This window comes from Clostridium sp. MB05, assembly GCF_046581255.1.
GTDB lineage: Bacteria > Bacillota > Clostridia > Clostridiales > Clostridiaceae > Clostridium.
The window spans coordinates 3,591,417-3,649,087 of the sequence record NZ_CP174370.1 but is presented as its reverse complement, the minus strand read 5'-3'; the positions used below and the strand labels follow the sequence as shown (position 1 = coordinate 3,649,087).

At 27.8% G+C, this 57,671-nt stretch carries 53 protein-coding genes and 1 other annotated feature (2 of these 54 cut by a window edge); of the genes, 42 read left to right on the top strand and 11 right to left on the bottom strand.

Annotated features, from left to right (window positions below; translation table 11 throughout):
* From ACH36K_RS17115 to ACH36K_RS17095, 5 genes are all read left to right on the top strand, one after another.
* Positions 1 to 1,022 carry the 3' portion of a sensor histidine kinase gene (locus ACH36K_RS17115; protein ID WP_411168799.1) on the top strand. 769 nt of this gene lie to the left of the window's left edge, so only the last 1,022 of its 1,791 coding nucleotides appear in the window; the start codon falls outside the window, past its left edge; the stop codon is at positions 1,020 to 1,022.
* On the top strand, positions 1,022 to 1,993 hold the full coding sequence (locus tag ACH36K_RS17110) for a geranylgeranylglyceryl/heptaprenylglyceryl phosphate synthase (protein WP_411168798.1): 972 nt from the start codon (positions 1,022 to 1,024) through the stop codon (positions 1,991 to 1,993). The genes ACH36K_RS17115 and ACH36K_RS17110 overlap by 1 nt, the downstream gene beginning before the upstream one ends.
* Positions 1,994 to 2,018: 25 nt before the next feature.
* Positions 2,019 to 3,065 (top strand): galactose ABC transporter substrate-binding protein, encoded by a 1,047-nt coding sequence (locus ACH36K_RS17105; RefSeq protein WP_411168797.1) that lies wholly within the window; start codon positions 2,019 to 2,021, stop codon positions 3,063 to 3,065.
* Positions 3,066 to 3,209: 144 nt separating this feature from the next.
* Positions 3,210 to 3,447 (top strand) — a binding site (T-box leader).
* A 125-nt stretch (positions 3,448 to 3,572) separates the two neighbouring features.
* A complete protein-coding gene (locus ACH36K_RS17100; RefSeq protein WP_411168796.1) occupies positions 3,573 to 4,871 on the top strand; it encodes a dicarboxylate/amino acid:cation symporter in 1,299 nt (432 codons plus the stop codon).
* A gap of 216 nt (positions 4,872 to 5,087) precedes the next feature.
* Complete coding sequence (locus ACH36K_RS17095) at positions 5,088 to 5,357, top strand: TIGR04540 family protein (protein ID WP_411168795.1); 270 nt, start codon at positions 5,088 to 5,090, stop codon at positions 5,355 to 5,357.
* Between the two features lie 125 nt (positions 5,358 to 5,482).
* On the opposite strand, the gene ACH36K_RS17090 is transcribed toward ACH36K_RS17095, so the two are convergent.
* A complete protein-coding gene (locus ACH36K_RS17090; protein WP_411168794.1) occupies positions 5,483 to 6,484 on the bottom strand; it encodes a glycosyltransferase in 1,002 nt (333 codons plus the stop codon).
* Between the two features lie 242 nt (positions 6,485 to 6,726).
* Positions 6,727 to 8,076 (bottom strand): [Fe-Fe] hydrogenase large subunit C-terminal domain-containing protein, encoded by a 1,350-nt coding sequence (locus tag ACH36K_RS17085; protein WP_411168793.1) that lies wholly within the window; start codon positions 8,074 to 8,076, stop codon positions 6,727 to 6,729.
* Positions 8,077 to 8,391: 315 nt separating this feature from the next.
* On the opposite strand from ACH36K_RS17085, the gene ACH36K_RS17080 reads away from it, so the two are divergent.
* Together ACH36K_RS17080 and ACH36K_RS17075 are read left to right on the top strand one after the other, a co-directional pair.
* Positions 8,392 to 9,153: a DUF2087 domain-containing protein gene (locus ACH36K_RS17080; RefSeq protein WP_411168792.1), complete on the top strand. Its 762-nt coding sequence runs from the start codon at positions 8,392 to 8,394 to the stop codon at positions 9,151 to 9,153.
* Positions 9,153 to 10,010 carry a GNAT family N-acetyltransferase gene (locus ACH36K_RS17075; protein ID WP_411168791.1) on the top strand — a complete coding sequence of 286 codons (858 nt, stop codon included), beginning with the start codon at positions 9,153 to 9,155 and terminating at the stop codon, positions 10,008 to 10,010. Before ACH36K_RS17080 ends, ACH36K_RS17075 begins: the two co-directional genes overlap by 1 nt.
* A gap of 400 nt (positions 10,011 to 10,410) precedes the next feature.
* On the opposite strand, the gene ACH36K_RS17070 is transcribed toward ACH36K_RS17075, so the two are convergent.
* The gene (locus ACH36K_RS17070; protein WP_411168790.1) at positions 10,411 to 10,956 is read right to left on the bottom strand and encodes a DUF3231 family protein; all 546 of its coding nucleotides are present in this window, start codon (positions 10,954 to 10,956) and stop codon (positions 10,411 to 10,413) included.
* Between the two features lie 434 nt (positions 10,957 to 11,390).
* Between ACH36K_RS17070 and ACH36K_RS17065 the strand changes: the two genes are divergently transcribed.
* From ACH36K_RS17065 to ACH36K_RS17040, 6 genes are all read left to right on the top strand, one after another.
* The gene (locus ACH36K_RS17065; protein ID WP_411168789.1) at positions 11,391 to 11,594 is read left to right on the top strand and encodes a hypothetical protein; all 204 of its coding nucleotides are present in this window, start codon (positions 11,391 to 11,393) and stop codon (positions 11,592 to 11,594) included.
* A gap of 501 nt (positions 11,595 to 12,095) precedes the next feature.
* The gene (locus ACH36K_RS17060; protein ID WP_411168788.1) at positions 12,096 to 13,052 is read left to right on the top strand and encodes an SGNH/GDSL hydrolase family protein; all 957 of its coding nucleotides are present in this window, start codon (positions 12,096 to 12,098) and stop codon (positions 13,050 to 13,052) included.
* Positions 13,053 to 13,080: 28 nt separating this feature from the next.
* On the top strand, positions 13,081 to 15,147 hold the full coding sequence (locus ACH36K_RS17055) for a methyl-accepting chemotaxis protein (RefSeq protein WP_411170724.1): 2,067 nt from the start codon (positions 13,081 to 13,083) through the stop codon (positions 15,145 to 15,147).
* A 233-nt stretch (positions 15,148 to 15,380) separates the two neighbouring features.
* Positions 15,381 to 15,860, top strand: a complete 480-nt coding sequence (locus ACH36K_RS17050) for a hypothetical protein (protein WP_411168787.1) — start codon at positions 15,381 to 15,383, stop codon at positions 15,858 to 15,860.
* A 294-nt stretch (positions 15,861 to 16,154) separates the two neighbouring features.
* Positions 16,155 to 16,565 (top strand): peptide deformylase, encoded by a 411-nt coding sequence (locus ACH36K_RS17045; RefSeq protein ID WP_411168786.1) that lies wholly within the window; start codon positions 16,155 to 16,157, stop codon positions 16,563 to 16,565.
* 64 nt (positions 16,566 to 16,629) lie between these two features.
* The gene (locus tag ACH36K_RS17040; protein WP_411168785.1) at positions 16,630 to 17,157 is read left to right on the top strand and encodes a putative immunity protein; all 528 of its coding nucleotides are present in this window, start codon (positions 16,630 to 16,632) and stop codon (positions 17,155 to 17,157) included.
* A gap of 213 nt (positions 17,158 to 17,370) precedes the next feature.
* On the opposite strand, the gene ACH36K_RS17035 is transcribed toward ACH36K_RS17040, so the two are convergent.
* Positions 17,371 to 17,949 (bottom strand): manganese efflux pump MntP family protein, encoded by a 579-nt coding sequence (locus tag ACH36K_RS17035; protein ID WP_411168784.1) that lies wholly within the window; start codon positions 17,947 to 17,949, stop codon positions 17,371 to 17,373.
* Positions 17,950 to 18,361: 412 nt separating this feature from the next.
* Between ACH36K_RS17035 and ACH36K_RS17030 the strand changes: the two genes are divergently transcribed.
* From ACH36K_RS17030 to ACH36K_RS16985, 10 genes are all read left to right on the top strand, one after another.
* Entirely contained in the window at positions 18,362 to 19,027 is a 666-nt protein-coding gene (locus ACH36K_RS17030; protein ID WP_411168783.1) for an ATP-binding protein, read from the top strand.
* 14 nt (positions 19,028 to 19,041) lie between these two features.
* The gene (locus tag ACH36K_RS17025; RefSeq protein ID WP_322458617.1) at positions 19,042 to 19,251 is read left to right on the top strand and encodes a ferredoxin family protein; all 210 of its coding nucleotides are present in this window, start codon (positions 19,042 to 19,044) and stop codon (positions 19,249 to 19,251) included.
* A gap of 9 nt (positions 19,252 to 19,260) precedes the next feature.
* Positions 19,261 to 20,328: a 3-methyl-2-oxobutanoate dehydrogenase subunit VorB gene (vorB, locus tag ACH36K_RS17020; protein WP_411168782.1), complete on the top strand. Its 1,068-nt coding sequence runs from the start codon at positions 19,261 to 19,263 to the stop codon at positions 20,326 to 20,328.
* A 1-nt stretch (position 20,329) separates the two neighbouring features.
* Complete coding sequence (locus ACH36K_RS17015; RefSeq protein WP_411168781.1) at positions 20,330 to 21,079, top strand: thiamine pyrophosphate-dependent enzyme; 750 nt, start codon at positions 20,330 to 20,332, stop codon at positions 21,077 to 21,079.
* A gap of 1 nt (position 21,080) precedes the next feature.
* Positions 21,081 to 21,629 (top strand): 2-oxoacid:acceptor oxidoreductase family protein, encoded by a 549-nt coding sequence (locus ACH36K_RS17010; protein WP_411168780.1) that lies wholly within the window; start codon positions 21,081 to 21,083, stop codon positions 21,627 to 21,629.
* Positions 21,630 to 21,695: 66 nt separating this feature from the next.
* Positions 21,696 to 21,869, top strand: coding sequence for a (2Fe-2S)-binding protein (locus ACH36K_RS17005; RefSeq protein ID WP_411168779.1), 174 nt, complete (start codon positions 21,696 to 21,698; stop codon positions 21,867 to 21,869).
* A 148-nt stretch (positions 21,870 to 22,017) separates the two neighbouring features.
* Positions 22,018 to 22,197, top strand: a complete 180-nt coding sequence (locus tag ACH36K_RS17000; protein ID WP_411168778.1) for a hypothetical protein — start codon at positions 22,018 to 22,020, stop codon at positions 22,195 to 22,197.
* Positions 22,198 to 22,482: 285 nt separating this feature from the next.
* The gene (locus ACH36K_RS16995; protein WP_411168777.1) at positions 22,483 to 22,872 is read left to right on the top strand and encodes a zinc-ribbon domain-containing protein; all 390 of its coding nucleotides are present in this window, start codon (positions 22,483 to 22,485) and stop codon (positions 22,870 to 22,872) included.
* Between the two features lie 106 nt (positions 22,873 to 22,978).
* Positions 22,979 to 23,662: a response regulator transcription factor gene (locus tag ACH36K_RS16990; RefSeq protein WP_411168776.1), complete on the top strand. Its 684-nt coding sequence runs from the start codon at positions 22,979 to 22,981 to the stop codon at positions 23,660 to 23,662.
* Complete coding sequence (locus tag ACH36K_RS16985; RefSeq protein ID WP_411168775.1) at positions 23,663 to 25,036, top strand: sensor histidine kinase; 1,374 nt, start codon at positions 23,663 to 23,665, stop codon at positions 25,034 to 25,036.
* A 332-nt stretch (positions 25,037 to 25,368) separates the two neighbouring features.
* Here the strand turns inward: ACH36K_RS16985 and ACH36K_RS16980 are convergent, their stop codons facing one another.
* On the bottom strand, positions 25,369 to 27,135 hold the full coding sequence (locus tag ACH36K_RS16980) for a sulfite exporter TauE/SafE family protein (RefSeq protein ID WP_411168774.1): 1,767 nt from the start codon (positions 27,133 to 27,135) through the stop codon (positions 25,369 to 25,371).
* 271 nt (positions 27,136 to 27,406) lie between these two features.
* Here ACH36K_RS16980 and ACH36K_RS16975 point away from each other — a divergent pair, with 271 nt between their 5' ends.
* From ACH36K_RS16975 to ACH36K_RS16960, 4 genes are all read left to right on the top strand, one after another.
* Entirely contained in the window at positions 27,407 to 28,024 is a 618-nt protein-coding gene (locus ACH36K_RS16975) for a superoxide dismutase (protein ID WP_411168773.1), read from the top strand.
* Positions 28,025 to 28,316: 292 nt separating this feature from the next.
* Positions 28,317 to 29,417 carry a peptidase S41 gene (locus ACH36K_RS16970; protein ID WP_411168772.1) on the top strand — a complete coding sequence of 367 codons (1,101 nt, stop codon included), beginning with the start codon at positions 28,317 to 28,319 and terminating at the stop codon, positions 29,415 to 29,417.
* Entirely contained in the window at positions 29,414 to 29,845 is a 432-nt protein-coding gene (locus ACH36K_RS16965) for a DUF2809 domain-containing protein (RefSeq protein WP_411168771.1), read from the top strand. Before ACH36K_RS16970 ends, ACH36K_RS16965 begins: the two co-directional genes overlap by 4 nt.
* Before the next feature lie 184 nt (positions 29,846 to 30,029).
* Entirely contained in the window at positions 30,030 to 30,758 is a 729-nt protein-coding gene (locus tag ACH36K_RS16960) for a glycerophosphodiester phosphodiesterase (RefSeq protein ID WP_411168770.1), read from the top strand.
* Between the two features lie 195 nt (positions 30,759 to 30,953).
* Here ACH36K_RS16960 and ACH36K_RS16955 read toward each other — a convergent pair whose 3' ends face one another.
* The gene (locus ACH36K_RS16955) at positions 30,954 to 31,181 is read right to left on the bottom strand and encodes an alpha/beta fold hydrolase (RefSeq protein ID WP_411168769.1); all 228 of its coding nucleotides are present in this window, start codon (positions 31,179 to 31,181) and stop codon (positions 30,954 to 30,956) included.
* 231 nt (positions 31,182 to 31,412) lie between these two features.
* Between ACH36K_RS16955 and ACH36K_RS16950 the strand changes: the two genes are divergently transcribed.
* The gene (locus ACH36K_RS16950; protein ID WP_411168768.1) at positions 31,413 to 32,225 is read left to right on the top strand and encodes a dimethylarginine dimethylaminohydrolase family protein; all 813 of its coding nucleotides are present in this window, start codon (positions 31,413 to 31,415) and stop codon (positions 32,223 to 32,225) included.
* Between the two features lie 88 nt (positions 32,226 to 32,313).
* Positions 32,314 to 33,231 (top strand): DUF2935 domain-containing protein, encoded by a 918-nt coding sequence (locus ACH36K_RS16945; protein WP_411168767.1) that lies wholly within the window; start codon positions 32,314 to 32,316, stop codon positions 33,229 to 33,231.
* A gap of 187 nt (positions 33,232 to 33,418) precedes the next feature.
* On the opposite strand, the gene ACH36K_RS16940 is transcribed toward ACH36K_RS16945, so the two are convergent.
* Positions 33,419 to 34,879, bottom strand: a complete 1,461-nt coding sequence (locus ACH36K_RS16940) for a hypothetical protein (protein ID WP_411168766.1) — start codon at positions 34,877 to 34,879, stop codon at positions 33,419 to 33,421.
* Positions 34,880 to 35,048: 169 nt separating this feature from the next.
* Entirely contained in the window at positions 35,049 to 35,735 is a 687-nt protein-coding gene (locus ACH36K_RS16935) for a hypothetical protein (RefSeq protein WP_411168765.1), read from the bottom strand.
* A 365-nt stretch (positions 35,736 to 36,100) separates the two neighbouring features.
* Here ACH36K_RS16935 and ACH36K_RS16930 point away from each other — a divergent pair, with 365 nt between their 5' ends.
* On the top strand, positions 36,101 to 38,608 hold the full coding sequence (locus ACH36K_RS16930; protein WP_411168764.1) for an MGH1-like glycoside hydrolase domain-containing protein: 2,508 nt from the start codon (positions 36,101 to 36,103) through the stop codon (positions 38,606 to 38,608).
* Positions 38,609 to 38,749: 141 nt separating this feature from the next.
* Here the strand turns inward: ACH36K_RS16930 and ACH36K_RS16925 are convergent, their stop codons facing one another.
* Positions 38,750 to 39,325, bottom strand: coding sequence for a hypothetical protein (locus ACH36K_RS16925; RefSeq protein ID WP_411168763.1), 576 nt, complete (start codon positions 39,323 to 39,325; stop codon positions 38,750 to 38,752).
* A 440-nt stretch (positions 39,326 to 39,765) separates the two neighbouring features.
* Positions 39,766 to 40,338: a hypothetical protein gene (locus tag ACH36K_RS16920; protein ID WP_411168762.1), complete on the bottom strand. Its 573-nt coding sequence runs from the start codon at positions 40,336 to 40,338 to the stop codon at positions 39,766 to 39,768.
* Between the two features lie 334 nt (positions 40,339 to 40,672).
* Here ACH36K_RS16920 and ACH36K_RS16915 point away from each other — a divergent pair, with 334 nt between their 5' ends.
* From ACH36K_RS16915 to ACH36K_RS16875, 9 genes are all read left to right on the top strand, one after another.
* A complete protein-coding gene (locus tag ACH36K_RS16915) occupies positions 40,673 to 43,081 on the top strand; it encodes a hypothetical protein (RefSeq protein WP_411168761.1) in 2,409 nt (802 codons plus the stop codon).
* Positions 43,081 to 44,004 carry an ATP-binding cassette domain-containing protein gene (locus tag ACH36K_RS16910; protein WP_411168760.1) on the top strand — a complete coding sequence of 308 codons (924 nt, stop codon included), beginning with the start codon at positions 43,081 to 43,083 and terminating at the stop codon, positions 44,002 to 44,004. Before ACH36K_RS16915 ends, ACH36K_RS16910 begins: the two co-directional genes overlap by 1 nt.
* A gap of 14 nt (positions 44,005 to 44,018) precedes the next feature.
* A complete protein-coding gene (locus tag ACH36K_RS16905; protein ID WP_411168759.1) occupies positions 44,019 to 44,912 on the top strand; it encodes an ABC transporter permease in 894 nt (297 codons plus the stop codon).
* A 4-nt stretch (positions 44,913 to 44,916) separates the two neighbouring features.
* The gene (locus ACH36K_RS16900; protein WP_411168758.1) at positions 44,917 to 46,470 is read left to right on the top strand and encodes a pectinesterase; all 1,554 of its coding nucleotides are present in this window, start codon (positions 44,917 to 44,919) and stop codon (positions 46,468 to 46,470) included.
* Positions 46,471 to 46,482: 12 nt separating this feature from the next.
* A complete protein-coding gene (locus ACH36K_RS16895) occupies positions 46,483 to 47,466 on the top strand; it encodes an AAA family ATPase (RefSeq protein WP_411168757.1) in 984 nt (327 codons plus the stop codon).
* Between the two features lie 3 nt (positions 47,467 to 47,469).
* Positions 47,470 to 48,354, top strand: coding sequence for a DUF58 domain-containing protein (locus ACH36K_RS16890; protein WP_411168756.1), 885 nt, complete (start codon positions 47,470 to 47,472; stop codon positions 48,352 to 48,354).
* A gap of 12 nt (positions 48,355 to 48,366) precedes the next feature.
* Positions 48,367 to 50,154: a BatA domain-containing protein gene (locus ACH36K_RS16885; RefSeq protein ID WP_411168755.1), complete on the top strand. Its 1,788-nt coding sequence runs from the start codon at positions 48,367 to 48,369 to the stop codon at positions 50,152 to 50,154.
* 14 nt (positions 50,155 to 50,168) lie between these two features.
* Positions 50,169 to 53,051 (top strand): VWA domain-containing protein, encoded by a 2,883-nt coding sequence (locus ACH36K_RS16880; protein ID WP_411168754.1) that lies wholly within the window; start codon positions 50,169 to 50,171, stop codon positions 53,049 to 53,051.
* 170 nt (positions 53,052 to 53,221) lie between these two features.
* On the top strand, positions 53,222 to 53,935 hold the full coding sequence (locus ACH36K_RS16875; RefSeq protein ID WP_411168753.1) for a hypothetical protein: 714 nt from the start codon (positions 53,222 to 53,224) through the stop codon (positions 53,933 to 53,935).
* Between the two features lie 104 nt (positions 53,936 to 54,039).
* Here the strand turns inward: ACH36K_RS16875 and ACH36K_RS16870 are convergent, their stop codons facing one another.
* A complete protein-coding gene (locus tag ACH36K_RS16870) occupies positions 54,040 to 54,195 on the bottom strand; it encodes a hypothetical protein (RefSeq protein ID WP_411168752.1) in 156 nt (51 codons plus the stop codon).
* Between the two features lie 322 nt (positions 54,196 to 54,517).
* Here ACH36K_RS16870 and ACH36K_RS16865 point away from each other — a divergent pair, with 322 nt between their 5' ends.
* The 3 genes from ACH36K_RS16865 to ACH36K_RS16855 form a co-directional block, all read left to right on the top strand.
* Positions 54,518 to 55,198, top strand: coding sequence for a response regulator transcription factor (locus ACH36K_RS16865; RefSeq protein ID WP_411168751.1), 681 nt, complete (start codon positions 54,518 to 54,520; stop codon positions 55,196 to 55,198).
* Positions 55,185 to 56,738, top strand: coding sequence for an ATP-binding protein (locus ACH36K_RS16860; protein WP_411168750.1), 1,554 nt, complete (start codon positions 55,185 to 55,187; stop codon positions 56,736 to 56,738). Before ACH36K_RS16865 ends, ACH36K_RS16860 begins: the two co-directional genes overlap by 14 nt.
* Positions 56,739 to 56,841: 103 nt before the next feature.
* On the top strand, positions 56,842 to 57,671 hold the 5' portion of the coding sequence (locus ACH36K_RS16855; RefSeq protein WP_411168749.1) for an ATP-binding cassette domain-containing protein. It continues 70 nt past the right edge of the window; only the first 830 of its 900 coding nucleotides appear in the window; it begins with the start codon at positions 56,842 to 56,844; its stop codon lies off the right edge, out of view.

Below are 57,671 nucleotides of genomic sequence, written 5' to 3'. Positions count from 1 at the left end.
ATCATATAGAAAAATTTCAAGGAAATAAGAGATTAGTGACTGTAAAGACAGTTGGATATACTGGGTGGAAGATAGTTGCCATATCTCCAATGTCAGATATTACAGCAGATTATTACGAAATGAAAATATTCGCAATATTTATAATGTTCTTTGCGATTTTTACTTTAATATCAATTAATATGTTTGTATCGTCTCGTATAGCTAATCCAATAAAATCTTTAGAGAAATCAGTTAAGCAGTTTGAAAATGGTATAGCAAATTTAAATATATCAGAAAGTGGCTCTTATGAGATACAACATTTAGGAAAAGCTATAAGATCCATGGTAAATGAAATGAACATATTAATGGATAATGTAATGAAGGAACAAGAAGAAAAGCGAAAAAGTGAATTAAATGCATTACAAGCACAAATAAACCCCCATTTTTTATATAATACTTTAGATTCTATTATATGGATGATAGAGAATGAAAATTATGATGGAGCTATAGTGATGGTAACAGCTTTAGCTAGGTTTTTTAGAATTAGCTTAAGTAAGGGGAAAAATGTAATAACTGTTAGAGATGAATTGGAACATGCTAGAAATTATTTAACAATTCAAAATATACGTTACAAGAATAAGTTTACTTATGATATAAAATCAGAGGAAGAAACTTTAAATCTTACTAGCATTAAGTTAATAATTCAGCCTTTAATTGAAAATGCAATTTATCATGGAATGGAATATATGAGTGGTGATGGAGACATATTAGTAAAATCTTATATTAAAAATAATGACCTATATATAGATATTATTGATAATGGCTTAGGGATGCCTCAAGAGGTAGCAGATAAACTTTTAACCAATGAAAGTAATTCCCAAAAGAAGGGTTCTGGAATAGGGTTAAGGAATGTACATGAAAGAATACAATTGTACTTTGGAAAAGATTATGGATTACAAATATATAGTGAGCCTGATGAGGGCACTACAATAAGAGTCCATATGCCATGTATAGACTTTTACAGTATTAAGGAGAATAAATAGTGAGATTAAAAAAGAAAGCAGTTTTTATATTTCTATTTATCATGCTTATCTCATCTTTTATATTACTTTTAAATAAGGAAAATAAAAAAGAGGTTAAAGTGTATGATGTTTCAGTAATAATAAGAGGAAGAAATAGTGAAAGCTGGAGGATAATAAAAGAAGGAATGGATCAAGCAGCTTCAGAAATGAATGTAAATATAAGATTTCTAACTTTATTAGAAGAAAATAGTGTTGAGGAGCAAATTGAATTAATAGAGAGAGAAATAAGTGATGGAACAGATGCAATATTAATATCACCAGCAGATTACAAGCAGATGGTAGATAAAATAGAAGATGTAAGAAAAAAAGTTCCTATAGTCCTATTTGAATCCAATATAGAAACTAAACAAAATATTCCATATATATCATGTGATAATTACAAGCTAGGAAAAAGTCTTGCAGAAGAAGTTGTTAAAAATGGAAATACAAGAAATAAAATTTATATTGCAAAAAGTGATCTAACGTGCAGTAGTATAGACGAAAGATATATGGGTTTTATGGAGGAGATAAATAAAAGTAAGAATAGCTGTGAACTTTTAGATTTACCAAAAGATGAAGGGGAATTTTATAATAAAATTAGATCTATTATAGATAAAGATGATAAGAAGGTAATAATTGCATTTGAACCTAACCTTCTAGAGCGTATTGGAAAAGCTAAAAAATATATTGAGAATAGTAATGATATAAAATCTAATATTGAGCTATATGGTACTGGAAGTACAAGCTTAATAATTTCTTTAATTGAGGAAAATGTAATAAATTCAATTGCAATGCAAAATGAATTTAATGTAGGTTATTTAAGTGTAAAAACTTCTGTATCAGAAATTGAGGGAAAGGAAATTGATAAGAGTGTGATAACATCAACAATAATTAACAGCAGAAACATGTACTCTAAGGAAAATCAAAGAATGCTATTTCCATTTGTTAGATAAAAAATGTTTTATGGGAGAGGTTAAGGTGAAAAAGGGTAAAAAATTAATTAGTTTATTAAGTATGATCTTAATATCAACTCTTGCTGTAGGCTGTAATAAAGAAACTAACATAAAATCAAAGAAAGAAATAAAAATAGGGGTAACACTTTATAGGCAAGATGATGTCTTTATATCTACAATTACTAAAAATTTAGAAGAAATAGCTAAGGAAAATGAAAATAATAGCAAATCTAAAATAACTCTTGATGTTGTAGATGCAAAGGGGAGTATAATAAATCAAGGTAATCAAGTAGATAAATTTATAAACCAAGATTATGATGTTATATGTGTAAATTTAGTAGACAGAACTGCTGCTGCGACTATAATTGATAAGGCAAAGTCAGCTAACATACCATTGATATTTTTTAATAGAGAACCTGTAGAAGAGGATATGAATAGATGGGATAAAATATATTATGTAGGTGCACAGGCAGAACAATCAGCAAGGATGCAGGCTGATATAATAATAGATCAGTGGCTTTCAAAAAAGGATTTAATAGATAAAAATAAAGATAATAAAATTCAATACGTTATGCTTGAAGGAGAACTAGGACATCAGGATGCTTCTATAAGAACAGAATACTGTATAAGAGCTATTACTGAAAAAGAAATTCAAGTAGAAAAACTAGCAGATGATAGTGCAAATTGGCAAAGTGACCAATCTATATCTAAAATGAATCAGTGGATTAAGAAATTTGGAGATAGTATTGAGGTGGTATTTAGCAACAACGATTCTATGGCACTTGGAGCAATACATGCTATAAACTCTAGTAATGAATTCACTAATAAACCTTTAGTTGTTGGAATAGATGGAATAAAAGAAGCAATGGAGTCGGTTAAGAAAGGTGAAATGACTGGAACTGTAATAAGTGATGCTAATGCACAGGCTAAAGCAATTTTTGATATCTCTTTAGCAGTATCTACTGGAAAAAATTTAGAAGAAATAGAGGGAATTAAGGATAAAAAATACATTAAAATACCACATACTAAAATAACAAAAGATAATGTAGATTCATATATTGATAATAAATAAGTGTTTTAAGAGAGTAAATTCTGAATTTTACTCTCTTAAAATATACCAAAAAATACCGTTCAAATATATAAATTAAATCTATAATTTATATATTGACAATAGAAAAAATGATGCTATAATTAAATCATAGTAATCCGATATGAATTAGAGACGATGAAGAGGGAAAGTAATTAATGATAATTATCACAGAGAAGGTTAAGTTGCTGAGATAACCTATAATTTTATTAATGAAGTGCCCCTTGGAGTTTAAGTCCCGAATTAAGTAGGGGTTTATGGGATCTCCCATTATAGAGATAAGGTATTATTGTACCGAAGAATGAGATAGATATTTTATAATATCTAATCAGAGTGGAACCGTGGAAGTTTGCCTTCTGCCTCTGTATAGCACAGTGGTAGTAGGTTTTTTTATTTATAAAATTGCTTAAAATATTTAAGTGATTTTATATAAAATAAGTTGCAGGCCAGCAAAAAAATAATAATAAAATATAAATACTAGGAGGAAATAAAATGAATATTAATTTGATATTAGCTATTATTTTATCAATAGCAGCACTTTATATAATTTATTTAGTAAAAGCAAAAACAGGAAAGTTTTCTTATGCAACTTTAACAGCATTAACAATAGGTTTAATACTAGGAGCTGTGTTTAAAGAAAATATAAAATTCCTTGAAGTTGTAGGTAAGGGGTATATATCATTAATTAAGATGATAGTAGTTCCTTTAGTTATGGTATCAATAATAACAAGTATAATTAGACTTAAAAACTTAGATACTTTAAAATCAATCGGTATTAAAACATTAGCAATATTACTTGGGACAACAGGGGTTGCATCAATAATAGGAATAGTTATGGGTAAGATCTTTAAATTAGGAGAAGGAATAAGCTTTGTTGGAGCAGAAGGATTTAAAGCAAGAGAAATACCAGCATTCTCAAAGGTATTATTAGACTTTTTACCATCAAATCCAGTAGCTTCGATAGTTAACAATCAAATAATCCCAATAGTTATATTTTCACTTTTCATAGCAATAGCTTTAGTAATTGAAGATAATAATAATCCAGAAAAGGTTAAACCATTTAAAGATTTTATATTATCAACTTATGAGTTAGTTTTAAGTATAACAAGAATAGTATTAAAATTTATACCATATGGAGTTTTTGCACTAATTGCAACAACTGCAGCAACAAATGGAATGGATACAATAAAATCATTAATTAATGTTATATTAGCAGTATATATAGCTTGTATATTACAAATAGTATTAGTTCATACTCCTTTAATAGCATTTGTTGCAAGAAAAAATCCATTAAAGTTCTTTAAGGATATATTCCCAGCTCAAATTGTAGCTTTTACAAGTCAAAGTAGTTATGGAACATTGCCTGTAACAATTAAGAGCTTAGTAGAAAATGCTAAGGTTTCTGAAAATATAGCAAGCTTTGTAGCTCCTCTTGGATCAACTATAGGAATGAATGCTTGTGGTGGATTATATCCAGCAATAGTTGCAATTTTTGTAGCAAATGTATTTAATGTTGATATGACAATGTACCACTATTTCTTAATAGTATTAACAACAATTATATCTTCAATAGGTATAGCAGGGGTTCCTGGTGCAGCAACTATGTCAACAACGGTTGTATTATCAACTTTAGGATTACCTATAGAAGGTATGGCAATGGTTATGGCTGTAGATGCGATTATAGATATGATGAGAACAGCAACAAATGTAACTGGATCAGCAGTAGCTGCGTTAGTAGTAGATGAAACAGAAAAAAGAAAAATAGATAAAAAAAGTATAAGCAATAAATAAGGAAATAAAAGGTGATTAGAATAATTTAAATTATTCTAATCACCTTTTTAACATATAGAACTTATTTAATTAAGATACTAAAAATTATTTAAATAATAAGTTTTGTTTATATAATAATTAAATAAAAATTAAGAACTTTATTACATATTGTGTATAGTATATTTTTAGTATAAAATATATGTTAAAAAGTAGATTTTTTTAGGGAGGATAATATTCTTGAATAAGGGTGGAATTAGATTATATTATAAAAATCAAGAGGAACTTAGTTATGCTTTAAGAGACTATATAGATGATTATTTTGAAGGTAACATAGAAGATGAAGCATTAGAAGAAAAGATATTTATGGTCATAGAAGCAAACAAAGCAAAATTTTATAAAGACAATGAAATAGCTAAGAAGCCAAAACAAATTTTGGGGAAAACTAGATTAAATGTATTAGAACAAATAATAAAGAAAAAAGGGGCGAATAACCTAAAAAATTTATAGTAGTATGCAATAATTTATATTTTATAAAACTTTAAATGGTTCCACTAACATTTTGTAAAGTACTTTAATAATAATTGAAAATTATCAAGGAGGAAAAGTATTAAAACTTATCCTCCTTTTACCATTTAGTTTAAGTGTTTTAAAGTTTCTATATTAAACCCAAACATTTCAGGTATTAAGTTTTTCATATTTATATAATCTAAACTAAAATAATAGTTGGAGCCTTTAGTGAATAATTTTAAATATTTTCTAAGGTTTTCTTTAGACTTATCTAAATTACCTATTTTCTCGTAACATATTCCAAGTAAAAGATATATTTCTCTAAAAGCATCATACTTATCTAATAACTTCTCACCTATTAAAATTGCGGTATCATATTTTCGCATTTTAAAGTAAGCCTTTATTATTGTAAAAGTAATATAACTATTTATAAAAAAATTATCACTTAGGTAAATTGCTATAATATAATTATCTATAGCCTTTTTTAGATTCTTTAAAAGGAAATACTCATTTGCCAAGTTGTAGTAATACAGATAATCTTTTTCTTCATCTTTGTAGCTTAAGTATATAGAAATATTTCTATTACATCTATCATATAATTTCTTTTGATTTAAATCGTAGCCATAGTTATATAATATAATATCTAGGTTTAGAATATTATTTTCATAAGAATCAGTATATATTGAGTTTTTTATAGTTTCATTAATTTTTCCAGAAAAATAAAATCCACAATTATTCTTAATTAGCCTAAGTAAATATTCACCGCAATAAGGTTTGTTATCAATTATGTTTATAAGTTTTAATCTAAAGCCTATATGAGAAGATTTATCTAATATATTTTTTAGAGTATAAACTTGAGTAATATCTAATGATTCATCACAATCAATGTATAAAATCCAATCTTTAGTTGCATTTTCTAGCGCCTTATTTCTTGCTAAGCTAAAGTCATTATTCCATGGAAACTCTATTATATTAGCATTAAATTTTTGGGCTATAGTAATTGTATTATCAATAGATCCAGTATCAATTAGTATTATTTCATCAGCAATATCTTCTATGCTTTTAAGACATCGTAATATGTTTTCTTCCTCATTTCTAGCTATAATACAAACGCTTAAAGTATCCAAAGAAAATGTACCTCCAACAAAAGCTCTTCTATATATAGAATATGATAATACATAAAATCTGCTAACAATAGAAAAATAGATAATATTATTTATTTCTACTTAAAGCTACTTATTAGAGGTTATTTTATTAAAAATAATCATAATATGATAGTTAAAAACAATAATTAAAGATAAACTTTTCTTATATATTTATTTTTTTATATGCAATATATAAGAATGTACATAAGCTAAAAGTTTAGGATTTAAAAGTTTCTATGAAAAATAGAAGTTTTACTATCATCTTCAAAATCTTTTAATGATGTTATATGGAGCTTTTCTAAAACATTATCCATTGTAGAACTATGAGTAGCTACTTTTATAGGAGAATTATAAGCAAAATTATCTACTGATATTTTTCCTTGTTCCCTAGGAATAATTGCTTTAGGTCCACCAACACAACCACCAATACAGCCCATGCCTTCTATAAAGTTTGCTTCTATTTCACCATTTAATGCCTTACTTAATAATTCTTTACATTCCCTAACACCAGAAGCCTTAATAGGTTTAAAGAGTTTATATTTTTCAGGATAGAGTTCACTAACAGCTTCTCCTATAGCTATAGATACACCACCTGTACGAGCATATAATCTACCACCTCTAGAAGCATAGTCTTTAGAAGGAATTCCCTGCAATTCTTCAGGATTAATTTCTAATAATTTGAAGATATTGTCTAGCTCTTGAAAGGTTAATACAAAGTCGATATCACCAACTAAATCAGGTTCCTTTGCTTCAGCTTTTTTTGCTATACATGGTCCTATAAAAACAACTTTAGCCTCTGGATTTAATTTCTTTATCACCCTTCCAGCAGCTATCATTGGTGAAACAGAAGGAGACAAATCGGGAACTAATTCTTTATATACCTTTTTAAGCATACCAACCCACATAGGGCAGCAACAAGAAGTAATCATTAGATCTTTAGGGCCATTAACATGATTGTTAAACTCAACAGCTTCTTTAATTGTAAGCATATCAGCAGTAAAAGCAACTTCAACCATATCCGTAAAGCCTATTTTAATAAATGCTGCACGTAGCTGATCCATTGATACATTGTCTCCAAATTGCCCCATAATTGCAGGAGCAACAGCTGCTATAACCATTTTATTATTTTTTATTAAATCCACAATAGGAATGGAGTCAACTTTATCTAATATCTTACCGTATTTACAAGAATCTACGCATAAACCACAACCAACGCATAAATTGTAATCTATGTATGTTGATTTATTATCTTCATCATATAATATTGCATCAAATGGACAACTTACTTGACAATTAAATTTTTTATTATCATCTTGTTTACAATTAACACTACAACTATCAAGCTTTTCTATAAACCTTTTATTAACCTCATAATTAGTAATTGCTTTTTTTAAGTTATATATATAATTATTATCAAAGTCTATTGATACTCCACAAAGCGATGTAATTATTTTAAAAGTTTCTTGTGGAGAAGTTTCATGGCATACCATAATTCTAGAAAGAGTTTCATCAAAGTTGTCTTCATAGTAAGATCTTATTAAGCTATCAAAAAGATCATTATATTTATTATGCATTAATATACCTCCAAATAATAAATTTTCTATAGTTTAGTATACATAGTTTACTAATTATTAATACTAAGAATTTTACAATATTATAATAATTATAGAATTTAATTAATATCTATATAATTTATAGATATATATAAATACTTTTATTTCATTAATATATATTATTTGGTTCTTATTAATATATTTAAAACTTAATTCTATTATAGACTTCCTCATTTTCAAAATACAAACTTAATTGAAAAATGTTTATTTATATATAGACTAATTTGCAATTATGTTTTATTATAAATATATAAGGAATAATTTGGAGGTATAATTATGGATAATGAGTTTTTTTGGAGAGCTTCTATAGATGAAATAGAAAAGGGATTTGTAGAAACAGAAGAATATATAAAATGTATAGTATGTGAAGAAATATTTATTAAAGGAAGAATATATGAAATAGGTGGTAACTTATATGATGCAAAAAAGACTGCTGAGCTTCATATAAAGGAAAAGCATAAATCTATGTTAAGTTATTTATTAAATATGAATTCACTTTATACAGGGATATCATCATCTCAAAAAGCAGTAATTGAACTAATAGCTTTAGGACTTACAGATAAAGAAATAGCAGCAAAGTTAGGTATTGCCAGTTCTACTATTAGAAACCATAGATATAAATTAAGAGAAAAGGAAAAACAAGCTAAGTTATTTTTAGCAACTATGAATTTACTTGCTAAAGATACAAATAGAGATATAAATGTGTTAGAAGAAGATGTTATTTGTGATGCACACAAAGGAGCAACAACATTAGATGATAGATTTAATATAACTAAGGAAGAAAAGATTAAGGTAATAGAAACTTATATAGATGAAAATGGTGCGTTAAAAAGCTATCCAGCTAAAGAAAAGAAGAAAATTATACTATTAGAAGAAATAACTAAAAACTTTAATGTAGGAAAGAAATATTCTGAAAAAGAAATAAATAGAGTATTAAAAAGAATATATGAAGATTATGTAACAATAAGAAGAGCTTTAATTCAATATGGGTTTTTAGATAGATCTAAAGATTGTAGTGAATATTGGGTGAAGGAATAATGATAAAGAATTTCTTAGAATTAAATAATGATGAAAAAATTTTAGCATTAGAGTTTATAAAGAAAAATGAAAATACTGATTTATCTTTAGTTGAAATTGAGGAAGAGATTAAAGGGAAGTTATGCAATTGTGGAGAAGGTGTCTTATTCTATTTTGATGAAAATATAATATCAGGTAAGATATCAGTTATATTAGAATTAGTAAATAAATTAAAAACAGTTTATATAACTGGATTAATCTGTCCATTAGATAATGAAAAAATATTAAAATCATTAATTAATGAGGCATTAGAATTATCTAATAAATATTATGCTAATAAGGTTTTGCTTGGGATAAGAAATAGTAATTTGCTTAATTTGTCTGAAGATATTGGACTAAAAATAAGTTATTCATCCTTCAATATGATTTTAAACAATAGAGAAAAATCAAATGATGTGTTAGATAAGATCAAGTTATCAAAAGAAAATATTGAGGAATATGTTGATGTATATAATAAGTCTTTTATGGATATGCCTCATGGAACTTATATAGAAATAGAAGATGAAAAAGGCTATTTGTCAAATAAAAATGACAATGAAGATTATTTTATTGTACTAGATAAAGATGAAAATATAGGTTTTTTAAATACAATTATTAATGATAAAAAAGCTTTTTTTGATATAGGATTAATAAAAGAGTATAGGGGAAAAGGCTATGGTAAAAAATTATTAGAAACAGCAATACAATTCTTAAACGAAAAGCAAGTGGAAGAAATTTGTTTAACAGTAATAGAAAAGAATAGTATTGCCTATGAAATGTATAAGAGAAGAGGGTTTAAAGTTTATAATAAACTAAGTGATTGGATAGAATTAATGTAAATTCAAAGGGGGGCGCGAAACGCGACTTCCTTTGAAAATTGTGAAAATTAATTTTTAAAATAGTTAAGTTGAGTGGAGTAGTATTCATATCTTAACTAAATAATGAAGCTATTGACAATAGAAAGTGTGGTGTCTATGGTTATTATTTAGGATTAAGAATGAGGAACCGTACCATAAGTAAATGAGGTCTTTTGTAATACAGTGGTTCAATAAGATTCGACTCCACCATTTAAATGTACAAAAAAAGAGGATAAGGTTAACTTCTAGGCGAATCCATTATTTTTAGGATTCGCCTTCTTTTCTTCTACAACTAACGCCTTACGTTAGTTAAATAATATAAAAAAAGTAGAAAGCAGATATTTGTATCTGTTTTTCTACCATTTTACAAACTTGTTATTAATTATTGTTGTTTTGTTTCATGATGAAGTGGTGGTGGAACTAGCCAACCTTTATCTTTCATGATTTGTAATAATGCTGCACCATCTTTTGCTTTTTTTGCACCCATTTGGCCAAATAATAACCCAACATCTTCACGAATTGCTTGACTCATTCCTTGACTACTTGCTACAACAGCTGCTGCTATATCAGCAGCTACTATATAAGCTATTTGTGCATCTTGCAATCTCGCGCCAACTGGAATTTGTTCAAGGTCTGCTTCAGGTCGTTCTGCTGGTGTGGGTGGAAGCGCGATATCGTTATGCAGTAATACTTCTTCTATGTCTTTGATTGATGGTTTGATTGATGATTCAATTACTTGTTTTAAAAATGCTTTTAACTCTTGGTCACCAGTATGATTAATAAAAACTTGATAACTGTCTAATGCACCTTTTGAAACTGATAAAGAGCTCCATAATCCAAATACCTCGCCATAATGTAAAGGCTCATCTTTAGGATTTCCACTTAAAATTCCCATAATAATATTACTTCCTTTCGTTATTAGATTCATAGAATTCTCCTTCTCATAGAATAGTCACAAAACTATTATTTGTCTAATAGTAGATTTTATACATATGATGTGGTAGAAGACTTGTTAATTATGAGAGAGAAAGTAGTAGCAGCAATTACGAAGATGCAGAAGATTTATACCCCTTCATCAATGCAATGAAGGCTCATAATATATTAAAAGACCTCACTTACTACCGATACGGAGAAGCGTACCTGTGGAGAACCAAACTTAAAAGAAAGATATAAAACATTAAAATCAAGCCAATAATATAACATAATAGAATTTGCTTATGATATAATTGGTTTAGTGAATTTTTTGAAGTGTAGATAAATAGGACTTTGAGGGAGGGTTTATGAATAAGAAATAAATAACTTTTCTGATTATATTTACATTAATCGCAAAAAAATAAACTTGAAAATATAGATTTTAAAGATTTGATTATTAAATTAAATGAGTGGTTTTTAGATACAGAAAAAGATGAAATATATCCTAACCTTAGGAAGTGGATTAGATATGAATCTTTAGGAGAAAATGCAGATATCAAACGAAGAACCCAAGGTGAAAACCTTAATATTATTTCAAAGCTAAACTGGTATGAAGAGAATACTAAGCCTAAATATGTTTATGCGATTATATGAACAACGTCGAGTAAATCATCTATGGCTTCTAGAAAATATGAATTATGTTTTTTACTATAAATCTCAAACTCATTGGAGTTTGGGATTTATTTTTTTGTAAAAAATGAAGCTGTGCATTAATTACTTAGTGCGACAGATCCTAGTAACCAAATAAATATAAAATCTTGCTGAGAATGGCTTAATAAAAACCTCTAATTAATACAAAAATCTGGGATATTACGGACAAACATTAATGTCCTAAATTTTTCCATTTTTCTTGTGGTTAACAAACTTATATTTACTTATATTATGTAATATTAAGGGTGATTAAAAAAATATTGCAAAATAATCCTTAATATGACATAATAATTGTATATATTAACCATATCGGTATCGAATTTTATAAAATTCAGGAGGTGAGATCTTAAGCATATACTCTTTATAATTAATGCTAATGATAAAAGGTTTTCTTATATGGCTTATAGAATATTAACAACTATTTGATAAAGGAAGTGAAGAATAATGAAAAAAAATTTTAAATTTATGGTTGCAATTTTTTTAACATGTATTTTAGTTTTTAGTGGAGGTATATATCTATTAAAAAAAGAAAAAGTTAGTGAAAAGTTTACTCAGGTATTTGCATTTGGAGACAGTTATTCTGACAATGGAGAAGCAAAAAAAATCAGCGCACAAATTATGGCAAGCGCTAATAGACCTGATGATGCATATTTAAAACCTTCTGATGAATTATATTGGAAAGGTAGATATTCAAATGGTCCTACAGCTGTTGAAGTATTAGCAGAAAATTTAGGTGTACCATTAGTTAACTATGCCACAGGTGGCGCAACTAGTGGAGAAAAAAACTATTCTGAGTGGATGGATCACTTAGGAAATACAGGGGTTCTCGGACAAATTGAAAAATTCGAAAATAGTTTAAAGGAAGGTAAGGCTGATCCTGATGCATTGTATTTTATTTTCGCTTCTGCCAATGATTATTTTTCGTTCATGGATTATTCATTACCAGGTACAGTTGAAGATGTGGCAGATAAAGCTGTTGATAATATAAATAATGCTATTAAAAGATTAGTCACACTTGGAGCAAAAAACTTTTTTGTAGTAAACAGCAGTGATTTATCACTTGTACCTTATGAAATTACTAGCAATAGAACAGAATCTGCTGAAGTTTTTGTAAAACATGTGAATAAAAAACTTCCTGAATCCATAAAAGAATTACAAAAAAACTCAAATATAAAAATAATGATGTTTGATCTCCCTGCAATTAGTGACAATATAATGAAAAATCCAAGCAAATATGGATTAGTTGAACTAGATAAAGAAGCTCAAAGTACTTATCCAGAAGTTAAACCAGCAAGTGCTAATCCAGAACAATATTATTTTTGGGATGAATGGCATTATACTTCTACTGTGCATAAAATCTTGGGAGAAGAAATGTATGATAAGGTGAGAATGTTTAAATAAAGAAACATAATATAAGGAGGTAGTTACTCTGATTAAGAAATTTAAAAGTATTAAAACTCAATTTTTAATTATTACTATATTTATTATAATATTAGCACTAGCAATTGTTGGTATTAGTATTAGCTATCAAGCAAATACGCAAGCTAGAAAAGATTATCTTAATAATTCTCAAGAACAGATGAAATTGGCTGAGCATTCTATCCAGACTTTCTATGATCAAATTGATAAAAATATAGATATGCTAGCCACTAATCCGTTAATAGTTCAAGCAAACAAGGGTAATATTACCAGTTATGTCAATACTACGGAAGATACTAAAATGACACCCTCTAAGAATGGACAAATAGAACGTGACATTTATAATATATTTGATCAATATGCAAATTCACATCCGGGTACCATGTATGTTTATTTGGCTACTAAAGATGGTGGTTATCTAAATTGGCCAGAAACTAATATATCAAAAAAATATGATCCAACTTCTAGGGATTGGTATCAAAAAGGTATAGAAGGAAATGGGGAAATAATAAGAACAGCTCCATACAAAGCCGATACTGGTTCAATGATTATAAGTAATGTACGTTCATTAACTGATTCTAATGGAAATATATTAGGTGCAATAGGAATTGATGTTGAACAATCTGTTATTAGTGACATGTTAAGTAAAATGAAAATAGGTAAAACAGGCTTTTATATGCTTGTACATAATACAGGAATGATTATGGCAGATGGAAATAATGCTGATAATAATTTTAAAAATATAGAAGAAATTAATATACCAGGAGTAGAAAAAGTATTGTCAAAAGATTTAAAGTCTTTCGATGTAAATATTAATCAAGAAAAATATATTGGTAATACATATGAAATAAAGGGTACTGACTGGGTTTTAGCATCTTTTATGTCAGAAAATGAATTAATAGCAAGTGCTAAAAAAACATCTTTTATAGTCTTTGTTATTTCAATATTTATGTTAATTCCAACATTTATTTTAATTAACATTAGTACAAAGCGAATTACTAATCCAATAATTAAATCTTCTGAATATTTAAAAATACTTGCAAAGGGTGATTTCTCTCAAGAACTTGATTATAAATTATTGTCAAGAAAAGATGAAATAGGGTCAATTACCAATGGTATTAATAATATGAAAAGTTCATTAGTGAATTTAGTGGATAGTATTAAAGCAGAATCCTCCGCTATGGAACAGAAAGTCAATAATATTGTAGATAATGTTCAGATATTAAATAGTGACTTACAAGAAATATCTGCAACTACAGAAGAATTAGCTGCAAGTATGGAAGAAACCTCAGCTGCATCTGAACAAATGTCAGCAACTTCACAAGAAATGGAAACAGAGATTAATTCCATAGCGCAAAGATCAGAAAAAGGTGCTATTGCTGCTAATAAAATTAGTAAAAGAGCAACTTCTATTAAAGAAAATGCTACTATTTCTCAAAAGAAAACTGCTGACCTACTTCTTCATACAAAAATGCAACTTGAGCAAGCAATAGCAGATTCAAAGGTAGTTGGCGAAATCGATATTTTATCTAAAGCTATCATGGATATAAGCGAAAAAACTAATTTGCTTGCATTAAATGCTGCTATTGAGGCTGCAAGAGCTGGTGAATCTGGAAGAGGGTTCTCTGTTGTTGCTGATGAAATAAGAAAGCTTGCAGAACAATCAAAAGATACAGTGCTAAAAATACAAGCTGTAACAACAGATGTTATATCTTCAGTAAATAATCTTTCTAATAATTCTAACAATTTATTAACCTTTGTATCTACAGATGTTGCTAATGATTATCAGGTGATGTTAGATGTTTCAGAAAAATATAACGAAGATGCTAAGTTTATAGATGAACTAGTAAGAGAAATTAGTGATACTTCGGAGGAACTTTTTGCTTCAGTTAAAGAAGTTTTAGGAGCTATAAATAACGTGGCTTTGGCCGCTAACGATGGAGCCTGTGGAACTACAACTATAGCAGAGAGAGTTTCCAAAGCAAATGATAAATCAACTAATGTTATGCAGGAAGTTTTAAAGTCAAAAGAAAGTACTGATAAATTAGAACAAGAAGTAAATAGATTTAAAATATAATCTATTTTAGAGCGTGTAAATAAAATTTTTTACATTAGGGTATGGTGAACGGTATCATAAGTAAATGAGTTTATAGCCTTAGTCAAGTAATATAAATGGCTAAGGCTATTTTTGTTCCTTAAAATTGTATCATAAGTAATATTTTTGCAAAATATGTTATGATAAGAAGAGACAGGTAAAAGGTAAATGGGAATTTATAGAATTAATCAATTATAGAATTAGGAGGTAAATAAATGAATATTTTTGCTGATTATCCTACTGGAATACATGAGAATCCTTTTAATATAAATGCCAAAGGAATTTATTTTGCATATTTGACTAATCGGGAATGTTGCTTGTCATACTTATCAGAGCAATTAGACGATTTTGGCTATATTAATAAAAATCTATATCATGCTATGCCAATGGGATACACCAATTTATGGGTTCTTGAAAGAATATTTGTTGTAAATTCCGAAGGAGTTTGGAAAATATTTAAAAATGAAGAAAATACTCATATATTATTTTGTATAGAAGATAATGGACAATATAAGTTGATTTCACAATCTGAGTTATTAGAAATAGTTCATTGGAATTTTGAAAATCAGAATAGCTCTATAAAAGAGGAACTTTCAAATTGGTGTATATTACTCAAAAATGCTAAAGAGAAACTGCAATGTACGAAAATATCTGCAGTTGGCACAATCTTACTAGAAAACTATTATTGGCATTAGCAGATTGAATTAAATATTGAGTGGAGTAGTATTTTAATTTAACGGACTAGACAACAAATTCCAACTTGTAGGGAAGATTAAAAGAGGTGTAATTAGTGGAATATATACAGGAGAATAAAATAGAAAACCTCACTTTAAAGTATTCACGGAGAAACGTACCATAAATAAAAGAGATTTTTACTAAAATCGGATAATTAAATATACAATTTAGGTTGCAATTGTATTATAATACGAAATAGTTAAATAAGAATTTTTATATCTTTATATAAGAAAAATAGAAAGGTTGGAATAAAGATGATAAGACCGGTTGTAAATGATATATTATTCCTAGGACAGAAATCAGAACCTGCTAATAAAGCTGATGTAGCAGTTATTGATGATTTAGTGGATACGTTAAGGGCTAATTTAGAGTATTGTGTTGGTATGGCTGCTAATATGATAGGAGTTAAAAAACGCGTATTGGTTTTTAGTATAGGGGATATCATAGTTCCTATGGTTAATCCAGTTATATTAAAGAAAGAGAAAGCTTATGAGACAGAAGAAAGCTGTTTATCTTTAACTGGCTTCAGAAAAACAATGAGATATGAAGCAATTGAGGTAGAATATCTTGATAGAAACTTTAAGAAGCATAAACAAACATTTACTGGATTTACTGCACAGATTATTCAACATGAAGTAGACCATTTCGAAGGTATAATAATTTAAGAGATAAAATTGCTTATGATGAGATTTTTAAAATAAAAAAGATATTTAAGAAAAAGGGGTTACTATGGCTAAAGTACGAAAAATGATTGGAAAAGCAGATTCACCATATATTGTTTCTCTTATGAGATTAATAGAAACACAAAGCAAAAATACAATTGTAAAATGGTGTAATGAATATGCAAGGGAGAATATTCTACCTATTTATGAAAAAGATTATCCTGAGGATTCTCGTTTAAAAAGTGCATTGAATGCAGTTAATGAATGGTTAGAAGGAAATATGAAATTAACAGAGGCAAAGAAAATTATTAAGGAAGTTCAAATAGCTGCTAGAGAAGTAGAGGAAAATCCAGCTGCACAAGCTGCAGCTAGAGCAATTGGAGCAACAACGGCAACAATTAATACTGTAACGAGTTCTTTAGGACTTGCATTTTATGGTGCTGCAGCAATAGCATATTCATCTATTGGTGTTAATGAGAAGAGTGAGGTTTATGATGAAATTGCAGCAAGAGAGTGCAAAAATATGGAGGAAGATTTACGTAAAATTTCTATAATAAATGAGCCTAATCCAGCAAAAATAAATTGGAATTGCTAAATATGAAAATTTATTTAAGAATACGCAGCATTGAATCTGCGTATTTTCTATATGAAAACAGAAGAAAAAAAGCTACACTCTTAGCCAAGTTATTAGCAAGAAGTGTAGCATAAAAAGTTTTACTTTTTATATCCAAGACATTGATATAAGTATAATATAAGAGCTGCAACGGAAAGTATTTTACATTTCTTGATTGTGCTACAGCTACATTGTCTACATTAAGTGTTCAAATAATATCTTAATTCCTATACCTATTAAAATAATTCCACCAATTATTTCAGCATAATTTTGCACATACTGTCCAAGCTTTTTGCCAAGAAAAACTGCCAAGAAGCTTAATACAAAAGTAGTTATTCCTATTATTGTTATAGAAGGAATAATACTAACACTTAGAAATGCAAAACTAACTCCAACTGCTAAAGCATCGATGCTAGTTGCAATAGCTAATATAGTTAGCTTCTTATAAGAGAATTCATCTCTTTCACATTCTAGAGGGACATCATTCTCTCCACCACGTATATCCCTAATAGATTCTATTAACATTTTTCCACCTATAATTCCAAGTAGTATAAAAGCTATCCAATGATCAAAAGATTTTATATAGCTTTCAAAATATCTACCACACCACCAGCCTAATAAAGGCATAAAGGCTTGAAAGCCACCAAAGAATAAGGCAACTCTAAAAGAGTATTTAAATTCATCTTCTTTTAAGCAAATACCTTTAGCTAAAGAAACAGCAAAGGCATCCATAGATAAGCCTATTCCTGTCATGAAAATTGAAAAGAAACCCATAATATGTAACTCCTTTATTATAGAATTTATTTCAAAATACTAATTAATATTTAGGATTTTATTGACTTTTATAGATGATAAACAAATAAAAAAGACCTATACGTAGCAAAGCTACGCATAAGTCTCGTTATTCAATACTAAGCCAGAACCAAGTTCAATATGTTGACTTAGTAACTCATTCTAAAATAGAGCTAACTACTCCCCTATACATAAAAAAAGTATTTATTACATCTAAATATGATATCAAATTATAATGAATATATCAATAGTTAAAATGAAATATATAGATGATTAGTAACAAAAAACATTAAAGTAAAAATCTAAGAGAATTTTGTTATAACACCTTTTATTATCATAAGATACAAAATAGAAAATATAATTTAAATAAGAATGTTTAAGAAGGAGTGTTAGTGTGAGTAGGATTAAGATATTTACTGGACACTTTGGTAGTGGTAAGACAGAAATTGCAATTAATTATTCTATTAAGAGGGCTAAAGAAGGTAAAAAGGTAGCATTAGTTGATATGGACATAATTAATCCTTATTTTTGTGCAAGAGATATTAAAGAAACTCTAGAAAATCATTATAAAATAAGGGTTATAAGCTCTAGAAAAGATTTAGTTAATGCAGAACTTATGGTGCTATCAGGAGAAATTTTATCTGTATTTAACGATAAATCTTATGAAGTTATATTTGATATTGGTGGAGATGATGTAGGGGCAAAGGTTCTGGGTGTGTATAGCAAGTACTTTGAAGATGAAGATTATTCAATGTATTATGTTTTAAATAACTCAAGGCTAGAAACCTTAAATTGTAGCATGGCAAGTAAATATCTAAAATCTATAGAATTATCTAGTAAGTTAAGAGTTACTGATATTATATCGAATACTCACATGATGAAGGAAACAGAATATAAACATATATTGAAAGGAGATATAGAATCTTTGAATTTATCTAAGTTTTTAAGCATTCCTTACAAATATACTGTGTGTACCAAAAACTTTGAGAAGGTAATAGAAGATAAAGTTAATGGAGAAGTGTTACCTATAGAATTATATATGGACATGCCTTGGGAATAATAAGGAGGAATCAAATGGCTAAGGTTATATTTAAAGAGGAAATATGTAAAGGGTGTGGGCATTGCATAAATATATGTCCTAAAAAAATTATAAGTTTTAAAGAGAATTTTAATAGCAAGGGATATCACCCAGCTGGAATAAAGGAGAATCTTATGAGTGAATGTATAGCTTGTGCATCTTGTGGGAAAATTTGTCCTGATTGTGTAATAACGATTGAAAGGTAGGAGATAACTATGGGTGAAAAGTTTCTAATGAAAGGAAATGAAGCAATAGCAGAAGCTGCTATTAGGGCTGGATGCAAATGCTTTTTTGGATATCCTATAACTCCTCAAACTGAATTAATAGCATATATGGCAAAGAACATGCCAAAGGTTAATGGAGTTTTTTTACAAGCAGAAAGTGAAATTGCAGCTATTAACATGGTATATGGTTGTGGAGGGATAGGGGTTAGATGTATGACTTCATCATCTAGTCCTGGAATAAGTTTGATGACAGAAGGGATATCATATTTAGCAGCTGCACAAGTACCTTGTGTAATAGTTGATGTAGTTAGATGTGGTCCAGGTCTTGGTGGAATACAACCTGCTCAATCGGATTATTTATTTGTAAATAAAGGATTAGGACATGGGGATTTTAATATACCAGTTTATGCGCCAGCATCTATTCAAGAAATGATAGATTTAATTTGTGAGGCATTTGATGTAAGCGATTTATATAGAACACCTGTAATGATAATGGCTGATGGTATGCTAGGACAAATGATGGAAGGTGTTGAATTTAAGGATAATAAAAAAAGAGTATTACCAGAAAAGAGTTGGGCTGCAAATGGTTTAGGAAAGAGAAGTAAACATAATATAATAAATTCATTGGAGTTAAATCCAGAGAAGCTTGAAGAACTTAATATGGAGCTACAAGGAAAGTATAAAATAATAAAAGAAAATGAAGCTAAATATGAATTATATAACTGTGAAAATTCCTGTGATCTAATATTAGTTTCTTATGGGATAACGGCTAGAATATGTAAAAGTGTTATAAGTCTTGCAAAGAAAGATGGAGTGAACTTAGGCTTAATAAGACCTATAACAACATGGCCATTTCCTAATGAAGCATTCACTAAAACATTAGGAAAATGTAAAAATGGTTATTTGTCTGTAGAAATGAATTGTGGGCAGATGGTTGAAGATGTGAAGCTAGCTGTAAATGGAAAAGAAGAAGTTAGATTCTATGGTAGAACAGGTGGAATTGTACCAACAGTAGATGAAATATATAAATATATAAAATCTATTATTGGAGGTATATAAGATGAGCATTGTTTATAAACCAACAAAGGTACTTTTAGATGTTCCTACACATTATTGTCCAGGATGTACTCATGGAATAATTCATAAGTTAGTAGGAGAAGTAATAGAGGAATTAGAAATATTAGATAAGACTATAGGAGTTGCATCGGTTGGATGCTCTGTACTTGCATATAATTATTTTGCTTGTGATATGTTCCAAGCACCACATGGAAGAGCACCAGCAGTGGCTACAGGTATAAAAAGAGCTAATCCAGATAAAGTAGTTTTTACTTATCAAGGAGATGGGGATTTAATAGCAATAGGTACTGGGGAAGTTATTCATGCAGCAGCAAGAGGAGAGAATATAGTGACTATCTTTGTAAACAATTGTATATATGGCATGACAGGAGGACAAATGGCACCTACAACTTTAGAGGGGCAAGTTACTGAGACATCTCCATATGGAAGAGATATTAAAGTACAAGGATACCCAATAAGAGTATCAGAAATGATAGCAACATTAGATGGGGCATGTTATGTTGAAAGAGTAAGTGTAGATAATATACCTAACCTAACCAAAGCTAAAAAAGCTATAAAAAAAGCCTTTAATAATTCAATTCAAGGATTAGGTTATTCTTTTATAGAGGTATTATCTACATGTCCAACTAATTGGGGCTTATCTCCAGTTGATTCTTTAAAGTGGCTTAGAGAAAATATGATTCCATATTATTCATTAGGTGTTAAAAAGGATTGTAAAAAGGAGGATAAGTAGAATGATTAAAAAAGAAATTATATTTGCAGGTTTTGGGGGACAAGGGATATTAACAAGTGGAAAGCTGTTAGCTTATGCAGCTATGGATAAAGGATTAAGCGTTTCGTGGTTACCATCATATGGACCTGAAATGAGAGGTGGAACAGCAAACTGTTCAGTTATTATTTCAAGTGAAGAAGTTGGGTCTCCTGTTATATCAGAAGCAGATGCAGTTGTAGCTATGAATAAGCCTTCTTTAGATAAGTTTGAAAAACTGTTAAAGAAAAATGGAACTTTAATAATAGATTCAGATATGATAAAGGATGAAGTGCTTTTTGACAATGTAGAAGTATATAAAATTGATGCTGAAACAAAGGCAGAAAGGCTCGGAGATAAGAGAAATGCTAATATGATACTACTTGGATTTTTAATTAAGAAAATAAATATAATTTCAATAGAAGATATTCTAAACTCTATTAAGAAGTATGGAAAAAAAGAAAATTATGAATTAAATAAATTAGCAATAGAACTAGGAGCAAAAATAGCAGAAGAAAAAATTAAAAATATCTAGAAATTATAATAAAAAAACCTCTTTTGAAAATAATAAGTATGATAATATTATAAAGAGGTGATTAATATGGATTTAATTTGTCTATGTAAAGGTGTAGAAAAAGATGTAATAGTTAAAGCTATTAAAGATGGTGCTGATACATTTGAAAAAGTTCAAGAAGCAACTGGAGCCGGAACAGGATTTTGTGGAGCAAGTAGATGTAGAGATAAAATAGAAGCTTTAATAGAAGAAAACAAATAAAAATATTACTAAAGAGCTTTGGAGTTAATCTAAAGCTTTTTAATTTCTTAAGATTTAATTAAATATGCTAAAGTTAGAATAATTTGTAACGAAAATGTCAATAAATCATTTTATAATAATAGTATAAGTATAATAAGGAGGTGATTTAATGATGAAAAAAATAGATACTAATAAGCACTGTAGCTTAAATAAATCCATAAGAAACTTATTTTATAAAAAGCAGGATATAAATAATTCAATTTATTATACTGAAGAAGAAAAGAAAGTTTTAACAAGTCAAATAGAAAAAGATATTTATGATACATGGAAAAAGATAAGATATACCTAAAATAAATGAAGAATAAAACATAATGTATCTAAAATATAATAAAGTGATAGTAAAGTTATATAGGAGAATATATTTTAGTGATCAGTAATAGTAAAGTTCATATTAAAATTTTAACAATCCATTACAACTATAAAAACAAGGTTAATAAAATAAGAGGAAATATGGATAAAATTGAATATTATTTTTGAATAAGAAGTTAGAGTTATTATAAATTCTGACTTCTTATTTATTTTAAAGATGATAAAATAAATATAATAAACTAAGTATTGTATAAGGAGAATAGATATGTTTTTTATAGGGATTTTTGGAATAGAAAATAAAGAAAAAGAAATTAAAGTAATAAATAATTTAACATGTAAGAGTTGTAATAGATTAAGTATGGCTAGAGTTATAAAGAATTATGAATTTTTCCATTTCTTTTTTATACCTATTTTCAAATGGAATGAAAAATACTATGTAGAATGTGGAAGTTGTAAGAAGATATTTTCTATTTCAAAGGAAAAGGGAAAGATGATAGAAAGAGGAGAAAATATAGATATAACATATTGGGATTTAAATGAAGTTAATGATGCTTATGGTTATGATTATAATATAAATAGTGTTTGTAAAAGTTGTGGTAAGGTAGTTGATTCAGAATATAAATATTGTCCATATTGCGGACATGAAATTAAATGATAGTTTAAATTAGATATTTAGAATATCTTCATAATACCTTCAAAAGAATTTGATAAAGTTTATATTATTATATATATGACTGAATATTAAAAGAGGGAGGTTTAAGATGAGCAATATTTTAATAATTGAAGATGAAGAAAGTGTAGCTAATGTAATAAAGGCATATTTAGAAAAAGATAAATATAATGTAAAGGTATGTAACTCTGGAATTAAAGCATTAGAAGTTTTTAAGGAAATAGATTTCCAGCTTGTTATATTAGATTTAATGCTACCAGATATAGATGGAGAAGAGATTTGTAAAATTATAAGAAGAACTTCTAATGTGTATATATTTATGTTAACATCAAAAGCTAGCTTAAATGATAGAATTGTTGGCTTAGATATAGGAGCTGACGAATATTTAGTTAAGCCATTTAGTCCAAGAGAACTTACAGCAAGGGTAAATGCTTTATTTAGAAGAATAAATACAAATAATAAAATAAGTGATATTTTTAATGATGGAATACTAAAAATAGATTATGAAAAGAGAATAGTAGAGCTTAAAGGCAAGGAAATACCATTTACACCAAGTGAATTTGATATTTTATATACTCTATTAATTAATAAAGGAAAGGTTTTATCTAGAGAGCAATTAATTGAAAATGTGTTTGGGATTGATTTTGATGGATATGATAGAACTATAGATGTACATATAAAAAATATAAGAAAGAAAATAGAGGAAGATACTAGAAATCCTAAATATATCTTAACAGTAACAAAGGTTGGATATAAGTTCGGTGGTGATATATAAATGCAGAGCATAAGAAAAAGACTAAGCATATTATTTGTAATATCATCCATTTCAGCAATTATATTAATTATATTATTTGTTAATATGACTATAAATAATAAGTTTAATAAATATATGATAGATGTTCAAAATAAAAGAAATGAAAGAATAGTTTCGTACTTTGAAGAAGCATATAAAAGAGATAAAAGATGGACTGAAAATTCTGGAGTTGAGCTAATGCATGAAGCATATATGGGAAATTATTGCTTAACTTTAAGAGATGCTGATGGAAATGTAGTTTGGGGAATGGATCCAGCTGATATAAAAGATAATAGTCATTTAAAAAATATGAATATAGAGGATAAGGGAGTATATGTTACTAAGAACTTTAACATAGTACTAGACGGAAAAATTGTGGGAAATGTAGAGTTAGGTCAATATTCTTCTATATTATTAACAGAAGAAGATTTAGAGTTTAAGTCATCTATAAATAAAAGTATAGTATTAAGTGGTATAGGTACAATATTAATTATAATTATAATAAGCTTATATATTTCAAAGCAATTATCAATTCCAATAAAAAAGGTAGCAAGTATATCAAAAAGACTTTCAAGAGGAGATTTTGAAGCAAATTCTAATGCAAAAAGTGACATTGAAGAGATTGAAGAATTAAGGGAAAGTATAAATATATTAGGTGAGAAGTTAAAAAATCAAGATATGTTAAGAAAAAGGCTTGTGTCAGATATATCTCATGAAATAAGAACTCCACTTAATGTTCTGCAAAATAATTTAGAAGCAATGATAGATGGAATTTTTCCAGTATCTAATCAAAGATTATCTTCCTTAAATGATGAAGTAATAAGATTTGGAAAGTTGTTAAATAACTTAGATGTATTAAAGGAATTCGAAGATGAAAGTATAAATTTGGAATTTGAAGAAATTTTATTAGATGAATTTATTATTGAGTTAGCTGAAGATTTTTATTTAGAGGCTAAAAATAAAAACATAAATTTTGATTATAGTATAGAAAAAAATGAAACTTACATTATTCCAGGAGACAAAGATAAGTTAAGACAAGTATTTATAAATTTAATAACTAATGCAATTAAGTTTACAGGCAGTGATGGAGTGGTAAGAATTAATTTATATAAAGAAAATAATAAAGTTATAGTAGAAGTTGTAGATACAGGAGAAGGAATAAAAGAAAAGGATTTACCTTTTATATTTGAAAGATTATATAGAGGAGATAAGAGTCGTCAAAAAGTAGAAGGTAATGGTATAGGCTTAACAATAGTAAAGAAAACACTAAGTTTACATTATGCTAATATAGAAGTAAAATCTAGTGAGGGTAAAGGAACAACATTTAAGATTATTTTTGACAATGTAATAATGTAAATAAGAGAGTGCTTTATAATTTCCCTATTTACTAGCATAATATATTAAAAAAGATTTATATATTGCATATGTTAATAGTAGAAAGTTATTAGAATTAGTAAATTTAGTAAACTATAAAGGGGTGCGCGTTTTGTGCACCCCTTTATATTTATATACTGAGAGAATATATAATTACACAAAATTATATATTTTTCATATTATAATAGTTTTGAATTTTACATTAAGTGACGTTCTAATACCAAGATTATTAAGTTAATACTTATTATATTGGTATCAGAACGCCATTTAAATTTTTATTGATATTGAAATTGAAATTATTAGCTTAAAAGTATTTAATTAAAACTAATATATTTATTTAGAATTCCATCAAAATCAATATTATCTATGTCATCAACTACTTCAATTATACAAAGAATTTCACCGTTTTTAGTTATTGCATACCCACCAGGATTATTGAAGTTTAATTTGATTTCAAATATTGATTTTTGCCCAGTAAAGGATTTTACCACACTTCCATCTTTAATATTTGATATTATATATTCACCTTCATAATTAGTATAATTATTTAAATCTATAGTGAGATTGAAGTTTAGATTATTTTTTGCAACTAATATTAGTGGTTGAAATTCATTACCTACACCATTGATAATAGCAGTCTGAAATTTTTCAGTAACTTTTGAAGTTGTAATTAAGCTTTCTGGGTAAGTAGGGGAATCATTTAGTGGAACAGCACAACAGCTAGGTCCATTACTAGCACTAGGAAGTGATGGATCATACTTAGATGAATCCACTGAAGCTAGGTCATCAACCACCTTAATTACTCCTCTAATCATTCCCATCCAACAACTGAAATTTATATCTTTGTCATCAGGTGTAAACTCTATTACATTTTCACCACTTTTAAGTTTTTGTTGAATATTTAATGAGTTAGCTACTATTGAATTGTTACAATAGTTAAGGCTTTCCCCATTAATGACCCACTTAACAGGTATTCCCTTTTGAACATAAAATACATTAGGGCTGTAACCATTATTATTAGCAGTCATATTTATAACTTGAACTCCATCTTCTATAACTGCTTTAGAGGAATCTGTGCTAGCATTTGATGCAAAAGAATTTTTCATCATAAAGCCTAATGGATTTAAATTTATTCCAGAAAGAGCTAAGCCTCTATTACCCATTATTATTCCTAAAACTATAATAAGAACACCACTAAACTTAACAAGTTTTTTAGTATAGCCTTTGCTTAAGAAACCAGAAATTGCACCAAAAGTAAGCATTAGAGGAACAGTACCTAAAGCAAATATAAACATTGATAAAGCTCCTTTTAATGAACTTCCAGTACCAAGAGCGAAAAGCTGCATAGTTTGAAGTGGACCGCAAGGCATAAATCCATTTAAAAGTCCTACAATGAAAGGTGAATTAAATTTTCTTTTATACTTAGATAAAAAGTTAGGAATTCTTATACTAAACTTTCTAAAAAATTTAAATCCTGATATGTTTAAACCCATTATAACCATAAATATCCCAGCAAATATTTGAATGAATGCTTTTGCAGTAATTGATAATGAAAATACTGATCCTATACCACCGATTATTCCACCTAAAATAGTATAAGAGATAACTCTACCAACATTGTATAATAGAGAAGGAGTTATGGATTCAAGTTTGGATTTACTTTCTTTAGCAAAAGATAAACTTTGAGAGAGCATTATACCTCCACACATTCCCACACAGTGGATGGATGTAAATATACCAACTATAAAAAGAAAAGCATATGAAGCATTACTAAGTTTTGATTCCATATCAAAACCACTAGTTCTGAATCCAAGAATTAATATAATAAATATTATTGCAAGTATTCCTATAAATTCAAAATTGCTTGAAGCTTCAGTAGAATATCCAGCTTTATTTATAGCTTTTTTTATTTCATCTAGATTGCATAGATTACTATCATATTCAAGGTCTATTGTTTCTTTAGTATAGTTTGATTTGGCGCTTATTACGCCATTAATTTTTTTCACAGAGTTTTCAATTCTTTTTTCACAAGATGTACAAGTCATTTCATAAACTTTAATTTTTTCTCTTTTAATACTCATAAATATCCTCCTAATTACTAATTAAAAAAAGTATATTAAATAATTGTGTTATTTTTATGAAGATAATAATAGAGCTATTAAATAAAATTAAAAATGAGCTTAAAGTTGCACCTAAATATGAATATGAATTAATGAATAGATGCTTATGTGAAATAGAAAACTAAAGCAATCTAATAAAATTAGTGGTTTAATATATACATAATAATTACAGTATATGGGGAAAGTAATAATGGTTTTTAAGTAAAAGATTGAGATAAAGGAGAAATAAGTTATGTATAATAAAATAAACTTACCATATGCATTTAATGCATTAGAGCCCTATATAGATGAAGAAACTGTAAGAACTCATTATGAAAAACATCTACAAACATATGAAACTAATTTAAATAAAGCTTTAGAAGGATATGAAGAATATACAAAAGGAAAAACATTAGATCAATTAATAAAAGATATAGAAGATCTACCAGAGGCAATAAGACCAGGTGTTGTAAACAATGGTGGAGGAGTATCAAATCATAATTTATATTTTTCAATACTTTCACCAACTCCTAAAAAAGCTCCAGAAGGAAAGCTACTTGATGAAATAAATAAGACCTTTGGAAGTGTTGAAAACTTAAAAGAAGAATTAAGTAATGCAGCTATAACCCAATTTGGATCAGGATATGGTTTTTTAGTTAAGGATAAGGATGGAAAATTATCTATAGTTAAAAGAGTTAATCAAAACTCACCTGTAATGGATAATCTTATACCTATTTTAACAATAGATGTATGGGAACATGCTTACTACTTAAAATATAAAAACTTAAGAGCTGAGTACGTTAAGAATATATGGAATGTAATAGATTGGGAAAAGGTTGAAGGTCTTTACGAAGATTGTCATAATATTTAAAAACTAATGAAAAGTACACCAAACTAGTAATTTGGTGTACTTTTTTATTAATTAAGCCCATGAGTAAATATTAAAAAATATAACTATAATTAATGGTATTACTAATTATATAGAAGAAATAATAGATACATTTATTTTAATTAAAAAGCATAAGTTTAGTTAAGGGTTATGTGTCTCAAAATTTAATAAGACTTTGATAAACAGTAATTTAGATAAACTATATTTACTATATAAAGAAAGTAAAAATTAATCTATAATATTAATATAATTATTAAAAAATTAAGGAGCTAGGATGAGTAGTAAATGGGAAGAAAAATGGTTTGAGGATATAGATTATTTAAAAGAAAATCTAATAAAAAGACATAAAAATTTATTTTTTAATATATCAAGCGAAGAATTTGAAGAAAAAATAAACTATTTAAAATCAATTGTAAATAATTTAGATTACGATGATATGAAAGTTGAGTTAAGTAGAATTGTTGCATCGGTTAAAGATGCACATACTTCTATTATTTTTCCAGTAAAAAAGTATTTACCTTTTAAGTTTTATTGGTTTCAAGATGGAATATACATAATAAAAACAACTGAAAAATATAAAAATCTGTTGTACAAAAAAGTGATTTCAATTGAAAACACATTAGTATATGAAGTTATAGATGAGCTAAAAGAAATAATATCATGTGAAAATGGTTTTTTATTTAAAGAACAAAGTATGAAATATATGCAAGCTGTGGATATACTATATGGGTTATTGTTAATAGATTCAGTAGATAGAGTTAATATTCAATTAGAAGATTGTGAAATTAACGTAGAAACTTTGTCCTTAGATGAATTAATATATAATGAAGAATATAAATTGCCTATGTATGCAAAAGATGAGTTTAAAAACTTTTGGTATGAGCATATAGAGAATACAAAAGAAATATATATAAAATATAATTCCTGTAGAGAAGGTGGATCCATAAAATTAAGCGAAAAGATAAATGAAGTAATAGAGTATATTAATGAGAATTCAATTGGAAAACTAACTATAGATTTAAGTAACAATTTAGGAGGAGATTCTAGATTAATTAGACCGCTTATAGATTTTATTAAAATAAACACAAATATAAATAAAAAGGAAAATTTAAGAGTTATAATTGGTAGAGGAACTTTTTCTTCAGCATTATTAAATGCTTATGAATTTAAGAATGAAACTAATGCAAAACTTATAGGAGAGCCAACTGGTGGAAAGCCTAATTGCTATGGAGAAATATTAAAATTTCAATTGCCAAATAGTAAATTTATAGTTACCTATTCAACAAGGTATTATAAATTAATAGATGATGATTCTGTTATAGCATTATATCCAGAAGAAATATTTTATAGAAAAATAGAGGATTATAATAAATGATACCATTGAGAGGTTTATTTGATAGTAGAGAAAGTAGTTTTATTAGGAAGAGAATAATTTATTTGTTACTTACTTTAGTTGTAATGTGTTTAGGTTTAGCCTCAAGAAGATATATTGATTATTTGCCTAGTTTTATTGCAAATTATGCAGGGGATACCTTATGGGCAACAATGGTCTACCTTGGAATTTCTTTTCTATTTAAGAAGCTTTCCATAAGGAAGGTTACAATAATATCGTTAATTTTTTCTTATACAATAGAAATTTCTCAGTTATATCAAGCAAGTTGGATTAATGAAATAAGAAGCACTCTATTAGGATCATTAATATTAGGACATGGTTTTTTATTCTCTGATTTAATTTGCTATACTATTGGTATATTTATAGGGATAGTAATAGATAAACTAATATTAAGGATAAAATTTGATTAATATTAATAAACTCATATACTAATAAATATATAGATAGGAGTTGCAATTTTTTTAATATAAATTTAAAAGTATTGTTTTATATGGAGTTAAAACAAATTAGCATTAAGACAATAAGAATTTAATTATTTCATAATTATAGTATAAATATATTAAATTAATTTTAAGGTATATAAGGAGGAGAGTTATGATAAATTTTGCACATAGGGGAGCAAGCTTTGATTATCCGGAAAATACAATACTTTCTTTAAAAGAAGGAATTAAAGCAGAAGCAAATGGATTAGAAATAGATGTTCATAAGACTAAAGATAATGAAATTGTAGTTATTCATGATGAAAACATAGAGCGTACTTATATAGGAAGAGGCTTAGTTAAGGATTTTACACTTGAAGAGCTAAGAAATTTTAAAAGTAGAAAAAAGTTATTTAGAGAACATCCAGAATGTTATATACCAACATTAGAAGAGGTTTTATCCTTAGTAAAAGGACAAGATATAACATTGAATATAGAGTTAAAAACTGATGAAATTCATTATAAGGGAATAGAGTCAAATGTAATTAGCTTAATAAATAAATATGAATTAAATCAAAAAGTAATTTTATCAAGCTTTAATCATGATTCTATAAGAATAGCCCAAAATTTAGATGGTAGTATAAAGACAGCGATATTATATGATAATCATATAGATGATGTAATTAAATATGCAAAGGACTTAGGTGTAGATGCAATTCATCCAGACTTAAGGCTTGTATCAAAGGAATTAATTGAGGAAGCTCATAAAAATAATTTAAAGGTAAATATATATACGGTTAATAATCCAATGTATATGAGATTACTTATTAATAATAAAGCAGATGGACTATTTACAGATTATCCAGAGTTATTAAGTGAAATATTAAAAGAAGAAAAAATATAAGATAATATAAAAAGCTAATTCATTTTAAAATATGTTCTTAATTAAGGATATATTTTAAAACGAGTTAGCTTTTTAACTTAGGATCTATTAGATATTTTTTATAATATGAGAAAGTTTTTATAATTTTATATTTCTTTAGTAAATATTTCATTAAGAAGTTTTAATCTTTGAATATTTACTATATTTATATGTTAATTACATTTCAACGAATTTTATAATATGGTTATTTACTTTATCCATTTCTTCAATAAAAGCACCATGGCCACTTTCAGTTAATGGAACAAGAGTAGAATTCTTAATATTTTTATTCAAATACTGAGCAAATTCGTATGGGCAAATTTTATCATGTGTTCCATGAAGGATTAATGTAGGAATTTTTATATTAGGTATATCATTAAATAATCTTTCATCACGAAGACTCATTAATCTGTTGTCTTAATAAAATATTTCATAGAGGTCTCCTATATAAAATTTATTTATAGTAATATATTCAATTATAAGTAAACATGTTAATGAACATACTAATATTCTAAAGAGACCGTAACTTTTAATAATAATTAATTTATAAGAAATAATAAATTAACTAAATTATAGGGATTTTAGATGAATTATAATTATAAAATATAGAATACTATACAAATTAGGAGAGAATTTATGAAAATATATAATTATAGCCAATGTGATACATTAAAATCATGTATCCTGTGTTATCCAGTAAATTTTAAGATAACAGATAAAAGTAGCAAATATTATAATAAAATAGATTATGATTTACTTTATAATCAGTATAATACATTTATAAATTTACTAAGTGAAAATAATGTTAAGTTAAATTTCATTGATATAAGTAAAGATGCTACTCAACAAGTTTTTACACAAGATGTTGGCTTTGCAATAGGTGATGTACTTTTTATAAGTAGAATGAAAGAAAATAATAGAAAAATTGAAACTAACTATTTTAAAAGATTTGTAGAAGAGAATAATATTAAGTATTATGAAATGAATAATAATATAGAAGGTGGAGATGTACTTCCATATGGAAATGTTATCTTTGTTGGGATAAGTGATAGAACAACTATATGTGCAGCTAATGAGCTTCAAGATATTTTAATAAAGATGAAAATTAATTTTAAAGTAATTCCAATTTATTTTGATACTAGCAAAATACATTTAGATTGTGTATTTAATACTTTAGATAAGGATAGTGGAGTTATATCACCTTATGTTTATGATAGAAAAATAATAGAAGGACATATAAAAAATTTATATGAAATATCAAAACAAGATGCTGATGAATTAGGAACAAACTACGTATATATAGGAAATAAGAAGTTGATAAGTAGCAATAGAAATGTTACTGAAATGCTTAGAAAAAAAGGCTACGAAGTAGAACTTATAAACTATAGTGAAATAATCAAAAGTGAAGGAAGTTTAGGTTGTTCATGTATGTTTAATCTAAGAGAATAAGAATGTATATTAATGTTTAACTAAATAAAGTAGAACATAACTACATATTTAGGAATAGAATATAGTAAAATTTTTATGGAGGAAAACTATGCTAAGTCGTCGAAGATATGTTAGTTTATCTTTAGAATTGCACCTATTTTTTGCACGAATCATGAAAGAACACTCTCTTTTTTTAGAGGCAGGATTTACACCTAAAAATACTAAACTTTCTAAGGAAGCAGATGATTATAAAGTACAATTTGAAAAACTTCTATTAGATGTAGTTAAACTAAGTAATAGGAAAGTTAGAGAATGTGTACTAGATTCTGGAGAAATTTTTACTGATTATACATTAAGCACAGAAAGAAAAACAGAGTACTATACAGGAATAGAAATAAACTCTAAAATAACTGTTATGGAATCAAAGCTAGAAGGTAAAGATAATGCAGAATTTGATGATAAAATAATAAGTTGTGTAAAAAAACTTAATACTAGAGCTATAAAATTACTAGATGGCCTTATAGATTTAAAGATGAGGGTCTTAAATGGAATGTTATCTTGTAAATTATTCACAGTAAATTATCCTTTGCTTATTGAGCATATATTACGTGAAGCTAATTTATATCGTTCATATATATGTGCAATTGAGAATAATGAGGATATTGAAACAGAAAATATCAGAGATACTGAATTATTCTGGGATCAAATTATGATGGAGCATGCCTTGTTTATTAGGGGATTACTTGATCCAAGTGAAGATGAATTAGTAAATACTTCAAATAATTTTGCAAAAGAGTATGCTGATTTAATTGAAAAAGCAAATAATATGACTTATGCAACAATGTCAACTATTACTGATGAGACATTAATGGAAACAATCAAATTAAGAGATTTTAAGAAGGCGGGTACGGAAGGAATAGATGCCTGTAAAATAAAATCTATAATATTACCACTTCTAGCTGACCATGTATTAAGAGAAGCTAATCACTATATACGCTTATTAAAAAAGTGTGAAGAGATGGATTGATATGGGTAAATATATAATTAAAAACAAAACATAGTTGGAAATGCAGTATGAAATTAAGAAAAAGCTAAAATTTTTAACTTATGGAAAAGTAATAATAACCATCATAAATTAGGTGGTTATTATTATTTTATAAAGATAAAAAAGAAATAGGAAACATTATTACGGTCTCCTATTACATACATTAAAATTAATTTTTAAAGATAGAACTAAATTTATTAAAGGTTTTTTTTATATCAAAGCCATTGATTTCTTGTAATTTTATATTACTTAACTCTTCCTTTAATAATTCTAATTCATTTTCTTTCTCAATATATATCGTTTGAAGTTCATTTAATTTTTTTTCCTTATCTAGGAGACTATCTTCAAGAAGCCTTATACCTTCATTTAATTCATTTTTGTTTTTATTAAACTTTGCTAGATTTTCACTTACTGCCTTAAATTTGCTTTCATAAGACACCAATTTACTTTCTTTTTCTTTTACCATATTATAAAGCTTCTCAATTAAAATATCTCTTTCTTCTATCTCTCTTTCAACTATATTACTTTTGTAGTGTTTATCTTCTTTATTAAGTGCTGATATAAAATATTGAAGATAAAATAAATAACTATTATTTTTATTGCTTCTATGAACTATTCCATAAATATCATCAATTACTAAACAGTGAGGATAATCAACATTTTTTAAAAATACTTCGCCTCTGCATATATCCTTATTATTTTCTAAGAAATTTGATGAATAGGTTAATTTAGATATATTTTGTGACTTTACTAATTCAACTTGAGGAGGAAGACTAAATACATTACCTCCATCAATAGAAACAGTACTATAAATTTTGTTATCTTGAATCCATAAACACCAAATATGGTTACCTATTATAAAAAAAGAAGAAGAGATAATATTTCTATCACTAAAAATACTATTATAATTATAAGATGATAATTTACCTTCACAATGTATTAATGAATACATATTATTGTCATATTTTTTTATATAAAGGGAGTGCATTTTGTCTTCAAAGGATAATAAAGAATATTCCTCAAAGGGAGAAGAACAGTCATCAATTACATAAAATTTAGACAAACTTCCAGAATAACTATCTAATATTCTATAGCCTAGAAGATAATTATTCTCTTGTTTCTGATACATAATATATAATATATTTTCAGTTGAAGTATGAATATAAAATGGAGTGCCATATTTAAAATTAACATAATCAATTAATTTTGGTGAAGTTAAATTTCCGTTCTCATCAACTATTTGAGAAGCTATTGTTAGTATATTAGTTGTTTTATTGTAAATACTGTAAAATAAAAGTAATTCATTTTTATAGAAAAGAGTTTTAAAATAAATTTCTATTTTTTCTTTTTCATCATTTTCAATAAGATAGTAGCTATTCCACTTTTTATAGTCGTATAAGTTCATAATTAAGTTTCCATCTAAATCTTCATAAACAAGGCATATATTATCATTTGGTAATATATTTACTGAAAAATTTCCAGTAGTCGCTTTTGTCAATGTGATATAATTTGACCACATTTCTCCTTTTAAAATCTTATATACAATACCAAATCTTTTATCAAATAAAAAATTCCATATAGTACCATTAGATTGTTTTAGAATATACATATTTCTTTCCAGTGATACCATGAATTTCACCTCTCTGAATAAATCTCTTTATATAAAGTATGCATATTATATAGAATGTTATAACCTTATTATTTATGAAATTACAAAAGTTTTTATTATCTAAATGATATAAAATAGAACTTTAAAATAAGTCTCTGCAAAATGCAGAGACTTATTTTTAAAATTATAATTATGCAGGATTACAATTGCTTCCTGAAGGTGGATTACAATTTGGAAGCGTGAAGGTACCTGTAAATACTAATACACATGCAGTAGAACCAGAACCACGCGCAGCAGAAACAGTTGCAGTTACGCAATTACAGTTTGCCAACTTAGTTTTTATAAGTTCACATGCAATAATAGCTTCTCGTTCAGTACATTTATTACAAACAACGTTATTTACGCATACACTACCCTCACAGCATATTCGTATAGAACTATTAGGAGGCTGAGTGCATTGTTTTGGTTGTCCTGTAACAACATCTGCATTGGCGATAAATGGAATTGTACCAGCTATCTTTATATCAAACCTTGGTGTTCCATTACAACAACATTCTTCTATGAAACAATTTAAGCAGCCTAAATCAAATAATATTCTTGGATTAGCAGCATTTGGGTTAAAATGAAAATTTGTTGCTAAATCTGTTGAACAACAAAATGGTACAACACGACTTTCAGGATCAGCGCATGCTGGGCTATTATCAGTAGTACAAGGAGGTGGATTAAGTGGATTATTAGTAGGAGTACAAGGAGCTGGATCAACTGACATCTCTACATCTACTATTTCTCCATCTACTATTTCTTCATTATTCAATGTAACTGCGATTTGTTCGCTTAAAGTATTCATTTCATTCATTATATCTTGGATATTTTTCATATAGATTCTCCTTTTATAAATATTTAGTTTAAATAATTCTTTATAAGATATAGTATGTATTTTGAAAAAAAATGTACCTAATATAAGAATTGATTCCTGCATTTATAATGTAAAACATATTATGGATATAGTTAGAGTTTACAAAAAATTATAGTGAATATAGTGGTAAATTTTTACTAAAATATGTTGACAAAATTTACAACAGAATATAACATATAATTATAAACGATTACAAGAATTAGGGTTGTTACTGAAGAAGGCAATACCTAAACAAGGAATAATTTTTGGTTTTCCTTGTTTAGGCGTTGCCTTTTTTAGAATATTGTAGTCGCTAAGAAAAAAATATTATTAAAGGAGAGAGGAATATGGCTTTTAGACTTAATAAAAAATCAATAGGAGCAACAATATTAGCTGCTACTTTGGTTTTAAATTTATCATCTGTAAACGTTCTTGCTGTTGATAAAAGATCGGAGGTATTAGAATTTAGTAATGTGCTAAATGTATCTGCTAACCCAACTAATTTATTATATGGAGATTATTCTACTAATAAGTATAATAACTTCTCAGATATGGGGGCATGGCATGGATACTATTTACCAGAAAAAGGTGCTACAAATCTTTATGGAGGATTCGCTGGCCCTGTAATTATAGCAGAAGAGTATCCAGTTAACTTAGGAGATACTATAAGTAAGATTAATGTTATAAATGTAGACAATGGTCAGAGTTATGATTTAAGTAAAGCAGAAGTAAAATTTGATTATTATCCAGGAAAATTAGTACAAGTATATGATTTACAGGATTTTAAATTAACATTAGAATTAATATTTGCGACTAATAGAAGTTCATTAATAGAAACTAAAATAGAAAATAAGACAAACAATGAATTAAATCTTAAATTAGAATGGACAGGAAATATATTTAATCAATTTAAAGAAAAAGAAGGTGGAAAAGTTTACGACTTAGGTCAAACTTTAGAAGCTACTAAAAATGGTGTTCAAGTTAATTTTTCAGATATAAGAGAGACTTGGAGATTCTTCTCAACAGAAGAAACTAAGTTTGTTGTAAACTATAAAGGAAATGTTGAAACAGCTTTAAATGGAAATTCTTATACAACTAAGCTTAAGGATGATGTAAAAATAGGAGCTGGGGAAAAGTTTGAAACTTACTCAACACAAAGTTATACATTTACAAAAGAAGAGTTAAGTGCTGAAAAAGAAAAAGTTAATGATTTAATATTAAATCCTAAGAATCATTTTGTGGCTAATAACACTCGTTGGCAAGGATATCTAGATAAGACATTTGCTAATGCTGAAAAGACTGCAGACAAAAGCTATAAAAATGCAGCTGTAAAGTCTATTGAAACATTAACAACTAACTGGAGAAGTTCGGCTGGAGCATTATTACATGATGGAGTAGTTCCTTCAATGTCATACAAGTGGTTTATTGGAATGTGGGCATGGGATTCATGGAAGCAAGCTGTTGCAACAGCTAGATTTGATGGGGAGTTAGCTAAAAACAATATAAGAGCTTTATTTGATTATCAAGTAACAGAAGACGATGCTATAAGACCACAAGATTCTGGAGCTATTGTAGATTGTATTTTCTATAATAAAGATGGTGCTAGAGGAGATGATGGCGGAAACTGGAATGAAAGAAATTCAAAGCCAGCACTAGCAGCATGGTCAGTATGGAATGTATATAAGGCTACAGGAGATACAGCATTCTTACAAGAGATGTATCCAAAATTAGTTGCTTACCATAACTGGTGGTACACAAATAGAGATCATGATCAAAATGGTATAGCTGAATATGGTGGAATGGTGCATCAGGACAATAATAGTAAGGATGAAATAATAGCAGCAGCAGCATGGGAAAGTGGAATGGATAATGCTCCGAGATTTGATGTTCAAGGATATGGAGAAGGAGATACTGGCATAGATGTGTTTGAGAATAAAGATAAAAATGGAACTCTATTAGGATACTCAATAAACCAAGAGTCGGTAGACTTAAATTCATATCTTTATGCTGAAAAAGGATTCCTAAAATCAATGGCTGAGGTATTAGGAAATACAGGAGATGCTAAAAAATATGAAGAGGAAGCTAACAACGTAAGAAAATATGTAAGTGAAAACATGTTTGATGAAGAAACAGGATTCTTCTATGATTTACAAATAAATAATGATGGTTCAGAAAAGAAAATATTAGTTAATAGAGGAAAAGGACCAGAAGGATGGATACCATTATGGGCTAAGATGGCAAAACAAGAAGAGGCAGATAAAGTTGTAGATAATATGCTTGATGAAGGGAAATTTAATACATTTGTACCTTTTGGAACTGCATCACAAGATAATCCAAGCTTTAATGCAAGTAAGTATTGGAGAGGACCAGTTTGGTTAGACCAAGCTTTATATGGAGTTGAAGCACTACAAAATTATGGATACTATGATGATGCTGTAAGAATGTCTAAAAAGATGTTTGATAATGCAGAAGGATTAATGGGAGATGGACCTATTAGAGAGAACTATAACCCATTAACAGGAGAAGGATTACACACTAAGAACTTTAGTTGGTCAGCATCAGCATATTACCTAATGTATCAAAATACATTAGCTGGTAACTCAACAACGTCACAAGAAGGATTAGCTATTCCGAAAAAAGAAGTGCCAGAAACTAAGCCAGAAGTACCAGAAAAACCAGAAACTAAACCAGAAGTACCAGAGAAAACAGAAACACCTGGTGATACAAATAATGATTCAGGAAAGACAGGAAAACTACCTAAGACAGGATCTGCTGTTGGAACAGGAATCTTAACAATGTTAGGAATTGGATCAATTGGAGCTGGGGTGTTACTAAGAAAGAAGAGAAGAAAATAAATATAGAAACAACCTGTTAAAAGAAAAATATAAAAGGTAGTCCCATAGGAAGAATGTATAACTTCTTTCTATGGGACTACTAATTATATTTGTACTCTGTAATATAAATCATAAAATATTGCATTGAGTTTTAAATAGCTGCTATGGGCAAGCTGGAAGTTTAAAAGTACCTGTTATTTTTACAAAGCAATCTCCTGTATTAAATGATAGAGCAAGGTTTGACACAAAAACGCTAGCGCAATCGAAAACAATTTTAGACTGAGAAATTACTGCACCCTCATAGGTACATTTATTACAAATAACTCTATCTACACATACACTATTAGAACAACATGTAGCTATCGTAGAATCACTAGGATCAGGGCAAACTCCAGTATTATCAATATCTATATTTACAATAAATGGAATGCATCCAACTATTCTTATATCCCACTTTGGGACTCCATTACAACAACATGGTTCAATTATAGCTTTTAAGCATCTTGGATCTAGTAGAACTTTAGGCCGTTGAGAAAGAACAGGAAGAAAATTTCCAGGTATAGGCACAGAACAACAAAATGGTATATCACGGCTAGCATCAGTAACCGTAGCACAAGTGGTTGCAGTATTTGCGCACGAAGGACCACATTGAACTGCAGCTTCTAATTCTTCTATTTCCTCTAATTCATTGTTTATTGTTACTGCAATTTGTTGACTGATATTATTCATTTCTTTCATATAGATTCTCCTCATATATTATCTTTCGAAATAAGAACTTATATAATATATTATGCAAAGCAAATCCAGTTGTTCGTTCGATAAGAATATTTTCAAGTAGATTGATGAGTCAATATATGATAATTTGACCATTATTTTCTTTATATATTTTATATGTAATTCCTAATCTTTTATCGTATATAAGGTTCCAAATAGAGCCATTAGATTGTTTTAGAGTATACATTTTCTTTTCTAATTACATTATTTTACCTCTCAAATTAGTTATATTTATATAGAATATGAATTTATTATTTAACTTTATAACTGTAGCACATCTTAAAAGAAAAATATAAAAGGTAGCCTCGTAGGAATAATGTATAACTTCTTCCTATGGGACTACTAATTATATTTTTACTCTGTAATATAAATCATAAAAGATTACATTAGGTTTTAAATAGCTACTATGGGCAAGTTGGAAGTCTAAAAGTACCTGTTACTTGTGTAAAGCAATCTCCTGTATTAAATGATTGAGAAAGTGATGACACGAAAACGGTATCGCAATTGAAAACAATTTTAGAATGAGAAATTACTGCATCCTTATAACTACATTTATTACAAATAACTCTATCTACACATACACTATTAGAACAACATGTAGCTATCGTAGAATCACTAGGACGAGGACAAACTCCAGTATTATCAATGTTTACGTTTATAATAAATGGAATGCACCCAATTATTCTTATATCCCACTTGTGAACTCCATTACAACAACATGGTTCAATTATAGCTTTTAAGCATCTTGGATCTAGTAGAACTTTAGGGGCTCCAAGAGTAGGAAGAAAATTTCCAGGTAAAGGTACAGAACAACAAAATGGTATATCACGGCTAGCATCAGTAACCGTAGCACAAGTGGTTGCAGTATTTGCGCACGAAGGACTACCTTGAACTGTAGCTTCTAATTGGTCTGTTTTTTCTAATTCATTGTTTATTGTTACTGCAATTTGTTTACTGATATTATTCATTTCTTTCATATAGACTCTCCTTATATATTATCTTTTGAAATAAGAACTTATATAATATATTATGCAAAGCAAATGCAGTTGTTCATTCGATAAGAATATCTTATATCTATGCATTTAATTATGGAGTTTTATCAGCGATATAATTAAAATATTATATTATGATTTTAGATATATAATATTAAGATATTACTACGGAAATACAAAAAATTAATATATAACAAAATAATCTTTACTAAATTTGTTAAAAATAAGAAATTTTTAAGAATTTAATAAGGGAATTTTATACTAATTAGGATATAATTATTGCATATGATAAAAATTATGTAATCTAGGGGGAATAATAATGAAGTCGTTTTTTAGAAAGGGTATGCTAACTACTTTTGTAGCTTTAATAATAACTAGTTTATTTTTTTCGACTGTAACAGTAAAAGCTAAAACAAGTGAAGCTGAAAATTATGAAATAAAAGTTAGTTATGGAATTCAAGGCAAGTATAGAGCTATGAAGTATATACCTGTAACTGTAGAAGTTAATAGCTTAGAAAAGGATTTTACAGGTGAGATAGAAATAAGAGTGGCTAGTTCAAATATGGGAACTTATGATGCTTATAGTAAGGAAGTTTCATTAACTAAAGGTGAGATAAGTAAAGTTGTAATACCTGTAAAAGTATTAGAAAATTCAAGCAAGATGACAGTTAATGTTGTTGAAAATGGAAAAGTTTTAACTCAAAAAAAGGCATTGGTTTCAAGTGGAAGAGTAACAGAAACAAATATTTTTACAGGGATTTTAACAGATGATGCTACTTCACTTGGATATATAGGAAGTGTAAAATTTAACACTAATAAGGGCTTTGATGGATTAATTGAAAATGTAACTTTAGATGAAAATATAATAGGAGAAAATAGTTTAAACATAGATGGATTAGATGTAATTATAATAAATAACTATAATATGTCTAATTTAAAGAAGGAGCAGTATGCTGCATTAAATTCATGGATTAGCAAAGGCGGAACTTTAATATTAGGTTCTGGCGCAAATGAAGCTAAAACTATAAGTGGAATAGATAAAGATTTCTTACAAATAAAATCTAATGGAGTTAAAGAAGAAAATGTAACTTTAGTTGAAGATAACTTAAAGCTTATAACTTCTAATTTAGAAATTAAAGGTGCAAAAATTAAAAATGGGACATCAGAAAAACCATTAGTTTATTCTATTGAAAAAGGTAAAGGTGAAATATTAATAACAACTTTTGATTTAGGATTAGAACCATTAATATCGTCAAAGGATGCAAGTAAATTCTTAAGTGTAATGCTTACAGATGCAGCAAATGGGATTTTTGATAAGAATATGAATGGTAAATATATGGGACAGGGATATTATAGAGCTACAGAGCTTGTAAAGAGTATTCCAATAAATGAAATAGTAGGAACAAAGACATTAATTGTAGTATTTAGTTTATATGCTTTAATTATAGGAGTTGTACTTTATATAGTTTTAAAGAAGTTAAATAAAAGAGATTTAACTTGGATAGCTGTTCCAGCAATTTCAATTATATTTGCATTAGTTATTTATTTTATAGGTTCATCAACAAGAGTGAATGATGTAATTTTAAACCAAAATAATATAGTTTCAGTAGATGAAAATGGTAAGGGAGTAGCAAAAGGATATATAGGAATAGGAACAAAGTATAAAGAAGATGTAATTATAGAAAAGCCAGAAGATTTAACAATGAGTTATTTAACAGAGGATATGCATTATTATGGTGATCCAGAAGAAGAAATAAAGGATAGATTAAGGGTAAAAACAACTTATAAAGGAAATAATTCTTACTTTACATTTGCAGATAATGATGCACTAGATATTAAAACATTCGAGGTTGTAGGCAAAGAACAAGTTGTGCCTAAGATTGATTCAAACTTTAATTTATCTGATGGAAATTTAAATGGAACTATAAAAAATAATTTAGATACAAATATAAGTAAGTTAATTTTAGTTGCAGGACAAAATGTATGGGACTTTGGAGGACTATCTAAAGGAGAAGAAAAGAGTATAGAAGGATCAACTGCAGCTGGAGGAGCTGGACTTCAAGCTTATTCAGATACTTTGAGGCAAAAGTACTATGATGCAAGATGGAATAATAAAGAAAAGATAAAAGCAGAGGAATATAAAAATATTTTAAGAATATCAAGTTTATTAGCAACGATTTTTGAAGAGGTAAATATAAATAAAGAAATAAAGCTTATTGCTATTACTGATTTACCTATAGAGTATGGGATGGATTTTGGCAAAAAATCTATATCAAAATTTGATACAACAGCAATACTACAAGAAGTAAATATTGATTTTAAGAGTGAAGATGGCACCTTAAACTTTCCTGATGGATTCTTCGCATATAAAGTTGATACTGCTAACTCATCTGCAAATGTCCATTTCGACGAATACAGTGGCTTTATATATGGACAAGGGGAAATAGTATTTGACTATAAAATTGATGACAATATTTCTGTTACAGAAGTTGTAGTAAAGCCAGGGGTTGACAGATTGGGTTATAATGGTGGAGATAATGGAGAAAAGTTTATATATAACTATAAGACAAATAGTTATGAAAAAATATCAATGGCTCAAGGCTTTGAAAAGATAGAGGATATAGGAAACTATATTGAAAATAATACAGTAAAAATAAAATTAATTGTTAATGATACGAAAGGGCAATCAACAGTCCCAAGAATTGCTATTAAGGGGAGGGAAAAATAATGTTAGTTATAAAGAACCTTGAAAAATCCTATGGTAAGTTTAAGGCATTAAATGGATTAAACTTAGAAATAGAAAAAGGTGAGATATTTGGATTTATTGGTCCAAACGGAGCAGGAAAAAGTACTACAATGAAAATAGTTTCTGGATTACTTTCCCCAGATAGTGGTGAAGTTTATGTAGATGGAATAGATGCAATAAAAAATAATAAAGCATTAAAGGATAAAATAGGATATATGCCAGACTTCTTTGGTGTTTATGATAATTTAAGAGCTATAGAGTACCTAGAATTTTATGCTTCTATATACGGAATTGTTGGTGAAGAAGCTAGAAAGTTATCAATGGATTTACTAGAACTTGTTAACCTGCAAGATAAATGGGATGCAAATGTAGATGGCCTATCAAGAGGAATGAAACAAAGATTATGTTTAGCTAGATGCTTAGTTCATAATCCAGAATTATTAATATTAGATGAACCTGCTTCAGGTATGGATCCAAGAGCAAGATTTGAAATGAAGGGTATATTAAAAAATCTTAAAGAAATGGGGAAGACTGTAATAGTTTCTTCTCATATACTATCTGAACTTGGAGAAATATGTACTAGAATAGGAATAATTAAAAATGGATCTATAGTATGTGAAGGAACTGTTGAAGAAGTTATGATTAGGGCATCAGGTACAGCCCCTATTAATATAACTGTTATGGAGGACCCTGAAAAAGCGATACAAGTTCTAAAGCAGATACCAGAGGTTAAAGAGATTTCTTTAGATGGAAACAAAATTACAGCAAGTGTAGCTGGAGGGGATAAAGAAGCTAAGGAAATATTAAAAGCTTTAGTTACACAAGAGGTATCAGTTATAGGTTTTGCTAAAGCAGTGGGCAATTTAGAAGATGTATTTATACAAATAACAGAGGAAAATAATTAGAAGGGGGAGATAAAATGAGAGTAAATCCAGTTTTAAGAAATGAAAGTAAATTAACTGTAAGAACACCTAGATTTACAATTATGTTGTTTATTTATATAGCTATATTATCAGTAGGAACACTATTGTTTTACAATTCCTATAGTAATGAGATTTATGCAAGTGGATTGAATATGCAAGGTTCCGTAATGCTTTATATAGGTATGGCAGTAGCTCAAGCTGTACTTTTAATGTTTATAGTGCCATCATTAACATCAACTTCAATATGTTCAGAAAAAGAAAAGCAAACTTTAGATATATTACTTTCCACTAGATTAAGTCCATTTCAAATAATAATTGGTAAGTTATTAGCATCATCCCTTAAGGTAATAATGTTAATAGTATGTACAATACCATTATATGCAGTTTGTGCTTTAATTGGTGGAGTAAGAATAAGTAATATATTAGTGCTTATATTGTCATTTATAATTAACACAATATTTGTTGGATCAATAGGAGTATTTGTTTCAACATATGTTAAGACATCAAAAGTTGCAACAGCTTTAACTTATGCAATAGTATTATTCTTATTTGTTGGCACTGTAGTAATAGCATATATAATTTGGATTATTACTATGATGAGATTAAATGGAGGCCCAATGTCTACAAGACCGACAATATCACCTATAGCATATTTAAGTCCAGCAATTGGATTTATAAATATGTTATCAAATCAAGTAGGATTTGGGGGAAGATTCCTTTATATGATTCAAGAACTAGGGATTTCAAAGTATGCTGAATATATATCAATAGGCATTCAAGGAGTGCTTAGTATTATATTGCTATATTTAGCATCAGTAAGATTAAATCCACTAAATAGAAAGAGAAATAAAAAGGTAAAGAGTAAGGCAAAGAGGAAAGTAAAGGAGTAGAGCTATGAATTCTTTAAATAATGAAATATTAACCTTTATAAAAAAGGCATCAAAAAGAATTAGAGCTAACTTTATAATAAATTTAAGCATAGTAGGTTCAAAATACCTACTATGCTTAATCTTATGTTTACTATTAATATCTTTATTTATAACATTTCCATATGTTGAGGAAGTTTCATTTAGTGTTCTATCTATAGGTTTAATTTCATTAATAATATATGGATTTATAAAATCACCTGATAAAAAGAGGGTTGCTTTAATAGTTGATTCAAAAGGATTAAAAGAAAGAGTTACTACTTCTTTAGAATTAATAAATGAAGAAGATAATATTTCAATTGCTCAAAAGAAGGATACTGTTTCCTTTATCAAAAATTTTAATATAAAAGATAATTTAAAGATAAAAGTAGATAAGAAGCAAGTACTTTTAGTTTTAGGACTGGTTCTAACGTGTTTAATAACTTCTTATATAGACACTACGGCAAAAAGGGAAGCGAATTCAATTAGAGAATTTAATAAATATCAACAAGAATTTATTAAAAAAGTTGAAGAAGAAAAGAAGTTAGTTGAGAAATCAGAAGAGTTAACTGAAGAAGAAAAAGAAGCTATAAAAAAGATATTAGAAGATGCAAAAAAGGAATTAAAAGAAAGTGAGAAAAAGCTTGATATAAATAAAACTCTAGAAAGAATGGAAAAAAAGTTAGAGGATAAAAAGAATGAAGCTAAGAGTGATAAAAGTAAAGCTGCCATAGAAAAGACCCAGAAGAATTTATTAGATAAGTTTAATAAAGATAAAGAAGAAGGCGCAAAGAAGGACTTAAATAAATTAGTCAATGAGCTTATGAAAAAGAAAGAGGGAAAAGAGCTTTCAGATGCAGTATTGTCTAAGGATAAGGAAGCTCTAGAGAAGGCTTTAGGAAAGCTAAAAAAATCCCTGGGAAATATGAGCAGTAGTGAATTAAATAATTTATCAAAAGCTCTTGCAAATGCAGCTAATAGTGTAGATGATGAAAACCTTGCAGAAGCCTTAAGTGAAGCTTCAAATTCAGTTTTAGATGGAAAACTTGATGCAGAAAGCCTAAAGGATGCTATTCAAAATTCACAAAATAATAGTAGTGGAAATAAGTCAGGAGATAAAAAGGGTGAGGGTCAAGGTCAGGGAGAAGGTCAAGGTGAAGGCCAAGGCGAAGGAAATGGAGATGGAAGCGGAAACGGAAGTGGAAGTGGAAACGGGAATGGAAATGGAAATGGTCAAGGTGGCGGATGGAATACTGGAAGTAATGAAGGTACCGAAAATGATTTAGACAATAAAAAAGGAGAGCAAATATATATTCCAGGAAGAGAAGTTGGAAATGACGAGAATTTAACTGGAAATAAAAATCAAGACGGAAACTCTCAAACAATAGATACTCAAAATGGATTAAATTTAGATGGAAATAAAATTAATTACGATAAGGTAATAGGAGATTATACTAACAGTGCATTAGATGGGGCTAATAATAGTAATCTTCCAGAGAGCTTAAAGGATCTTATAAAAGATTATTTTGAAGGATTAAACTAAGAGGTGAGAAAGATGGAAATAAGTGAAAAAGAAATGATAGAAGTTTCAGAAAAAATAAGAAGATGTGAAGAAGAAATTTCTAAAGGAATAATTGGACAAAAAGAAATAATAAGAAGTGTTTTAATTGCTATTTTTGCAGATGGTAATGTGCTTTTAGAAGGTATGCCTGGAATGGGAAAAACTCAATTAGTAAAAACAATAGGAAAGGTCTTAAACTTAAGTTTTTCTAGAATACAGTTTACACCAGATTTAATGCCAGCAGATGTAGTTGGAACAAATATAGTAGTTAAAGAAAATGATAGAACTTTATTTAAATTTGAAAAGGGACCAGTGTTCACAAATTTACTATTAGCTGATGAAATAAATAGAGCAACTCCTAAAACTCAATCTGCATTACTTGAAGCCATGGGAGAAAAAACAGTAACAGTTGGTAAGACAACTTACGAAATGGCAAAGCCATTTATGGTGCTTGCAACTCAAAACCCAATAGAGCAAGAAGGAACATATCCATTACCAGAAGCACAATTAGATAGATTTTTATTTAAGCTTAATGTAGATTTTCCAAATCTTCAAGAGCTTAAAGAAATTATGGATTTAACATTAACTAATAACAAAGTTGAATTTGATGCTGTTCTTGAAGGTGATGAAATATTAAAGATAAGAGAGATAATTAGAGAAATAAAACTTGCAGAAGCAGTTAAAGAATTTGCATTAAAGCTTATATTAGCAACTCATCCTGAAATCCCAGAAGGATCAGAGTTAGTTAAAAGATATGTAGAAGCAGGAGCTAGTCCAAGAGCTGCTCAAGGAATTATAAGTGGTGCAAAAGTAAGAGCTGTTATGGAAGGTAGACTAAATGTATCCTTTGAGGATATAAAAGCATTAGCTTATCCTGTTTTAAGACATAGAATAATACTAAATTTTGATGCTATAACTGAAGGTTTAACAGAAGAAAGTATTATAGACAAGATACTAGAAGACTTAAAGGTTGTGTAGAGAATGAGCGAAAGGGTATTTAATAAAGACTTTTTTAAAAAGCTAAATAAAATAAATATGCATATAAATTTTAAACTTTCCTCAGGTACACAAGGGGGAAGAAAGTCAAAGGCAAAAGGAGTTTCTGTAGAGTTTTCTGATTATAGGGAATATGCTCCAGGTGATGATTTTAGACGAATAGATTGGAATGCATATGGTAGATTTGATAAGTTTTTTATAAAAGTTTTCATGGAAGAAAGAGAAGGAGTTTTTAATTTCTTTGTTGATAAAAGTAAGTCAATGGATTATGGAAATGAAAACAAAAAAGATATTGCATTGAAAGTAGTTGCTGCTTTAAGTTATATTGCCTTAAATAATCTAGATAGAGTAAATATAAGCACTATGGATAGTGGTGATATACAAAGTATAAAACCAGCAGCTGGAAACAAAGCCTTTCAAAGAATATTAAGAGATCTAGAAAATATTGAATTTGATGGTAAAACAGATCTTACAAGTAGTATAAAGAAAAGGCCATTAACTCCAAGAGGTGTATCAGTAGTTGTATCTGACTTTTTAAATAATGAAGGATTAAAAGATTTAGAAGAGGCTCTTAAGTATTTAGCATTTAAAAAGCAAGATATAATATTAGTTCAAATACTATCAAATGAAGAAATTAATCCAGAGTTTAATAATGAAATTACCTTTATAGATTCAGAAACGGGAGAAAATGTGAAAATGAGCTTAACTCCAAGTTTAGTGAAAGAATATAAAAACACTTTGAAAGCTTATAAAAAATCTATTGAGGATATTACAAAAAAATATGGTGGTAAATTCATAAGTGTAAATTCATCTATGGAAATAGAGGAGATAATATTGGGTGAGTTTAGTAAGAAAAGAGTATTGTATTAGGGGGAGGAAGTTATGGGATTTACAAATTTATGGCCCTTATTCTTATTAATAACAATTCCTCTTTTAATAATACTTTATATATTAAAAAGAAAGTATAAAGAAGAGGTTATATCTTCAACACTTTTGTGGAATGAAGTTTATAAAAATACTAGAGCAAACACTCCATGGGAAAAGCTAAGAAAAAATATTATGTTACTTTTACAAATAATAATATTACTTTTACTTATTTTTAGTTTAATGAGACCTTTTTTAAACTTTGGAGGTAAGAGTTATAAAAATATTATTTTAGTATTAGATAATACTGCAAGTATGAGTGCTGAATATGGCGATGATACTAGGTTAGATGAGAGTAAGGCTTTAGCTAAAGAGCTTTTACAGTCAACAAAAGATGATACTAATACTTTCATAATAAGCTTTGATGGAAGTAGTAACCTACTTCAAAATGGAGATTTTAATAAAGAAGTTTCTAATGAAATAATTGATTCAATACCTCAAAGTTATAACACTGGAGATATAAATGATACTTTATCTTTTATAAAAGCTATAGGTCAAGGTATTGAAGAAGAATATGAAGTTATAGCTTTTACAGATAAAGAACTCTCATTAGGTGATATAAATGGTAAGGTTGTATCATTAGCTAATTCAGGAATAAATGCATCTGTAGACAATGTATCTCATAAATTCCTAGAAGATAAGGTAAGAGTTATAGCAACTATAACAAATAGAGGAACAGGAGTTTATGAAGGTGATTTTTCTCTTTATGATGGAGAAGATCTTGCTGCTGTTGAAAGCTTACAATTACAAGAGGGAGAAAATAAAACATTAACTTTTGATTTCCCTAACGTAAAGGGCGAAGTCTTAAAAGGAGAGTTATCTAGAAAAGATATGATTTCTGGAGATAACACTTATAATCATGTTGTGGGAAAGAAAAAAGTAAATAAGGTTCTTATAGTTACAGAACAAAATGTATTTTTAGAAAGAGCCTTTGGAAGTATTGAAAACACAGAAGTATATAAGACTAATGATGCATCAAATTTAACAAGTGCAGATGCGTATGATTTATATGTATTTGATAATGTTACTCCTGATATAATACCATCTAAAGGAAGTATATTATTTATTAATCCAACGTCTAATGAATTCTTTAATGTTGTTTCAGGTGGTGAAGGGGGAGAGGCTAAAGCTGTTATAGGAGAGCTTTCAAAGTACTTAGAGGATACAACATTTACTGCAGCTAAGTATAATGCAATAGAAATTCCTTATTACGGAAGAGGCTTCTTAAATATAGATGATAGTTATATAGGTTTTAAGGGAGAAGTTGATGGAAGAAAAATAGCTGCTTTATCCTTTGATCTTCATAATAGCGACTTTGCACTTAAAAAAGAATTTCCTATATTGATGTATGAACTTGGAGAAAATTTAATATCAAGTGGAATGGTATATAAAAGTAATTTTAAAGCTGGAGAAAAGATAATAGCTAAAGGAGTATCATTAGATAACAAGATTACTTTAACATATCCAAGTGGAAATACATTAGAAATAAAATCAGGAGATGAGATAAAAGAAGAGAGTGAACTTGGGGTTTATAAGCTAAATGTTTTAGAAGAAAAGGAACTATTTTCAGTTAACTTTCCATCAGAAAAGGAAAGTAACACTAATATAAATAATATTGGTGAAAGTGAAAATATAAGTAATGCAAAAGCTGATTTAAAAAGAGGTTTAAATCTTGCTCCATTACTTATAATATTAGCTATTTCAGTAGTAGCTTTTGAGTGGATTATGTATAAGAGAGGAAATTAGGAGGCAAAGAAGAGATGAAGATAGAAATAGGAAATTTGTACTTTTTAATATTGATTCCAATTATTTTTGCCTTTATGTATTATAGCTTTAAAAAATATAAACCATGGAGTAAAAATGAAGTTGCAATATTTATAAGTAGAATATTAATTTTTACACTTTTAATATTAGCATTTGGAAATATAACTATAAATTTAAAGGGAAGAAATATATCAACGGTATTCTTACTAGATGTATCAGAAAGTGCAAGTGATTTTGAAGAATCAGGGAAGGATTTTATATCTACAGCTATAGAGTCAATGCCAAAAGGAAATAAAGCAGGAGTAGTTTTATTTGGTGATAACTCAAAAGTTGATAAAGTATTAAATAAGAAAAAAGAATATAAATCTATAGATGATAAACCAATAAGGACAGCAACAAATATCCAAGAAGCAGTAGAAAGTGCTTTAGCTTTATTTGAAAGAGGTGGATCTAAAAGAATAGTCTTATTAACTGATGGTGAAGAGAATCAAGGTGATATATTAAAATCTATACCATTAATTAATGAACAAAAAATAGATTTCAAAGTTTATAAAATCACCGGAGAAAAAGGTGATGAAATTTATGTTGATAATGTAAAGGTACCAGATAATATATCAGTAGGAGAGGAATTTTCAGTTTCTATTGATATAAAATCAAATTATGCAACAAAGGCTAAGCTCACATTATTTTCAGGTAGAAATAAAGTAGGAGAACAACAAGTACAAATACAAAAAGGAAAAAACTCTTTTGTGTTTAAAGATAAGCAAAGTTCAGGAGGCTTTAAGGGGTATAGGGTATTAGTAGAAGCAGAAGGAGATACAAACAAAGTTAATAATGAATTTAGTACTTTTACAAACGTGATGGATAAGCCTAATATTCTTCTTATTAATGGAGTTAAAGGTGACTCGAAAGCTTTAGAAGAAATATTATCAAATTCAGGTGCTAATATTAAGAAAATAGTCCCAAGTTCAGCACCAAGAACACTAAATGAGTTATTAGAATATAAATCAGTAATTTTAAATGATGCTCATAGAGATGATTTAAATAATGGGTTTATGGACAATATAGAAGCTTACGTAAAAGATTATGGCGGAGGATTAATTACCTTTGGTGGTGAAGATTCCTATGCTCTCGGAGGGTATAAAGATACTTCACTTGAAAAAGTATTGCCTGTTTATATGGATAAGAGGGGGAAAAATGAAGTTCCTTCAATAAGTATTAACTTAATAATAGATAAATCTGGTAGTATGAGTGCTGAAGGTGGTGGAGTTAGTAAATTAACTTTAGCTAAGGAAGCTGCAATGAAGGCATTAGAAAATTTAAGAGAAGTAGATGAGATATCAGTAATAGCTTTTGATGATACTTATGATGAGGTTGTACCTCTACAAAAAGTTGGAGATAAAGAAGCTATAAAGGAACTTATATCAGGGATTCAAATAAGAGGAGGAACATCAATTTATCCTGCACTTGAACAAGGTTATAATATGCAAATGCAAAGTAGTGCAAAAATAAAGCACACAATATTATTAACAGATGGTCAAGATGGATATGGGTTTGATAATTACGCTAGTCTTCTTAAGAACTTTAATGATAATAATATTACTCTTTCAACAGTAGCAGTTGGGGAAGGAGCTAATGCAGATTTATTAAATCAATTAGCTTCAATAGGAAAAGGAAGAAGTTATTATACAGATATATATACTGATATTCCTAGAATATTTGCAAAGGAAGTTCTTTTATCAGCAGGGACATATATAATAAACGAAGAATTTACTCCTAAGATATTAAGTAACCATGAAATATTAGCAGGAGTAAAAACATCAGATGGAATTCCAAGTTTACTTGGATATATAGGAACCTCTATAAAAGAAAATGCAGTTGAAATATTAAGTTCTAATCATGATGAGCCAATACTTGCAGCGATGCAATATGGAATAGGAAGAACAGTAAGTTTTACATCAGATGTTAGTGGGCAGTGGAGTAAAAATTATTTGACATGGGAGCATGGACCACAACTTATAAAAAACATGGTTTACTTCACTATTCCGAAATACGGAGAAGAGGGAAAACTTAATATTAGCCAAGAAGGAAATGAAGCAAAAGTAGAGTTTTATAATGATAAGATATCTAAGGATGCTAAGGTTAAAGGGATATACAATGGGGAAAATGGAGAAGAAGGGGAATTCGAATTAAGTCAAGTTGAACCAGGAAAATTTGAAGCAAGGATACCTTTAAATTCATTAGGATTCTATAATTTTAATATAAGAGAAGAAGAAAGTGAAGAAATAAAAAATAACTATAAAGGAGCATTTGCACTTCAATATTCAGATGAGTATAAGTTTAATACTAATGGAGAAAAGTTAGATGTAGTAGTTAAGGAAACAAAGGGAAGCTTTATAAATAAGCCAGAAGAAGTTTTTGAAGGAAAGCTTCAAAGGGAATATAAAAAGATAAATTTAACAACTCCATTAATAATAATGAGCATTTTACTATTTATGATTGATATAGCTTACAGAAGGTTAAATATAGACTTAGTTAGATTCTTTAAGAAAAGAAAAGATAAAGTTAAAAAAGAAAAAATAGCTAAAAATAATAATAACTCTGTAAAAAATAATGAAATTAATATAAAGGAAGAAAAGAAAGTCACAAAGAAAAATAGTATGTCAGAAAATAGTAAAGCAAAAAATAAGATTAATATTAAAACTAGTATTGAATTTGAGGGGCAAAATCTAACTAAAGAAAACGGAAATAAAGGCAAAATAATTAAAGAAAAAGAAAGTAAAGAATCGAAGAAAAAGGTAGTGAAAGAAGCTCCAAATAAAGAAACATTAGATACAAGTGCTCTTCTTAAGAAAAAGAGTGATAGAAAGAAGATATAAATTAAAAGGATGTATGATTTAGAGATTAAATTATATATCCTTTAATTTTTTTTATTACATCAAACAATAATTAATTTATGAGATTAGTATAAAAATTTTTATTATATGTATCAAAATCAGCTTAGTATAAATACTTATATATTAACAATAATTTAATAGGAGAAAACCATATGCAAATGATGGACATGCTTTTTAAAGGGCTTATGGGAGGCGGAATGCCTAATATGGGTGGAGGAAATCCACTAGGTGGCTTAGGCGGAGGAAACCCACTTATGAATATGCTATTAGGATCTATAATGGGCGGACCTATGGGAGGCCAAAACCAAATGAATGGAGGCAATAACCCATTATCCATGTTAATGAATGGAATGGGAGGAATGAATGGTTCAAGCAATGGTATGAATGGACAAGGTAATGGGATGAATCAATTGTTAGGAATGTTAATGGGTGGAAATGGTATGAATATGCCAAATCAAAATAGAGGGAATATTAATAACAGAAATAATAGCAATAACCCAAATAATATAAATAATAATAATCCTTTAGCAGCGCTTATGAATGGAATGGGTGGAATGAATTCAGCAGGAGCAGGTGCTCAGCAAAGAAATTCAGGCAATGGTAGCGTAGATATGAACCAATTAATGAGTATGCTAATGGGTGGAGGTAGTCCTAATAGTTCCACTTCAAATAATAGTGCTAACAATATGGGTAATAGTGGAAACGGAGCTAATAATATGGGGAATAGTGGGAATTCACAAATGGATCCATTAGCTATGCTTTTTAATGCTATGAATGGTGGCGGTACTAATAATAATGTTAATTCTAATGCAAATAGTAGTAAAAGACATTCTTCAAGTAGTAGGCATCATAGAAGTAGAAGATAATTTAATATTCAAGCATTAAAATAAGTATTAGCTCAAATTAGAGTTAATACTTATTTTAATTTACTTAACATAATATAAATAGGTATTAATCTAGGGATTTTATATTAAAATCCTTTTTTCTTAGCATCAACACCACTTTCATTAAGAGCTGGTTCTTCAACAGTAAAATTATAATGATTATTAGCAAATTGATTTTGAGTTTTACTACCGTTTTTTAAGTAGTTTTCTTTAGAATGAACTTTTTTATTATGATTTTTCATATTTTTGCCTCCTAAAATATATATGTTTCAATTAATAATTTATATAATTAAAAATAGTAGTATATTAAATAGTTGATATACTTATTTAAGTAAAATAGGAAAATTGAAATCATATATATTATTTAATATTACCTTTATAGTATTAGGAGATTAACAAAAATTATTAGTTAATTAAATTAAGAAGAAATGAATTAATAAAATAGAACTTATAAGTTAAAAAATTTCAATAATAAACTATATAAAGGTTATTTTTATATGAGAATTATTCCATTTACTGTATAATGATTGTATATAATTTTATTTAGATACACTGGAGGTAAATATGATTAGAATATTATTTTTAGAAGATGAACCTAATATATTAGAAGTTACAACTGAATATATGAAGATGCAAGGATATGAAGTTACCTGTGTATGTAATGGAGAAGAAGCATTAGAAATTTTAAAGAAGGAAGATTTTAATTTAGCGATATTAGATATAATGGTTCCCAAAGTTACTGGTTTAGAAGTGCTTGAATATATAAATAAAAGCAAAAAAAATATGGCAACAATTATGCTAACTGCACTTGGAGATGAACAAACTCAACTTAAAGCCTTTAATCTTAAGACTGATGATTATGTAATTAAACCATTTTCTCCATTATTATTATTAAAGAGAATTGAAGCAGTTTTAAGAAGAAGTTTTACAGAAAATACTACTGATAAAGAAAAAAATGGATTTTATATAGATGAGGATACTTATCAAGCTTACTATAATAATGAAAGTTTAAATTTAACATTAAGTGAGTTTTTGTTGCTACAAGCTTTAATGAAAGAGCCTAATAGAGTCTTTAATAGAGAACAATTAATAATGAAAATATTCAATGAGGATTATATTTCAAATGATAGAATAATAGATGCTCATGTTAAGAACTTAAGAAAAAAATTACCACACAATTATATTAAAACAGTAATAGGTATTGGGTATCAGTTTAACAAGGAGGTATTTGATGAATTTATCTAAAAAAACATTTACTTATAGTGCTATACTTTCGGGAATAATTATAACATTAATAATAGTTTATTTTGTACTTATGTTGCCTTCATTATATGTGGATCATATAAAAAAGAGCAATTTTAAATCTATGCAAAAAATTCAGGAAAGCTACATTAAAGATAAAAATTATAATAATGTGTATTCTCCTAATCCATCTGGAACAATGAGTATTAACATTCCTAAAGATGGAAATTATATATATGCATCTAATGGCTTTGGTACAGCAAAGCTTACTATTAAAGATGATGAGTTAGTTAAACTAATAGATAAAGTCAGATACTATTCAAATAATATTGATGAAGCTAAAGAACTTGAAAGTTATGATTTCAAATTTTTTGATGTCATAAAGGAAAGCTTTAATAAAAAAGTTTTTAATGAAGAGTTTCCTATAGAAGTTGAATTTACTAAAAGTAATAATAACAATATATTTAAAGATGGATCATATAAAATGAATGTTGTTTCAGAAGATACTATTATATATGAATTCAATAGCTTTGACGGAATAAATTATTATACAACATATTCCGCTATAAGTCTTAACAGTGGAGATATTGTACTTTCAATATTATCTGTGATGACACCTAAGATAGAGGAAGTTAGAGCTATAGTATTTCAAAGTTTACCAATGATTATATCTGTATCATTATTAATAATATTAGTATCGACTTATTATTTCTCTAGAAAGATTATAATACCTATTAAGAAGCTAGCAAATCATGCTGAATTTATTAAGAACAATAATATAGAGAATGTTTATCCTATAGATATTAAGGGTGAAGATGAGATAGCTATTTTAGGAAATACGTTAAATGAATTATATAGTAAGTTAAATGAAAGCTTTAAAAGTTTAGAGGAAAAAAATAAATTATTAATTGATGAAAATAAAAGACAGGATGTATTTTTAAGAGCTTCGTCACATCAACTAAAGACACCGGTTGCAGCAGCATTATTACTAGTAGAAAGTATGATAGATGAAGTTGGTAAATATAAAAATACAAAAGAGCACTTACCAAAGGTTAAGGTTCAGCTTCAATCAATTAGAAAAATTATAGATGAGATATTGAATCTTAATAATAAAGAGATGAATAAGAAAATGATAAATATTAAAGAATTAGTAGATGAGATTTTAATTCAGAATGAAATTCAAATGAAATCAAAATTTATAAGTATAGAAAAGGATATTAAAAACATTACTTTAGAGACAGATTATCATTTAATTTATAAGATTATAGACAATTTAATTACCAATGCTATAAATTATACAAATGAAAAAAATGCTATAGAAATAATATTAAATGAAAATAATATTAAAATTATAAATTATGGAGCTCATATAGATGAAGAACTTTTACCTAATATATTTTATGCTTTTGTATCAAGTAATTCAGAAAGTAGGGGAAGTGGCTTAGGGCTTTATATAGCATATTACTACTCAAATTTATTAGGATATAAAATAGAGATTAATAATATAAATAGTGGAGTTGAAGCAATAGTAAATTTTATTTAAATATAAAATAAAGCTACAAAACATTTGCATATTAAATTCATAGGAAATTCATACCAAGATAATATACTTATAGTATAGAAGTCAGGAAAAAGGGGGAGCGATAATGCTTACTATAAATAATTTAGAAGTTAAATATGGAAAAGAGGTAGCTTTGTTAATAAAATCTCCTATTAAATTTGAAGAAGGAGATAGAATAGGAATAATAGGTTCAAATGGAGCTGGAAAAACTACTTTAGTAAAATCTATATTAGGACTTATAAACTATAATGGAACCATTCATACAAGTATAAAACCAGAAGAAATGTCTGCACATATGCAAAGTAATAATTATGTAGATACAATGCCAGTTAAGCATATTATTGAAGCTATTTTAGATACAAAAATTAAGAATAATAAAAAGTTGCAGGACTTAATTGACTTCTTCAATTTTAATGAGTGCTTAAATAAAAAGTATAGCGTACTTTCTGGAGGACAAAAGCAAAGGCTTACTATAATATTAGTTTTAATTCAAGATTCACCTTTAGTTTTCTTTGATGAAGTTACATCAGGCCTTGATTTTGAGACAAGACAGCAATTAATGAATAAAATTGAAGAATGGTATAGAAATAAAAAAACAACAATTTGTGTAGTATCTCATTATTATGAGGAACTAGAACAATTAACCAATAAAATATTAATATTAGAAAAAGGACGAGTTATTGATTTCGGAAGTAAAGAAGAATTGTTTAAAAAGTATTGTGGTAAATCAATAATAATTTTGGCTAATACAAGAGAAAATATTGAGATTACAAAAGATTTTAGAAAAATAAAATCACCAAAGCATTTAATAGCAATTTCTTGTTTAAGTGTAGAAGAAGAATTAGAAGTATCAAAGCTTTTAATTGAAAAAGATATAAGCTTTAAAAGAAGTAATTCAGATATAGAAATAATGAG

Bases quoted from the DNA above. Each gene is read 5' to 3' on its own strand.
- ACH36K_RS16885 (WP_411168755.1), top strand. From the start codon at position 48,367: ATGGGATTTACAAATTTATGGCCCTTATTCTTATTAATAACAATTCCT.
- ACH36K_RS16920 (WP_411168762.1), bottom strand. From the start codon at position 40,338: ATGAAAGAAATGAATAATATCAGTAAACAAATTGCAGTAACAATAAAC.
- ACH36K_RS16880 (WP_411168754.1), top strand. From the start codon at position 50,169: ATGAAGATAGAAATAGGAAATTTGTACTTTTTAATATTGATTCCAATT.
- ACH36K_RS17045 (WP_411168786.1), top strand. From the start codon at position 16,155: ATGATAAGACCGGTTGTAAATGATATATTATTCCTAGGACAGAAATCA.
- ACH36K_RS17060 (WP_411168788.1), top strand. From the start codon at position 12,096: ATGAAAAAAAATTTTAAATTTATGGTTGCAATTTTTTTAACATGTATT.
- ACH36K_RS16890 (WP_411168756.1), top strand. From the start codon at position 47,470: ATGAGCGAAAGGGTATTTAATAAAGACTTTTTTAAAAAGCTAAATAAA.
- ACH36K_RS16865 (WP_411168751.1), top strand. From the start codon at position 54,518: ATGATTAGAATATTATTTTTAGAAGATGAACCTAATATATTAGAAGTT.
- ACH36K_RS16910 (WP_411168760.1), top strand. From the start codon at position 43,081: ATGTTAGTTATAAAGAACCTTGAAAAATCCTATGGTAAGTTTAAGGCA.
- ACH36K_RS16990 (WP_411168776.1), top strand. From the start codon at position 22,979: ATGAGCAATATTTTAATAATTGAAGATGAAGAAAGTGTAGCTAATGTA.
- ACH36K_RS17010 (WP_411168780.1), top strand. From the start codon at position 21,081: ATGATTAAAAAAGAAATTATATTTGCAGGTTTTGGGGGACAAGGGATA.
- ACH36K_RS16970 (WP_411168772.1), top strand. From the start codon at position 28,317: ATGAGTAGTAAATGGGAAGAAAAATGGTTTGAGGATATAGATTATTTA.
- ACH36K_RS16930 (WP_411168764.1), top strand. From the start codon at position 36,101: ATGGCTTTTAGACTTAATAAAAAATCAATAGGAGCAACAATATTAGCT.
- ACH36K_RS16905 (WP_411168759.1), top strand. From the start codon at position 44,019: ATGAGAGTAAATCCAGTTTTAAGAAATGAAAGTAAATTAACTGTAAGA.
- ACH36K_RS16895 (WP_411168757.1), top strand. From the start codon at position 46,483: ATGGAAATAAGTGAAAAAGAAATGATAGAAGTTTCAGAAAAAATAAGA.
- ACH36K_RS16980 (WP_411168774.1), bottom strand. From the start codon at position 27,135: ATGAGTATTAAAAGAGAAAAAATTAAAGTTTATGAAATGACTTGTACA.
- ACH36K_RS16875 (WP_411168753.1), top strand. From the start codon at position 53,222: ATGCAAATGATGGACATGCTTTTTAAAGGGCTTATGGGAGGCGGAATG.
- ACH36K_RS16955 (WP_411168769.1), bottom strand. From the start codon at position 31,181: ATGAGTCTTCGTGATGAAAGATTATTTAATGATATACCTAATATAAAA.
- ACH36K_RS16870 (WP_411168752.1), bottom strand. From the start codon at position 54,195: ATGAAAAATCATAATAAAAAAGTTCATTCTAAAGAAAACTACTTAAAA.
- ACH36K_RS16860 (WP_411168750.1), top strand. From the start codon at position 55,185: ATGAATTTATCTAAAAAAACATTTACTTATAGTGCTATACTTTCGGGA.
- ACH36K_RS17005 (WP_411168779.1), top strand. From the start codon at position 21,696: ATGGATTTAATTTGTCTATGTAAAGGTGTAGAAAAAGATGTAATAGTT.
- ACH36K_RS17075 (WP_411168791.1), top strand. From the start codon at position 9,153: ATGATAAAGAATTTCTTAGAATTAAATAATGATGAAAAAATTTTAGCA.
- ACH36K_RS17000 (WP_411168778.1), top strand. From the start codon at position 22,018: ATGATGAAAAAAATAGATACTAATAAGCACTGTAGCTTAAATAAATCC.
- ACH36K_RS16965 (WP_411168771.1), top strand. From the start codon at position 29,414: ATGATACCATTGAGAGGTTTATTTGATAGTAGAGAAAGTAGTTTTATT.
- ACH36K_RS16945 (WP_411168767.1), top strand. From the start codon at position 32,314: ATGCTAAGTCGTCGAAGATATGTTAGTTTATCTTTAGAATTGCACCTA.
- vorB (WP_411168782.1), top strand. From the start codon at position 19,261: ATGGGTGAAAAGTTTCTAATGAAAGGAAATGAAGCAATAGCAGAAGCT.
- ACH36K_RS16950 (WP_411168768.1), top strand. From the start codon at position 31,413: ATGAAAATATATAATTATAGCCAATGTGATACATTAAAATCATGTATC.
- ACH36K_RS17070 (WP_411168790.1), bottom strand. From the start codon at position 10,956: ATGAATCTAATAACGAAAGGAAGTAATATTATTATGGGAATTTTAAGT.
- ACH36K_RS17080 (WP_411168792.1), top strand. From the start codon at position 8,392: ATGGATAATGAGTTTTTTTGGAGAGCTTCTATAGATGAAATAGAAAAG.
- ACH36K_RS16935 (WP_411168765.1), bottom strand. From the start codon at position 35,735: ATGAAAAATATCCAAGATATAATGAATGAAATGAATACTTTAAGCGAA.
- ACH36K_RS17040 (WP_411168785.1), top strand. From the start codon at position 16,630: ATGGCTAAAGTACGAAAAATGATTGGAAAAGCAGATTCACCATATATT.
- ACH36K_RS16995 (WP_411168777.1), top strand. From the start codon at position 22,483: ATGTTTTTTATAGGGATTTTTGGAATAGAAAATAAAGAAAAAGAAATT.
- ACH36K_RS16900 (WP_411168758.1), top strand. From the start codon at position 44,917: ATGAATTCTTTAAATAATGAAATATTAACCTTTATAAAAAAGGCATCA.
- ACH36K_RS17085 (WP_411168793.1), bottom strand. From the start codon at position 8,076: ATGCATAATAAATATAATGATCTTTTTGATAGCTTAATAAGATCTTAC.
- ACH36K_RS17050 (WP_411168787.1), top strand. From the start codon at position 15,381: ATGAATATTTTTGCTGATTATCCTACTGGAATACATGAGAATCCTTTT.
- ACH36K_RS16915 (WP_411168761.1), top strand. From the start codon at position 40,673: ATGAAGTCGTTTTTTAGAAAGGGTATGCTAACTACTTTTGTAGCTTTA.
- ACH36K_RS17035 (WP_411168784.1), bottom strand. From the start codon at position 17,949: ATGGGTTTCTTTTCAATTTTCATGACAGGAATAGGCTTATCTATGGAT.
- ACH36K_RS16925 (WP_411168763.1), bottom strand. From the start codon at position 39,325: ATGAAAGAAATGAATAATATCAGTCAACAAATTGCAGTAACAATAAAC.
- ACH36K_RS17015 (WP_411168781.1), top strand. From the start codon at position 20,330: ATGAGCATTGTTTATAAACCAACAAAGGTACTTTTAGATGTTCCTACA.
- ACH36K_RS16960 (WP_411168770.1), top strand. From the start codon at position 30,030: ATGATAAATTTTGCACATAGGGGAGCAAGCTTTGATTATCCGGAAAAT.
- ACH36K_RS17100 (WP_411168796.1), top strand. From the start codon at position 3,573: ATGAATATTAATTTGATATTAGCTATTATTTTATCAATAGCAGCACTT.
- ACH36K_RS16940 (WP_411168766.1), bottom strand. From the start codon at position 34,879: ATGGTATCACTGGAAAGAAATATGTATATTCTAAAACAATCTAATGGT.
- ACH36K_RS16975 (WP_411168773.1), top strand. From the start codon at position 27,407: ATGTATAATAAAATAAACTTACCATATGCATTTAATGCATTAGAGCCC.
- ACH36K_RS16985 (WP_411168775.1), top strand. From the start codon at position 23,663: ATGCAGAGCATAAGAAAAAGACTAAGCATATTATTTGTAATATCATCC.
- ACH36K_RS17025 (WP_322458617.1), top strand. From the start codon at position 19,042: ATGGCTAAGGTTATATTTAAAGAGGAAATATGTAAAGGGTGTGGGCAT.